Source organism: Variovorax sp. GW822-FHT04A09, from assembly GCF_058801005.1.
The window spans coordinates 230,687-288,357 of record NZ_JBXAMV010000001.1 but is presented as its reverse complement, the minus strand read 5'-3'; the positions used below and the strand labels follow the sequence as shown (position 1 = coordinate 288,357).

Sequence of the window (57,671 nt, the reverse complement as noted above, 5' to 3'; positions counted from 1 at the left end):
GCTCCTCGTGGCTGGGGGCATTGCCGCCTGCACCACGCCCGGCCCCACGCCGCCGCAGCAGCCTGTTCCAGGCGCCACGCCGCCGCCACCGCGCCAGGCGCTCTTCATCCGCCCCGCCGCCGGCACCACCGTGGGCCGCTTCGACGGCGTGCGCAACAAGGGCCTGGACATCGCGGGCAACCTGGGCGACCCCATCGTGGCCTCGGCCGACGGCCGCGTGGTGTACGTGGGCGGCGAGCTGCGCTCCTACGGCAACATGGTCATCGTGAAACACAACGAAACCTTCCTCACGGCCTACGCCCACGCGAAGACCATCCTCGTGAAGGAAGGCGCCGTGGTGCGCCAGGGCCAGAAGATCGCCGAAATGGGCAACAGCGAATCCGACCGCGTGAAGCTGCATTTCGAGATCCGCAAGAACGGCACCGCCGTCGATCCCGAGCCGTACCTCAACGGCCGTTTGCAGCAGTAAACGTAAAAGCCGTTACAGCAGGCTTTCGGGCACCAGGGGCGCCAGCAGCTCCAGCCGCCAGCGGGCCCAGAAATGGGTCTCGGGCTCGGTGTGCAGGATGGTGTCCGCCCCGTCGCCCGACGCCGGGTTCACCCACTCGATGCCGCCGCGCGGCCCCAGCTGCAGCTGGTAGGCGCCGTCCAGCCGCATGAAACCGATCAGGCTGGTCAGCTGCTGCGCGATCTGCGGGCTGAAGATGAAGAGGCCGATCTCGGTGTTGTGCAGCGCCGAGCGCGGATCGAAATTCATCGAGCCGACGAACACCACCTGCCCGTCGATCACGGCCGACTTGCCGTGCAGCCGCCCGCTGGCCGAGCCGTAGATGCCGAAGCGCTTCGTCTGCTCCACGCGCTTGGGGCTCAGTTCGTACAACTCCACGCCCAGGCGCAGCATCTGCGCGCGGTAGCGCCGGTAGCCGATGTGCACCAGCGATTCGTCGGTGGCCGCCAGCGAGTTGGTGACGATGGTGTAGCCCACGCCGTTGCCGCGCACGATCTGCATCGTCTCCATGCCGCCCCGCCCGGGGATCAGGTACGGCGTGGTCAGCAGCACCCCGTGCTGCGCGCCGCGCAGGTAGCGCTGCACGTTGTAGAGCACGCTGTCGGCGGCCTGGTCGGCCGGCAGCCCGCGCCCTTCGTCGGTGGGCGCCAGCGCCTTGGCGGGCGCGTCGGCGTACGCCTCGGCGCGGGCCCAGCTCAGCGCGAGCTTGCCGGCGTTGAGGTCCTTGGCCAGCGGGTTGTGGCCCAGCAGGTCCGTCGATTCGGGCTCTTCGGGGTGCAGCGTCTCGGGCCCCGTGGTGAGCCGGTCGAAGCGCTCGCGCAGCGCCTGCGCCGACTCGCTGCCGCGCGGCACCAGCGATTCGATGGGATAGACGTATTGGCTGTTCCAGTACATGTCGAACAGCGAGGACAGCCGGGGCACCACGGCGCCGGCCACCAGCGTGTCGATGTCGATGAAGTTGGAGCCGCCGTCGCGCAGGAAGTACTCGTTGGCGATGTTGCGCCCGCCCATGACCGCCATCGTGTTGTCGACCACGAACAGCTTGTTGTGCATGCGACGGTGCACGCGGTCGAAGTCCAGGATCGACCACGCCCAGCGCGTGCCGAAGCGCGAGCGCCCGGCCGGGAACGGGTTGAACAGGCGCACCTCGACGTTCGGGTGCGACGCAAAGCTGGTGAACAGCGGATCGGCGCCCGCCGTGTACAGGTCGTCCACCAGGAGGCGCACGCGCACGCCGCGGTCGGCCGCGTCGCGCAGCGTGCGCAGCAGGTAGCGGCCGGTCTCGTCGTTCTGCACGAGGTAGTACTGCACGTCGATGGAGCGCTGCGCGCGGCGCGCCAGTTCGATGCGCGCGTGCAGCGAGAACTGCGGCATCGGCAGCAGGCGAAAGCCGCTGAGCGGCTCGCCCGGCGGCGCGGCGGCACGCACGAGGCGGCCCAGCGCGGTGTCGGCGCCGTCGGTGATGGCACTCGAGGGCTTGCGCACCACCTCGGTCGGCAGGCCGGCGCAACCGGCGAGCACGAGCATCGCCAGGCTGCACAGCAGCCAGGCGAACCACCGGGCGCGCAGCACGTCAGCCCGGGGGGACAGGTTGCGCATGAACGACAGAAAAGAGGGAGGGCAAGGGCACGGGAGCGAAGGAGAAAAAACGCCGCTGCCGCGCGGCGCGGTGCACGACCGCGCCCACGGGTGGCGGTTTCTACCACGCGCGGCGCGAGCGCGCAGCCGATGCCTGCGTCAGTGCGCGCGCTCGGACCACTGCCGCACGAAGTGCTCCGCGCGCACGTTCGCGCGCGCCACGGCCGAGTCCCACGACAGCTGCTGGGTGATGACCAGCGCGCAGCGCGGAATGCCGTCCAGGCTCAACGCCGCGATGCCGGCGTAGGTGCCCTTCGGGGTGCGCGTGAGTTCGAACCATCCCGTCCAGCCACCTGGCACGTGAAGGTCGAGTCGGGCGGAGTCCATGATGAATTCATCATAGGCCTTTAGTTTTCATTTGCAAACATTGCATACAAAAGCAACGACTCAGGCATGCATGTCAGAGCGGCGACCGGTCGGCAGGCGCTGCAGCGCCTGGCGCAGCGTGGAATCCACCCGCCGCAGCGACAGCCCGTGCCGCACCGCCACCTCGTGCCGCGTCAGCTCGTGCACGCGCAAGGCCACGAAGATGTCCTGATGGCGGTGCGGCAGGCCCTGCATCGCGCGCTCGACCGCCTTCAGGTCGGAGCGCGCCTCGGCGATCAGCTCGGGCCCCGGCGCGTGGTCGGCCAGCTGGGCGAGCGTGTCGTCCGCCTCGCCGGCGTACTGCCAGGGACGCTCGGCGCGCAGGCGGTCCATCGCGGCATTGCAGGCCACGCGGAAGATGTAGGCCACGGGGTTGTGCAAGGTGCCCGTGAAGGCGGCCTCGGCCAGGCGCAGCCAGGCGTCGTGCAGGCTTTCGGTGGCGGCGTCGGTACACCCCAGGTGCAGCGACAGCCGCCGGTGCAGCTGCGCGTAGTGCGCCACCAGCAGTTGCTGGACGTCCGGTGGCGCAGGGGCGGTCCCCACGGCGTCGCCGCGGGGCAGCAGGCAGGCGTGCGACATGGTGCGTCGCCGCCTAGCGGCCGCGCGGCAGGCCGCGCCGTTCGGGCTCGTTCAGGCGCGTCAGCTGCGCGTCGGTGAGCGCACCGTGCCCCACCATCTGGACGAAGCCCGACGGGTCGTAGCTCGCCTGCTCCGCCGGCCTGCGCCGCACCTCGGGGGCCTCGGGCGCGCCGGACGCGGGCTCGTTGCCGAAGCCCAGCACGCGCACCGAGAACACCGACGGCAGGCTCTGGCGCGCCGCCGCGCGCTCGCGCTGCATCACGTCCTGCGCCGCCGCCGTGGCCTGCGAGGCCGCGGCGCTGGCGTTGGTCAGGGCACCGACATTCACCGACGCCACCACCGGCAGCCCCGTGCTCTTGCCCTGCACCGCCATGTTGTCGGCATTCACGATCTGCAGCGCCGCCAGGTTCACGTTGCCCGACACGCGGATGCCCGCCTCGCCCGCGTCGATGGTGCCCAGCGGCGCGATCAGGTCGATGTCGCCGGCCGGCACCTCCGGAATCGGGTTCAGCGTGGCAATGCCCGCGCCCGTGCTCGGCACGTCCGACGACAGCACCACGTTGCCCCAACGGTCGTACACGCGCTTGGGCGGCGTGTAGACCACCGTCGTCTTCGAGCCGCGACCGGCGTTGATGTCGCCCTCGGCCGACCAGCCCAGCACGCTGCCGCCGAAGGTGGTCATGATCCGGCTCTGGCCCAGCAGGATGCTGCCCAGCGCGTACAGGGAAATGTCGCCCGCACCCTGCGTGATGACACCCGGAATCAGCGTGCCCACGGCCTGGGGCGCCGCGCCCTCGATGCCGAACACCTGGCGTCCGCCCGGCGTGAGCAGCGCGATGTCGCCGCCGAACAGCGTGTTGATGCCGGCCGCGCCGAACATCGTGATGTCGCCCCTGTAGCTCGTGCCCGGGAACAGCGACGCGATCGCGTTGCGCCCGCGCAGGTAGCTGCCGTAGCGCACGCCAGCCTCGTCGTTGTATTCGCGGCCGCCCTCCTTCAGCTCGGCGAAATACACGGCGCGCAGGTAGCTGCGCTGCTGCTCCGGCGGCAGGGCGTTGAAGAAGGCCAGCGCCTCCTGTGCGCCGCCCTTGCCGCTGTAGCCCTGCGAGGCTTCGAGCCAGTTCACCAGGTACAGCTGGCTCGCCTGCCGGTAGTCGTTGGCGAGCACGCGGCGCGGCGTGCCGTTGTCCGCGTCGAGACTGGCTTGCCGCTGCGCCATCCAGGCCGCCGCGCCGTTGTCGTCGCCGCTGTAGCCATGCTCGGCGCGCAGCCAGTCGCCCAGCGTGAGCTGGCGGTTGTAGTTCTTCACCACCTTGCCGGCCTGGTCGGCCAGCGGCTGGCCGCTCTGCATCAGGTGGGCCGGATCGAGGTAGCGCTGCGCAAAGCCCGCGTAGTCGGGCCCGTGGGCGCCCACGCCGGCCAACATCGCGATGCCCGCACCGGGCCGGCTGTCGCCCGGCACCACCGCGCCGAGGCTGCTGACCGAGGCCCTGTTCTCCATGCGGATGTCGCGCCCGGCCGTGATCTCCAGCGTGCCGGGGCCGGCCACGTTGAAGGTGCTGAACAGGATGTCGCGGCCTGCCGAAACCACCGAGATGTCGCCCGGCCTTGCGTGCGCGAACAGGTTGCCGCTGCTCTCGAAGTAGGTCTGCGCCACGCCGCTCGAAGCCTCGGTCTGCCCGACGGGCGTGCCGCTCGCGACGATGTCGCGCCCGGCCCGCATCCACACCGGCTGCGCGCCCTCGTACCAGGTCTGGCCGGCACGCGTCGCGTCGTCCGGCGCGAAGCGCAGGATGCGCCCGCTGCTCACGCCGACCAGGTCGCCGTGCACGGCGTAGAACCGCGCCGGCTGCGTGCCCACCGCTTCACCCGACACCGTGTTGGGGCCGAAGGCGAACAGCGGACGCACGCCGTCGCCGGCCAGGTTGTTGCCACCCGACAGGTTGCCTAGCACCGTGCCGTCGCTGGTGGTGCCCTGGAACGCCGGACGCCGCGGCGTCGCCAGCGCCGAGGCGGCCGCGCCCGACGGGCTCACGGTGTTGCCTCCCGCATAGATCGAGTCACTGGCCAGGAACTCCAGCGTGCCGTGGGCCGAGGGTGCCAGTACCAGCGGCGTGCCCGTGCCGGTGTTGTCGAAGGTCGCCGCGTCGCCATAGAACAGGCTGCCGCTGGCGGCCACCGCACTCAGGATCGAGGGGTAGACGAACGCCGAGTCGGTCACGGGAATGCCCGCGCCGCCCGTCACCGGCACCAGGTCGCCGCCCGCCCCGAAGAGGCGAATGGCGGTGTGCGGCGTCCACAGGGTGAACCAGCTCTGGCCTTGTCCCGCCAAGCCGTTGGCGCTGAACGGCGTGGCATTGGCGAGGTCCACGCGCGTGGGGTCGATCACGCCCTTGACCACCAGGTCGCCACGCGTGGCGAGCGTGTAGTTCGCATCGCCCGGCGCCAGCACGATGCCGCCTTGCGCCATGCCGCGGGTCGCGGTGTAGGGGTCATAGGCGCGGGTCTCGCGCGGCGACTGCGTCCGTTCGGTGAGGCCGTAGACCAGGGGCAGGCTGCCGAGGGTGCCGGCCTGCAGCTGCACGTCGCCCCGGAGGTTGACGATCGCCCCGTTGAGCCCGGCGTCGGTGTCGCCACCGGCACCCTCGACGTAGGGCCTGTGGAGCGGATTGAAGGCACCGCCCACGCGCACGAGCACGTCGCCGCCGCCCGTCAGGCTCAGGCTGCCGTCGGCCAGCACACGGCCGGTGCCGCCCACCGCCAGCACCAGGCCCTGGCTGCGCCGGCTGTCGGCGTACGAATCTGTCTTGGCGCCGCGCCGTCCCTGCAGGCCCGCGTTGCCGCCCACGTCCACGCGCAGGTCGCCGCCGCCCAGCGTGCCGAAGCCGGTGAAGCCGAGCAACTTGTCGGCCGCCCCGGTCGTGCCGACATACGAGCCGAAGTTGATCCACCACGCCGTGGGCTGGTCCTGCGCGCCGCCGAAGCTGTCGCCCGTGCCCTGGCGCCACAGCCAGTTGCCGATGGCGCCGCTGCTGAAGCCCTTGTCGGCGGGGTTTGGCCGCCCCGCACCGCTGCCCCCGGCGACCAGCATCATGTCGCCGGTCAGGTCGCCGCCGGCCTTCAGCGTCAGGTTGCCGCCGGAGGCGGGGTACCAGGCGCGTGCCAGGTTCTGCGTGCCGCCATCGACGAACTTCTCGTAGCCACCGCTCGCGTCGTTGAGCACCGTGCCCTTGGCGCCCACCGCGCGCGGCAGGTTGTAGGGGTCGCCGGCCCGCGTGGCCTGCGACGAGGCGCCGGCGGTGTACACGCCGAACAGCGAATCCATGCGCAGGTTGCCGGCGGCCAGCAGGTCGAGATCGGCCGCGCCGGTGCGCACCACGCTGAAGCGCGTGCTGCCCGGCAGGTAGCTGTACTCCGGGGCGGCGATGACGCAATAGCTGGGAAGGTCCACGCAAAGCTCCGGGTACTGGATGTCCGCGAAATCGATGGGCTTGCCAGCCATGCTCTCGTCGCCCACGAAGTTGATGGACCCTTCCACGCTCCACAACTCGCCGCCGGGCTTCAGCTTGCCGAACATGCCGTAGTGGCTGTCCGCCAGCCGCAGGTCGCCCCGGCCCGCCGCCGGATGCACCTGCACGATGCGGTTGTCCGCCGCGCCCAGGTCCGCGCCGGCCACCAGCCGCACCGACCACGACTGCGAACCTTCGGGCAGCATCGCCGCCGCGGCCCACAGCCTGCCGGCACCGTCCGGACGCAGATTCACCGAGGTCACGCCGGCGGGCAGCTTGATGTTGGTCGCGGCCGGGAGCAGCGCGCCCAGCGGCAGCGTGAGGGCGCCGTTGAGCACGAACTTCTTGCCGTTGCCGGGCAGCGGCACGCCCTTGGGCCACACCACGCCCGACAGCGTGGCCGCCGACGGCAGGCGCATGCCGGCCCCCAGGCGCGTGCCCACCGGCAGCGTCACGTTGGCGCCGCTCACGATGCTGCCCGCTGCGAACAGCAGCGCGCCCGAGGCGTTGCGCACGTCGACGCTCAGCACCGTGCCCACCTTCAGTTCGAGCGCCTTGGCCAGCACGCTGGCCACCGGCATCACCTGCCCGGCCCCGAAGGCCGTCGACTTGATCGGCAGGTCGTAGTTGAGCGTGCCGGCGCCCCCCTCGAAGGTCGTGCCGTCGGCCAGCACCACGCCACCCCGCGGCACCACGGTGTCGCCGCGCAGCAGGTTGACGCCAGGCAGCAGCAGCCAGCCGCCGTCGTCCTGCGTGGCGGGCGGCGGCGCAAAGCCGTCGTTGAGGCTGCCGAAGATGTCGAGGTTGCCGCCCGCGCGAAGGGCCAACGTGCCCACCTCGCCCGAGCCGTACACGCCGGTCTTTGGTGTGTGCGGGTTGGCGCTCGCATAGCGGTAGCCCGACAGGTCGATGTCGCCCTGCACCACCAGGTCGCCGCCGGGGGTCTTGCTCACGATCTCCACGCCGGGGCGCAGGTGGAAGGCGTCGGCGTAGCGCGCGTTGTTCAGGCCTGCGAGCTTGCCGTTCATCAGCGCGCCGTTGGCCAGCGCGTTGTCGATGAAGACGGTGCTCTGCAGGTGCTTGGCGTCGAGGTACGCCTGGTCGATGACCTGGTAAGGCCGGCCGGTGGCCGCCGCGTCGGTGCCGAAGCGCGCATCGTCGTAGCGCCACATGCCGTTCACGGCGATGGAGCGCGCGCCCTCGATGGCGATGCTGCCGCTGGCGTCGATGCGGATGTCGCCTGCCGTCTCGCCGGTGCGGCCCGCGTTGAGCTCCAGCGTGCCGCGCGCCCTGCCATCGTTCTGGCCCGGTTCACCGCCCACCTTGGCGTCGGTGCCGTGGCGCAGGTCGATGCGCGCACCCGAGGCCAGCGTGAGCTGCCCGTCGTTCGACGTGAGTTCGACCATCGCGCGGTTCGGCGAATCGATGATCTGGCCGTGGCTGTCCACGCGCAGCGTGCGGCCGTGCGCATCGAGCACCGCGCTGCCGGCCAGCGTGAGGTTGTGCTTCGCGGCCAGGCTGATGCGGCCCACGCGCTCGCCGCTGGCATCGATGGTGCCGGTCACGGTGAGGCTGCCGTTGTCGAGCGACACGTTCACCTCGCCGGCCTTCAGGCCGTTGCCGATGGCGAGGTCGCCCTGGCGCAGCTGGAAGCTGCGCGCGCCGAACACGCCGCCGTCGTTGAGCCGCTGGTTGAGCGCCGCGAACTCGGCATCGCCGAGCTGCCGCGCGCGCACGTCCACGCTGCCCGCCGCGAACGGCACCCGCGTGCCGCCCGCGTCGTAGTGGCCGCTGCTCGCGCCGAGGATGCGGCCCTGCAGGTCGACCGTGCCGGCGGCATCGTCGAGCGCCATCGCCTTCAGCGTGCCGGCGCGGTTGTTCTGCGCCGAGATGTCGATCACCGAGCCGGCCGCCTGCCGCAGGTTGCCGTGCAGGCTTTCGAGCACCACGTCGCCGCCGGCGCTGTATTTGCTCACGTCGTTGAACACCACCTCGCGGCCCGACAGGTCGAGCACCGCGCGGTCGGTCAGCACGAGGTCGCGTTCGGCGCTCAGCGTGAGCTTGCCGCTGGGCAGCGCCACGGCGGTGTCCAGCGTCAACTCGCGCCCGCGCAGGCTCAGCTCGGCGCCCAGCGCGGCATCGCCGGTGGCCGCCGCCGGCGCGCCCGCGGGTGCGGCCACGCGCAGCGTGCCGCCCGCCGTGATGCGGTTCACCGAGCCCGCCTCGCCCGTCAGCAGCGGCGCCACGATGCGCAGGTTGCCGCCGCTGTACGCGTAGCCCTTGCCCGCTTCGTACGCGCCCTGCGACTGGTAGACCGAGAGGCTGCCCTTGTGGTTGGCGCTCACGCGCTCGGACGCCTTGAGGTTCACGTCGGCAAAGCCCAGCACCAGGCGACCCGCGTCTTCCAGACCGCTCGGCTGGCTGTGGGGGCCGTAGCCGAACTCGATGTGCTCGGCCTCGATGTTCAGCGTGCCGCTGCCGGTGCCCGCGCCGTCGCGCACCACGGCGGAAGGCGCCGTGGTCGCGCCCTGCCACACCAGGCGGCCGGTGCGGATGGTGGCCACGTCGCCCGCGCTGCCCTGGCCGTAGATGGCAGGCGTGGCCAGCACCAGCTGCGCCATCGTCGCCTTGCCGGTGGCGGGGTCGATGGTGTCCAGCGCCGCGGTGCCGAAGAAGTTGACGCCGCCGCTGGCGCTCAACTCCAGCGTTTCGAGCGCGGGCGCGCCGTACTGCCGGTCGCCGCGCAGCAGGCGGTCGAGCAGGGCCTGGCTCATGGCCAGTCCCGGCGGCAGCGTGTGGTTCTGCGCGGCGGCGGCCAGCGCGGCGCTGTCGCCCACGTTGATGCCGCGCACCGCCAGCGTGAGGTGGCGTGTGCCGTAGCGCACCGCCTCGTTCATCTCGAAGCGGTCGGGTGTCACCATGGCGATGGTGCCCTCGGAATACAGCTCGGTCTGCCCGCTGCACGACGCGCTGGCACACACGCCGATCTGCAGGCTGCGGTTGTCCGAGGTGGCCTGGGTCTGCGGCACCGGCAGCGTGCTCACCCGGCCGTTGGAGACCATCAGCATCTGGCCGGTCGCGGCGTAGACGAAGCCGTCGCCGGCATCGTAGGCGGCCTTGCCACGGCCGAGGGTGTGGATGCGCGCGCCCTGCTCGACCACCACGCTGAGCGGCGTGCCCTCGGTCGCGCCCACCGCGGCCAGGAACACCTCGGGTGCGGACAGCACCGCCCCCTGGCGAAGCACCACGCTCTGCCCGCCGTCGCCGGTCTGGATGACGTTGCCGCTCTGCCCATAGTCGGCGCCCTGCAACCCGCCGATGACCAGGCGCGACGCGCCCATGCCACTGAGCGCGCCCGCATCGAGCGTGACGCCCTGGAAGCCCGCCGTCGCCGGCGCGCCGGCCGCGACGATCTCGAGACCGAGCTGCTCCTCGCTGCTCGTGGCCACCACGGAACCGCCCCGCCCGCCCTCGCCCACCCGGAAGCGCGCCGTGCCGTCGAAGCGCAAGGCCTCGGCGCCCGCACCGGGCGCGAGCTTCAGGTGCAGGTTGCGCGCGTCCGCCGGCAGCATGGCGCGCGGCACCCCCACGCGCAGCGCGTCGGCGCGCACGAAGTCGCCGTAGCCCATCTCGTTGTATTGCGAGTAGCTGCGCAGCACCTCGCCCGAAGTCACGATGGCCTGACGGAACAGCGTGTCGCCGATGCCGGTGCGGCCCACGCCCAGCTGCGCGGCCGTGAGCCACGAGCCGTTGCGCATCGCCAGCGTGCCGGTGGGCGCGCCCAGGCCGGCCGCGCCGTTCAGCTCCACGCGGAAGGCGCCTTGCTGCAGCGCATAGGTCGAGGGCATCAGCGTGTAGGTGCCCGCGGGCAGGCCCGGCACGCCGGCGCCGATGGTGATGTGCTGACCGACCAGCGGATCGACCGCGCCCTTCTCCGCGCCGGTGGGTGCCACCGTCGGCTGCACGCCGGGCACGATGGCATACACGGGGTTCGTCGCGAGCCCCGGCAGCGTGAAGCCGCCGCGGGCGCCGACCTGCATCAGCGGGCTGAAGCGCGCGTCGGTCGAGCCGCCGCGTCCGCTCACGAAGCCCGCGCCCCGGAGGTTGCCGCCGCCCGACAGGTCGAGCGTGGCGCCTTCCTGGCCCTGCACGCTGGCCCCCATGAACGTGAGGCCGATCGTCTGGTTGCGCTTGTAGGTGTCGCCCGCGCCCACGCCGGTGAGCTTGACCTGCTTGCCGTCGTACAGGTAGTTGATGCCGTCGACCGTGCCGCCATAGGGCATGTCCAGCCCCTCGCCGCTCACCGACGTGAGGCTGCCGGGCAGCAGCCTGACCTGCGTGGTGAGCGCATCACCGAGCGTCAGCTGCCCGAGCGGCACCCGCACCACGCCGCCCTGCTCGATGACGCCGGCGCGCAGCGACAGGTCGCCGAAGGCCGAGTACGGCACCTGCGGGCTCGCACCCGTGCCCTCGATGCGCAGCGCCGTGTCGGGCCGGTAGGTGCCGTCCGGCGCCAGGCCCGCGGACACCAGCGCCACCACGCCCGTGGCCGGGTAGATCTGCGCGGCGCGCAGGGTCAGGCTGCCGGGCACGACGAGGCTCGTGGAAACGCCGACGTCTTGCCGGCCTTGCAGAAAGCGCAGGTCACCGGTGCTGGCCAGCGTGACATGGCCGAAGGCGGCCAGGTCGACCGTGGGCGCTTCGCTCGCGCCGTCGAGCACGGGGACCTTGCCGTTGACGCCGAAACCCATGCCGTCGCGGATGTCGATCAGGTCGCCGGCCACATCGAGGCGGGTGCCGGACGGCACGCGCACCACACCTCCCTCGGCGATGGGCGCCCTCAGAACTTCACGCGTGAACGAAGGCATCGTGCCGGCCAGCCGCACGTGCGCGGCCGACAGTGCCACGTGCGCGTCGTCGGACGCATCCTTGGCGAGCGCAAGGCCGCCGGCATAGATCTGCAGGCCCTGCCGCAGGCGCAGGTCGACGCCGTCTTCGAAGGCGAGCGTGGAGCCGGCAAACAGCGAGAGGGTATCGAAGCCGCCGCGCCGGACCGTGTCGGTGCCCAGCCGGCCCTGACCGTATGCGAGGGCGCCGTCGTCGACGCCGGCCTGCAGGGTGTCGGGCGCGAGCGGTGCGCCTTGTTCCACACCCAGCACCAGCACGCGGTGCCGGCGCACGCGGTCTTCCGCCTGCTGCAGCGGGTCCAGGTGCAGGCGCAGACCGGGCGTGCCGAGCACCGCGGCCAGCGTGCCGCCGGCCGCGCGCTCGCCGCCCGCGACGGCGCGCAGGCTGCCGTCCAGCTGCAGCCCGTTGTACGACGCGAGCGAAATGCTGCCGCCGTTGCTGGCGACTTCGGTGGCGCCGAGGCCGTTCACATCGAGCACCGCGTGCGTGCCCGAGGCATCGAGCAGCGCGCCCGGACGCACGACGACGAAGTTCTGCGACGCGGTGGCCTTGCCAGCGACCGGATCGATCTCGCCGCCGACCACGATGCTGCCGCCGTCGCGCACCAGGCCGTAGCGCTTGCCGGTGGTGTCGGTGGCGGTGGCCGCGTGCGCCGACGCATCGAGCACCGCCTGCCCGCCGATCCAGATCGAGCGGGCATGGGCCGTTGCATTGGCAATGTCGGCCTCAAGGTCGGTGATGTCCACCGTCTTCAGCACGATGCGCCCGCCGTTCGCGCGCAGCGTGCCGTCCACCGTGAGCTGGCCGGCGCTGCGCACCTCGATGGCCTGGCCCGGGTCGACATGGATCGCCGCGCCCTTGCCCACCACGGCCTGCACCGTCGGCAGCTCCTTGGCGAGCGTGGTCGTCGTGCCGGCCTGCAGCGACAGGCTCGCGCCCTTGCGCTGCGTGAGCACGGCTTGGGTGGCGTCTTCCTGGTAGAGCGGCGGGGTCCACACCTCGAGCGCGTCGGCCGGACGGCTGCCGGTGGCGACGTCCTGCGCGTGGGCGCCGAAGCGGTACACCGGCATCGTCACGTCGATCCGCGCACCGTCGGCCACCGTGAGGCCGTGGTTGCCGATGAGCGCATAGCGGCTGAAGCCCTTGTCGAAGAAACCGGCGTCGAGCATCAGCGTGTCGGCCTGCGCCGTGCCCGAGATGTCGCCGATGGCGACGCGCATCGTCTGCACGGTCAGCGTGCCGCCGCCGTCCACGCCGTGGCCGCGCAGCACCGCGCCGTCGAGCGCGACATGGCCGCTGCCCGTGTTGAAGCCATCCGCCTCGAGCGTGACGCTGCCGCCCTTGCCGCCTTGCTGCTTGGCCTTCGACAACAGCGCCGCGCCCGACGACACGTCGATGGCGCTGCCGGTGCCCAGCACCACGTCGCCGGTGCTGCGCACGGACACGCTGCCGCCGTTGCGGTAGGCCACGCCGCCCGCGTCGGCCGGGTTCGTCACCAGATGGGTCCACAGGCCGCGGGTGTCGAGCGTCGCACCGCCCGCGAGCACCACCGAGGTCGTGCCGCCGTCGGGCGCGGTGAGCGTGCTCGTGTCCTTCAGGTAGTTGAGGCTGACCTGTTCGAGCACGTTGCCCAACTGGATGCCGCCGCCGCGCGCGACGAGGTCGGCGTTGACCTTCACGTTCGGGCTGTACAGCACGAGGTGGCCGCCGTCGCCGACCTGCAGCGCCTTGTCGACCGCGATGCTGTCGGTGGCCGCGATGCGCACCGCGCCCAGGCCAAAGCCGCTGAGCTGCGCCGCATCGAGCACCAGCGTGTCGCGGCGCTCCGCGGGCAACACCGTCGAGAGGTCGAGCCCCGCCGCAATGCCTTCGGCCGTGTCGCCGAGCACCACGTTCTTGATGCCCGCAGCATCGAGCCGCCGGTGGATCGCACCGCCCGTCTTGTCGTAGTACGCGTCGTAGCGGCCCACGACGAGCTGCCCGCGCTGCGCCACCGCGCCGGTCGACTGCTGGTAGCCATCGAGCCCCGCCTGCCGCGCCTGCGTCTGCCGGTCGCCCTGGAAGGTCTCGCCGACGATCGCGCCTTCGAGCACCGCGGCCTGGGTGCCGACGATGAGCAGGCCGGCATCGCGGCCCACGGTGTAGCCGCTTTCCAGCCGCGTCTGCGGGCCGATCAGCGGGTTGTAGAAGAAGCCCGTCGTCTTCTTGCCCCAGCGCGTGTGTTCGTCTTCGAAACCCTTGTAGACGCCCGTGTAGCGCAGGTCGCCCGGCGCCTTCGAGACTTCGTAGAGCCGCCCGTCGGCGCCCTTGAGCCAGCTCTGGTTGAGCCTGCCCGTGAGCACGTCGAGCGTGCCGCCCGAAATGTTGATGCTCGCGCCGCGCTGCGTGACCAGCTCGCCGCCGCTGAAGCCCACCACGCCGCCCTGCGCCATCCACTCGCCCACGCCGTGCGCCTGCGTGCCGAGGTAGCCGCCCACCTCGAGCAGGCCGCCGCCGGTGTACCAGCGTTCGCCCTGGTAGCCGCCGGTGCCGCCGGGCACGAAGACCAGCGAGCGCCGGTCGATCCACAGGTCGTTGTTGTTGAGGTTCTTGCTGTCGCGGTTGAGCGGCGCATCGCGCTGCTCGTTGCCCTGCACGTTGATCTTGATGTTGTTGGATTCCATCGCGAGCTTCACGCCCACCGCGCCCGACACGTCGATGCGCGCACCCTCGCGCACGAGGCTGCGCTGCTTCGCGTCGACCACCACCTGGCCACCGGTGGCCAGCGTGAGCGAGCCGGCCTGGAACTCGACCGTGCCGCCGCTGGCGACTTCGACGCGCGACAGGTCGCGGCGGTCGTTGCCCGCCAGCACGATGCTGCCGGTGCCCAGCTGGACCGCCGGCGCCATGAGCCCGGCGCGCTGACTGTCGAGCGCGGTCGCGCCGCCGGTGTCGAGCACGATGGCCGTGGTGCTGCCTTCGCCGAACCGGACCTGGCCCGTGGCGCCGGTCGCGTTCAGGTGCACCGTGCCGCGTGCGTTGACCGACGTGCTGGACAGGACGACGCCGCCTTGCAGCACCTCGCGGCCCGCCAGCGTGACGTCGCCGGTGGGCGCCTGGATCAGCCCGGTGTTGCGCACCGTGCCCGCCGGGCTGTTCGTGTCCAGCGTCACCGCGACTTCGTTGCCGCGCGTGGTCGAGCCCAGGTTGCCGTCGGTGCCCACGCCCTTGCGGATGGTGAAGCTGTCGCCCGCCGCGAGCAGCGTCTGCCCGCCGGGCGTGGCGATCTCGCCGGCGTTGTGCACCTCGGCGCCCAGCAGCAGCACATAGCCGCCGCCCTGTGTGGCCGAAGCGGGTGCGGGCGTGGAAAGTCTGGCACCGGCCTGCACCTCGACGCGGCCTTGCGCGTTTTTGAAGTTGGGCGCGCTGCCGTTGGCGTACACGCCGTGGGCCTGGAACTGCGCGTCGTCGATCTGCGCCGCCGCGGCCACGAGGTTGCGCGTGTCGACCTGGCTGCTGCCGCTGAACACGATGCCGTTGCGGTTGGCGACCATCACCGTGCCGTCGGCCTTGATCTGCCCCTGGATCTGCGAAGGCCGCGCCTGCGGGTCGTTCACCTTGTTGAGCACCGCCCAGTCCTTGCGCTGCGCGAAGGCCACGGTGGTGTTGCGCCCGACGTTGAAGGTCTCCCAGTTGAGGATGGCCTTGTCAGCCGTCTGCTCGACGGTGACGACCGTGCGGCCGTCGACCTGCCGCTGCGAATCGCCGGTCAGTGCGCGCGCATTCGACCAACCCGCGGTCAGCGAATTCGTGTCGACTTTCAGGCCGCCATCGGCCAGGCCGTCGGGCACCGAGGGGTCGTTCTGCGCGGCGCGCCGCGCGGCCGCCTGTGCCGCCTGCTGCGCCGCGATGCCGCGTGCCGCCAGGTTCAGGTTGCCGATCGACTGCTGCAGCTGCTCGCTGGCGCGCTGCTGCTGCGCGAGCGGACTCGTGAGCTGCGCCGCCGGCGACCCGTTGGGCATCAGGCCGGTGGCCGTGGCGGTGGCCTGCGCCGCGCCCTTGGCGTTGAACCAGGTCGGGCTGAAGGCGCGCTGCGCATGGGCCGGCGCGGCGGCCGCGCCGGCGGCCAGTGCCAGCGCCATGGCCTGTGCCAGCGGCGAAATCCGGAAGCTCCTCGCCTGCACGGCAGCGCCCTGGCGGCGGCTGCGGTGTCCCTCGTGTGTGTTCATCTGACGCCCAGTAAAGAATGAAATGCACCGGCACGGAATCCGTGCCCCTTACTGGACAGACCGACAGACGCAAACAAAACCGCTAAGTTTCTGGACCAATCCTGAGCGCACGCGAGGGCCAATCAGGCTGTCACATTCATCAGCTAAGCAGCAGCACGCCGCCCGGCAGCGCGCGCGCCTCGAGGTCGTACGAGCGCTGGATCTGCACCAGCACCGTGTCGAGCGAAGCGATGGCGAAACGCCCGCTGACTTCGCGCCCGGCCAGGCGCTGCGCCAACAACACCACGCGGCCCGGCCGGTAGCGGTTGATCTCCTCGATCACGTGCGCCAGCGGCGTCTGCCGGAACACCAGCACGCCGCTGCGCCAGGCCGAGGCCTCGCGGGTGGCCACAGCCGCCACCGGCCCGAGCGAACCCGCGTCGTACAGCACCTGCTCGCCGGCCTGCAGTTCGCGCGTGCCCCTCGCGTGCGTGACGCGCACGCGCCCTTCGAGGCAGGTCACGCAGCCCCGGCCCGCGAGATAGCGCACCTCGAAGCGGCCGGCCTGCGCCTCGCTGCGGGCCGCGCCCGCCACCACACCGAAGGGCTGCGGCCCGGCCACCAGGTCGAGGGCCGCCTCGCCTGCGATCAGGTCGATGCCGACGACGCGGCCCTCGACGCTGCGACGCTGCACGCTGGTCTGCGTGTTGAGCACCAGGTCCACGCCCTCGGCCACCTGCACCGCGCGCTGCTCGCCGGTGGCCGTGCGGTAGTCGGCGTTCCACTCGCCGAGCGACGGCCACAGGCCCAGCGGCGGAGAGACCACCGCCACGCCCGCGGCGCCGGCCGCGCCCACCGCCGCGCCGAGGAACGCGCGGCGCGCAGCCACCGGCCGCGCCGACAGGATGGGAGCTCGCTGGACCTCGGCCGGCATGCCGCCGATGGCCGGGTCGAGCGCTTGCCACAGGCGCCGGGCCTGCGCCAGCGCGGGCTGGTGCAGGGGATTGCCATCGCGCCAGCGGCGAAAGCCCTCGACGTCGTGCTGCGTGGCCGCGCCGGACGACAGCCGGCGCAGCCAGGCCTGCGCTTCGCGCAAGGCCTGGGCGTGTGCATCGGGCGGGGTCATCGGGGCTTCAACCCGTGCGCGTTGAAAGATGTCGCATACCCATGAGACGGCTCTCGACGCGGTGAACCGCACTTTATTTTTCATGCGGCTCCCTCCCTTGCGGCATGCGGTCCGCGCGGCCCATGCGGGCGGCGATGTGGTCATGCGCCTCCTTGAGTTCTTTCTCCACCGTGCGCAGCGAGATGCCCAGCCGCGCCGCCACCTCGCGCTGCGGCAGGTGCTGCCAGCGCACCATCACCAGCACCTGCCGGCGCCGTGGCGGCAGGCGCTCAATGAGCGCGCGCAGCGTGGCCAGCTCCGCGCGGTCCTGCGCGATCTGCGCGGGCCCCGGCGCGGGGTCGGGCGTTTCGTCGAGCAGCGCCTCGATCTCGTCGGACGTGGCCAGGCGCCCCTGCTTCGCGACTTGGTCATAGGCCAGGTTGACGGCCACGCGCAGCAGGTAGGCGGCGGGGTCGTGCACGCCGTCGATGTCGTCGCGGCTTTCCAGGCGCAGCCAGGTGTCCTGCAGCGCATCGCCGGCGCGCTCGGCATTGCCCAGCCGCCGCGCGAGCCGCTGCTTGAGCTCGTCGTAGCGCGCGACCAGGAAGTCGCGCAACGCGGGCAGCGCGTTCTCGGGCATGGCGGTGGCGTCAGTGGCGCACCGGGCACTCGAGCCCGGGCGTCTGAGAGCGCGGCAGGATCAGCATCGTGAGCGGCTGCGCCATGTCCGGCGGCGGCGCGCGGTCGATGCGCAGCTGCCGCAGGGTGTCGAGGATGGCGTCGTCGCGCGCGCGCTCGCCGCTGGTGTGCAGCAGGAAGGCATGGGCGATGCGGCCGGTGCCGTCGATCACGAAACGCATCGCCGCGCGGTAGCCGCCCGGCGCTGCGCGCGGGTGGGCGCACAGGGCTTCCCAGATGCGGGTCTGCACCAGCCCGTCGTAGCCGCGGTGCGCGGTGGCGGGCACGGCCTGCACCGCATCAGCCGGGCGTGTCGGCGCCGGCACGGCCGGCGCGAGCCGGAGCACGAAGGCGGTCGTGGCCCCCACGCCGGCGTCGTCGGCGACCAGGCCCGTGCCCGCGAGCAGCGCATCGAGGGCGGCCTGCGCATCGAACAGGCCGTGCACGGGCGCGGCTTGGCGTCCGGCCACGCGTTCGGCATCGAAGAACACGGGCAGCCCGGTCGCGCGGCCGTACTGCTCCAGCGCGGCGGCCAGCGGCTGGGCCGCGATGTCGAAGGCGATGCGCGCGGCCTGCGGCCGAAGCGGCGCCGCGTCGGACTGCGCGCGGGCGCTCATCCACGGCCCGGTCATGCAGGCGACCAGCGCGATGCCGACCAGGGAGACGAGAGGAAAGGAAGGAGGTGCATGCCGCATGAGTTCGATACGCCCGGCGAAAGCCACGGCCCGGGGGGCATGTCGAAGCGGATGCTAGGTTCGCTGCATGACGTTCGGATGACTTGGCCGGTCAGCGCGAGGCCTTCTCAGCACTTCGGCGACCCGGCCTGCGCGCAGATCGGCACAAAGATCCGCGCCCCCGCGCGCTGCACCAGCAACGCCGCCGTGCCGTCGGCCCCCTCCAGCGCCTGGGCCAGGGCTTCGGCGCTGTCGATCGGCTGGCCGTTGAGCGCCAGGATGACATCGCCCGGCTGCACGCCCGCGCGCGACGCCGCCACGTTCACGCGCTGCACCAGCAGCCCGCCCTCGACACGCAGGAACTGCCGCTCGGCCGGCGCCAGCGGGCGCACCGCGAAGCCCAGGCGCGAAGGCACCGAGGCCGCTGCCGCCGCGTCACCCTGCAGGCGCGGCGTGTCGTAGCCCTCCACCTTCACCTCGACCACGTGCTCGGCGCGGTCGCGCCACACCATGAGGCGCGCGCGCTGCCCCGGCACCTGCTCGGCGATGAAGCCCAGCGCGTCGGCCGCCTGCACCACCTCGCGGCCCTGCACCGACAGGATCACGTCGCCGGTCTTCAGCCCGCCCCGCGCCGCCGCGCCGCGCGGCTCCACGTCGGTCACCAGCGCGCCGGCCGGGCGCGGCAGGCGGAAGGTGTCGGCCAGCGCCTGCCCCACCTCCTGCACGGACACGCCGATGCGCCCGCGCGTGACGGTGCCGGTGGCCAGCAGCTGGTCCTTGATGCGCATGGCGGCGTCGATGGGAATGGCGAACGACAGCCCCTGGTAGCCGCCGCTGCGGCTGTAGATGCGCGAGTTGATGCCGATCACCTCGCCGCGCAGGTTGAACAGCGGCCCGCCCGAGTTGCCGGGGTTGATCGGCACGTCGGTCTGCAGGAACTGCATCGACTCCGCGCCCGGCAGCAGCCGCCCCTTGGCGCTGACGATGCCGGCCGTCACCGAGTTGCCGAAGCCGTAGGGCGAGCCGATGGCCGCCACGCCGTCGCCGGGCTCCACGTCCGCCGGATCGCCGATGCGCACCGTGGGCAAGCCGGTCGCGTCGATCTTCAGCAAGGCCACGTCGGCCAGTGCGTCGAGGCCGATGAGCCGCGCCCGGAACTCGCGCCGGTCGGGCAGCTTCACGCGGATCTGCGTGCCGTGCGCGACCACGTGCGCGTTGGTCAATATGAGCCCGTCGGCGCTCACGAGGAAGCCGCTGCCCAGGCTGCTCTCGTCGGCCTCGGCCGGCGGCGCGCGCAGCAGCCAGCGGTCGCTGAAGCGGCGCGCCGGCACCGACGGCCGCTCCACGCCGATGTGGACCACGGCCGGCCCGAAGGCCTTCACCAGTGCCGCGAGCCCCGGCACGGGCCACGGCATGGCGGCGTGCAGCGGCACCGCAGCAAGGCCCAGCAGCGCCACGCAGATCAGGGGGCGGCGCCGCGATCGGTCAGGTGCGCGCGACAAAGCTGAGCGTGAGTTGCAGCACCATCGGCTGGCGCATGTCGCGCGGCGGCGGCTCGGCCAGCGGCTGCGCGGTGAGCAGCGCGCGCAGGTCGGTGTCGGCCTGCGCATCGCCCAGCGACTCGAAGGCCACGCGCTCGACCTTGCCGCTGCCCGCGACCCACACGCGCACCACCACCGGCGCGGGCGGCACGGGCTGGCCCTCTTTCAGCATGCGGTCCTGCATCCACGTGTGCAGCCGCACCACGGTGTCGCTGGCCGGGTCGCTGAGCGACGACTGCAGCTGGTTGCTGGCGAGGTTGGCGTAGCTGATCCAGTGCTGCGGCACCTGCGGCTGGGCCTGCGCCGATGCGGCCAGGGGCGCGGCGGCGGCGGACAGCCCGAGGCCGAGCCCGCCGAGCGCCAGGCGCAGGCGGCGCCAGCCGAGGGTTTTGCCGAAAGAAAAGGTCATGGGAGTTCCAATGAAAAGTCGAAGAAGGACGCTCAGCCGCACAGCACGCCGACCGACAGGGTCGAGGCCCGCGCGGCGGGCGACTGCTGGGGGCCGAGCTGCGGTTCGCGGCTGTGCGTGTACGCGATGCCGTGGGCGTCCAGGAAGTCGCGCAGGCGTGCCGCCGGCACCGCACGCACCCGCGTCACGCCGCCCGCCACGCCCGCGGCCGAGGCCGCGCGGCTGAGCACCATGCCCGAGGCATGCGGCGCGGCGGCGACACGCTCGACCACCACGCCGAGCAACAGGCCGTCGGCGCCCAGCACCGCGCTGCCGCTGGCGCCCGGCTGCACGCCCGACAGCAGCTGCAGGCCCTCCACGCCGGGCACGATCATGGCATTGCTGAGCAAGGCCGCGCGATCGGGCATGCGCTGCAGCACCGCGTAGGCCTCGGTGAACACGCCCACGCTGCCCGGGGCCGGCGCGTGCCCGCTTGCCGCGAGCGTGGCGTGCAGGTACGGCGTGAGGGTGGTGCGCAGCACCGCGACGTCGAGCTCGGCGCTCTCGGTGATCACCCGGGCCTGCGCCACCTGCGCGTCCTTGAGGGCGAACAGCGAACGGCAGTCCGCCACCGCATGGCGCGCGGTCAGCACGTCGCCGGCGGCGTTGAGGAACACGCCGCTGGCGTTGGCCTCGGGCGGCGCGGCATGCACCGCGCCGGCCAGGACGGCGAACGCCGTGGCCAGCAGGAACGACGCCCACGGGCGGGGGCCGGCAGAAGACAACAGCAGAGGGGGCATCGGACAGTCACGAAAGCTCTGAGACAAAGACGGAACTGCGCGCCCCGGAATGTCGTTTGTCACAAAAATTTCATCTGCCGCCCTTCCCTCTCACTGCCCCAGCAGACGCCGCTCCTGCGCCGTGAGCTTCGTCTTCTGCGCATCGCCCAGCGGCCCGCGCCCCAGCACCTGCACCGGGCTGTGCGCGTCGTAGCCCACCGGGCGCGCCGCAGCGCGGCTCGCATCGGACGGCGCGGCGGCGCCGTCGGCGGCCTCGTTGCCGAAGCCCAGCACGCGCACCGAGAACACCGACGGCAGCGCCTGGCGCGCCGCCGCGCGTTCGCGCTGCATCGCCTCCTGCGCCGCGCCCACGGCCTGCGAGGCCGCCGCGCTGGCGTTGGTGAGCGCGCCCACGTTCACCGAAGCCACCACCGGCAGGCCGGCCGACTCGCCCTTGACCTGGATGTTGGCCGCGTTCACCACCTGCAGGGCCGCGAGGTTCACGTTGCCCGACACGCGGATGCCCGCCTCGCCCGCATCGATGGTGCCCAGCGGCGCGATCAGGTCCATGTCGCCCGCCGGCACTTCGGCGATGGGCGCCAAGGTGGCAAGGCCGGCGCCCGAGCTAGGCACCTGCGACGACAGCTTCACGTTGCCGATGTTGTCGTACACGCGCTTGGGCGGCGTGTAGACCAGCGTGGTCTTGGAGCCCCGGCCGGCGTTGATGTCGCCCTGCTCCGACCAGGCCAGCACGTCGCCGCCGAAGGTGGTCATCACGCGCGACAGGCCCAGCAGCAGGCTGCCTTCGCTGAACAGCTGGATGTGGCCCATGCCCTGCGTGATGACGCCCGCGCTGCCCGGCGGCACCGCGCCCTGCACGCCCACCACGATCTGCCCGCCCGGCGCGAGCATCTGGATGTCGCCGCCGAAGTCGGTGTGCACGCCCGAGGGGCCGTACAGGATGATGTCGCCGGTGCGCACGATCTCCTGGCCCGCCGCGTCGAGGTCGGGGAACAGCGTGGCGATCATGCCGCGCCCGCGCAGGTAGCTGCCGTAGCGCGGGCCGTCCACGTCGTTGTACTCACGCCCGCCCGCACGCAGCTCGGCGAAGTACACGCCGCGCAGGAACACGCGCTGCTGCTCGGGCGCCAGCGCCTTGAAGTACGCGAGCGCGCTGCCCGGGTCCTTCGCGTCGGCGCTGGTGGCGACGAAGCCGTAGCGTTCCTTGAGCCATGCGGCCAGCTCGGCGTCGTAGGTCTTCACCACGCGGCCCGGCTGGCTCGCCAGCGACTGGCCGGGGCCCGACTCGGCGCGCTTCGCGGGGTCGAGGTAGCGGTCGGCGATGGCCGAGAAGTCCGGCCCGCCCACGCCCATCGGGCCCATGCCGGCCATCATCGCGATGCTTGCGCCGGGGCGCGTGTCGCCCTCGGCCAGCGCACCACGGCTCACCACGCTGGCGCGGTCGTCCTGCGTGATGTGGCGGCCGGCCGACACCTCCAGCGTGCCGGGGCCCGCCACCTGCAGGTTCGCGTACAGGATGTCGCGCCCGGCCTGCACCAGCGACACGTCGCGCGGGTCGTTGTTCACGATCAGCGCCTCGGTGCCGACGATGTCGCGCCCGGCGCGGATGCGCGCCGGCGCGGCCGAGCGGTACCAGGTCTCGGGCGCGGGTTCGCCGCTGGCCTGCACCTTGCGCGCCGTGCCGCTGGCCAGGCCCAGGATGTCGCCGCGCACGGCGTAGAACAGCGAGGGCGGCGCATCGGCTGCGTGCAGCGCGCGGGGGCCCAGCGTGTCCGGCCCGAAAGCGAACAGCGGGTGGTTGTCGACCACCCCGTAGTTCGGCACGCCGGGCGATCCGACCATCGAGCCCTCCGGGCTGGTGTTGTAGACCACCGGCTGCTGGCGCGAGTTGTAGCCCACGAAGGCGGGTGCCCAGGGCGTGGGCAGCGGCGTGACCGCGCCCGACATCCCCACCGGATAGCCGCCGCCGAACAACGAATTGCCCGCCAGGAACTCGAGCGCGCCCGAGGGCGACGGCGCGAGCACCAGCGCACGGCCGGGCGCCTCCTTGGCCGGCGTGGCCGAGAAGCCGTAGTACAGGCTGCCCGAGGCCGCCGTCGCGCGCAGGATCGACGGATAGACCGTGACGTTGTCGCTCATGTTGATGCTGCCCAGGTACCGGCCGGCGGCCTCCCGGTTCGCCAGGTCGGTGCCGGGCGTGAGGTTGCCGCCCGCGCTGAACAGGTTGATCGCGGTGCGGTCGGTCCACAGCGTGAACCAGCCCTGGCCGATGCCGTACTCGGTGCCGTCGAACTTGAATGCCGAGCTGTTCGGCACCCGCGCGCGGCCCGCGTCGGCCACGCTGGTGAGCACCAGGTCGCCCGGCGTGTCCAGGTACATCGCCGAATCGCCCGGCACGAGCACGATGCCGGCATTGCCGACGCCGATGGTCGGGGTGAAGGGGTCGATGGGGCGCGTGTCCTTCACATCGCCCTCCTGGCCCGGCAGCGAGAACGCGTACTTGCGGTAGCGCACCTCGACGCCGCCGATGGCGGAGGCCGACACGGTGGCCGCGCCGCGCAGGTTGACCAGGGCGCCGTTGAGGTCCTGGTACTGCGTATTGGTGCCAGAGCTGCCGTACTGCGCCGCGGCCAGGTTCGGATTGACCACGCCGCCGATGCGCAGCTGCAGGTCGCCGCCGCCGGTGAGCGTCAGTTGCCCGTTCGCGTCGACGCGGCCCGTGCTGCCGACCGCCGCCACGATGGCCTCGCTGCGCTGCCAGACCTGGCCGTTGCCCAGCCGCGTGGTGAGGCCCGCGTCGCCGCCCGCGCGCAGCGTGAGGTTGCCGCCGCCCAGCGTGCCCATGCCGGTGAAGCCCACCAGGAAGGGCTCGGGGCTGCTGTCGGTGCTGACCTGCGCACCGGCCGGCAGTGCGTAGGTGCCGAAGTTGATCCACCACGACGTCGCGATACGGTCGCTGCCGGCCAGGGCCGTGCCCGAGCCCTGGCGCCACAGCCAGCTGCCCACCGCGGCGCTCGGCGCCTGTCCGCGCTCGCCCCCGAAATGACCCCAGACGTCGCCGACGACGTTGCCGCCCACCGTGATGTCGAGGTTGCCGCCCTGCTCGGGGTACCAGGCCTGGTAGGCCGCGAGCGCGGCGCTGTAGTCCGCCGTCTGCGGGCCGATCACCGAGCCGCCGACGGCCTTGCCGCGTGCGAGGTTGAAGGGGTCGAGGCCGTTGGCGTCGAGCAGCGGCGCCGAGCGCGTGCCGGCCGTGTAGACGCCGAACGGCGACTCCATGACGAAGTTGCCCGCCGCCGCCAGGCCCAGGTCGCCGGTGCCGGTGCGCAGCACGCTGAACATCGGCGACAGCGGCGTGTATTTGGTGACGTCCTTGACGGGGTTGATGACCGTCGTGCAGATGCCCGGCCCCCACTCGCAGATGGTGACGTATTCGGGCAGCACCGGCGTGCCCTCGACGAAGCTCGGGTCCCAGTCGTCGCCGTTGGGGCCCCAGAAGTAGGAAAGGCGCGCCGGGTCGACCACACAGGTGCCCTCACCGCCCCAGTCGCAGTAGCCCGCCTCGAAATCCAGCGGGTCCATCGGCGTTCCCTCGTCGTGGCCCCACATGGGCCCGTTCGGCCCCCACAGGAAGCCGCTGCCACCCGGCGTGAGCTTGACGTTGTACATCGCGTGGCTGTCGGCCAGGATGAGCGCGCCGTGCTTGGCCGGGTCGACCGCGCGGCGGTCGGCCGAGTCCAGGTCGGCGCCGGCCGTGAGCTGCAGGCTCCAGCTCGTCGCGCCCTGCCCCAGCATCGGCGCCACGGCCCAGTTGCGGCCCTGCACGCCGTCGACTTCGGGCCGCAGGTTGACGGCCGCGTCGTTCGGCAGCTGCACATCGGTCAGCGACGGAATCACCGCGCCGCGCGCCAGCGCGATGGTGCCGTCGGCCTTCATCGCGACCGGCAGGCGCACGCCCTTGGGCCACACCATCGCCTGCACGCTGGCCTCGGCGCGCAGCGCGGTGCCCGCGCCCAGCTTCATGCCGCTGTCCAGCACCACGGCCTCGCCCAGCACCGTGCCGGCCTTCAGCCGGACGCTGCCGTCGGCGTTGTAGACGTTGGCGCGCAGCACCGTGCCGGCGGGCAGCGTGTAGGCCGCGCCCAGCGTCACGGTCACGGGCAGCACCGTGCCGGCCGGCAGCACCATGGCTTCGGCGGGCACGTCGTAGTTGAGCAGCGCGTCCTTCGGGAACACGGTGCCCTTGTCGAGCACCACGCCGTCGATTGGCACGACGATGTCGCCGCCGTCGGGCGTGAACGGCGTGCCGAACTTCGTGCGCTGCTCGGTCAGGTACCAGCCCTTGTCGTCGGGCGTGGCCGGCGGCGGCGCGAAGCCGTCGTTGATGCTGCCGTACACGTTGAGGTTGCCGCCCGCGCGGATCACCAGCACGCCGGGCTCGCCGAAGCCGCGGCGCGCCGGGTCGGTGCGGTTCGCGCCCGGACCATAGCGGTAGCCCGAGAGGTCGATGTCGCCGACCACGCTGAGATCGCCCTCGCCGGTGCTGCTGACGATTTCCACGCCGGGACGCAGGTGGTAGCTGCCCAGGCCCGCCAGGCGCGCCGACAGCGAGGTGTTGGCCAGCGCCTTGTCGATGAAGGCGACGCTGTGGCCGTCGATCTCGTCGAGGTACTTCTGCGTGATGAGCTGCGGCACGTGGCCCGTGACGTCGGGCGCGCTCGCCAGCGGTGCGTCGCTGTAGGTGCGGAAGGCGTTGACCGCGATGGTCTTCGCGCCCTGGATCGCGGGCGTGCCGGCGACGTTCACCGCCACGTCGTTGTCGCCGCGCCGCGGCGCGTTCAGCGCGAGCGTACCGCGCGCGATGCCGTCGTTGCCTTGCGCCGCGCTCACGGCCGTGCCCGCGCGCAGGTCGATGGCCGCGCCGCCGCCCAGTGTCAGCGTGCCGTGCGTGCTCGTGAGGTCGACGATGGCGCGGTTCGGGCTGTCGATGATCTTGCCGTAGCTGTCCACGCGCAGGCCGGTGGCATGCGCGTCGAGCGTGCCGTTCACGGTGAGGTCGCCCTTGGCCGCGAGGCGGATCGCGCCCACCTGGAAGCCGCTGGCGTCGATGCGGCCGTTCACCGTGAGGCTGCCGCCGTCGAGCGTGACCTCGACCACGCGCGCCTTCACTTCGTCGCCGATGGCGAGGTCGCCCTGCTTGATCTGGAAGCGGCGCGCGCCCGTCACGCCGCCTTCGTTCAGGCGCGTGTTCAGGCCCGCGAAGTCGGCCACGGTCTGGCCGCGCACGCTGATCTCGGCCGCGTCGTAGGGCACGATGGTGCCGCCCGCGTCGTACGTGCCGCTCGCGGTGCCGAGGATGCGTCCGCCCAGGTCGATGCGCCCGGCGTTGGCGCCCAGCGCCGTCGCCTGCAGCGTGCCGCCGCGGTTGTGCGTGGCCGACAGGTCGATCACCGAACCCGCCGCCTGCGCGATGTTGCCGGCCGTGCTCGTCACCTCCAGGTCGCCGCCGCGGCTGTAGCGCGTCTGCTCGAAGAACTTCACGGCGCGGCCCGCGAGGTCGATGCGCGAATTGGCGCCCAGCGTCACATCGCCGCTGGCCGTGAGCTGCAGCTTGCCCGAGGGCAGGCCGACCGTGCCGTCGATGGTGATGTTGCGGCCGGTGAGCGCCAGCTGCGCGCCCAGCGCCGCGTCACCGGCGGGCTGCGCGCCTGCCGGTGCGCTCACGACGATGTCGCCGCCCGCCGTGATGCGGTTGTTCGAGCCGGCCTCGCCGGTGAGCAGCGGGGTGCGCAGGTTCAGCTGGCCGCCGGTGTGGTCGTAGCCCTTGCCCGTCACGAACTCGCCCTGCTGGTGGTACACGGCCAGCGTGCCCTTGCCGTTGGCGGTGATGCGCTCGCTCGCGTTCAGGTTGACCGTGCCGAAGCCCAGTGCGAGTCGGTCCGCCGAGTAGCCCGCGTCGGGTTGCGTGTTGGGCGCGTGGCCCAGCACGATGCGCGCGGCCGACACGTCGAGCGTGCCGTGGCCCAGCAGGCTGCCGATGGCGCCGCCCGGTGCGTTCCCACCGGGAAAGATCTCGTCGTTGCCGGGCGGGCGCGGCGTGAGGCCGGTCCAGATGAATTCGCCGGTCGTGATCTTCGCGCTGTCGCCCGCGCCGCCGTAGCCGTAGATGGCGGGCGTGCCCAGCACCAGCCGTTCGATGGACGACACGCCGGTGGCGGGGTCGAGCGTGTCCAGCGACACCGCGCCGTAGATGTTCACCGACTCGCGCGCGTTCAGCACCAGCGTCTCGACCGCGGGCACGCCTTCGCCCTTGTTGCCGGCCAGCAGGTTCGCCAGGATGACCTGGTTCATCGACAGGCCCGACGGCAGCTGGCCGTTGGCGGCCGCCTGCTGCAGCGCCGCGTCGCTGCCCAGGTTGACCGAGGACACGGCCAGCAGCAGGTTCTTCGCGCCGTAGCGCACGTTGTCGGCCATCGTGAACGAGCGGTTCGTGGCCACGGCCAGCGTGCCCTCGCCGTACAGCGTGGTGTGGCCGGTGCAGGCGCCGCTCGCGCACGCGCCGATCTGGACCATGGCGGGTATCCCCCCCGCGACGGGCGGCAGCAGGTTGATCCAGCCGTTCGACAGGCCCAGCACCCCGCCCAAGCCCGCCGAGAACACCACGCCGTCGGTGGAATCGTAGGCCGGCGCACCGGCGCCCAGCGTGTTCAGCGACGCGCCCTGCTCCACCTGGATGCCGTCGCCGTAGCCGCCGGCCACGAGGAAGATTTCCGCGCCGCGCAAGGTCGCGCCGCTGCGCACGACGACATGGCCGGTGTTCGACTTGAAGGTCGCGTAGTTGTCGGCATACGGCAGATCGATCTGGCCGCCCAGGATCATCCGTGGCGCGCCGAAGGCGTTGAGCTGGTCGGCCTGCAGCGACGCGCCTGTGAACCCGGCCGTGCGCTGCGCGCCCGGCGCCGTCACCTCGATGGCGATGCCCTTCGCCGACAGCGTGCCGCCGAAGCCCGCGCTGCCGGCCGCCGGGTTGAACAGCGCCTGGCCGTCGAACTGCAGCATCGACACGCCGTCCTTCGGCTTGGAATAGAAGTAGTCCAGCAGCAGGTTGCGGGCGTCGGCCGCGATCTCGCCGCGCACGCCGCCGCGGCGTGCCGCATCGGCCACCACGAAGGCGCCGTAGCCCATCTCGTTGTAGCTGGCGTGCTGCTTCACCAGCGCCGCCGGCGTGACGACCAGCTGGCTGGCCAGCGACGACTTCACCGCCGTGTTCGCCACGCCGAGGTAGCCGCTCGCCACGTACGAGCCGTAGCCGGCCGGCAGCGGCGTCGCGGGCAGCGCGCTTTGCGCCCCCACTTCCACGCGGAAGGCACCGGGCAGCAGCGCGTAGGTCGAAGGCAGCAGCGTGTAGGTGCCGGCCTTGAGCCCGCCCACATCGTGATCGAGCGTGACCTGCCGGCCGATGGCCGGCTCACCGGCGCCCGCGTCGGGCGACACCGGCGCGTAGCCGCCCTGGAAGCCCGGCACGATGGCGTACACGCCGTTGCCCGCCTTGCTGAAGGTGTTGGCCGGATTGGCATTGGCCAGCGGCGTGCGCAGCACGTCCACCGAACCGCCACGCCCGCTCACGAAGCCCGCGCCCGTGAGCTCGCCGCCGCCCGACAGGTCGAGCAGCGCGCCCTGGTGCCCGACCACGCTGTCGCCCGTGAGCAGGATGCCGCTGCTGCCGATGGCGCGCTTGTCGATGGGCGTGCCGGCCACGCTGTAGCCGATGCCGTCGGTCGTGCCGCCGTAGGGCATGAGCAGCCCTGCGCCGCTGACCGAGGTGATGCTGCCCGGCAGCAGGTCGACCACGCTGGCGCGCGCCTCGAAGGTGCTGCGCCCGTCCTGTCCCACGATCAGGTTGCCCAGCGGCGCGCGCACGATGCCGCCCTGGCGCACCGTGCCGCCGCCGAGCGCGAGCGTGCCGAATGCCGACTGCGGCATCGCCACGTCGCCCTCGACCTGGCGGCGGATGTCGAGCACGCGGCCCTCGTCGTAGCCCGCGCGGATCTGCGCGTTGGCGCCGGTGGCGGGGTAGATCTGCGCGGCGGTGAGCGTGAGGTCGCCCAGTGTCGCCAGCTCGGTCGTGGTCGCGCCGAGCAGGCCGAGCGTGGGCGTGCCACCCAGCAGGCGCAGGTCGCCGCGGCTGGTCATGTGCACGGCGTCGAAGCCGCGGCGGTCCACCACCTGTGCGGGGCCGGTCTTCATGGCGATCTCGCCGTGCGCGCCGAAGCCCACGCGGTCGCGGATGTCGATCAGGTCGGCCTCGGCCGTGAAGGTGGCCTCGCTCGCACGGGTCGATGCGCCGTGGCGCCAGGTGGTGGTGTAGATCACCTCGTTGTCCTGCTTGGGCGCACCGGTCACGCCGGCCAGCCGCAGGTAGGACGAGGCAAGCCGCACGTTCGAATCGGTCGCCGCGCTGTCGGCCAGCGCGAAGCTGCCGGCGTACAGGCGCAGGCTCTGCGCGGTCGTGAGGTCGACATGGCCGTCGAAGCTCAGCAGGCCGTTGACCAGCAGCGAGAGGTTGCCGAAGCCGCCGTCCCGCACCTGGTCCGCGCTCAGGCGCCCCTTGCCGTAGGCCAGTGCCGCATCGGCATGGCCCGGCTTGAGGGTGGCCGGCAATCCGCTGGGCTGCTGCGCCTGCGAGATCACCAGCTCGCGCGCCTGCCGCACGGCGTCGTCGACGGTGTAGATCTTCGAGAACACCGGCGCTTCGAGCGCCACCGCGAGCGTGCCGCCCGCCGCATTCGCGCCGCCCGCGTGGGCACGCAGCGTGCCGTCCAGGTACAGGCTGTGCGCCGACTTGAGCACGATGCTGCCGCCGTCGCTGGCCACGTCGAGTTCGCGCCACAGGCCGCCCACGGCCGGCACGTCGATGCGCGCGTGGCTGCCCGAGGCATCGAGCAGCGCGCCGGGGCGGATCACGACCGCCACGTCGGGTGCGTTGGCCGCGCCCTTGGCTTCCCAGTCGAGCGCGCCGCCGATGGAGATGGTGCCGCCGTTGCGCACCGTGCCGTAGCGGCGGCCGTCGTCGTCGACACCGGTCTGCGCGCGCGCCGCCACGTCGAGCACCGCGCCCTCGCCGATCCACACCGAGCGGTTGTGCGGCTGCAGCGAGGTGCTCAGCGGCGAGTTGAAAGCCGGCGCCTCGATGTCGATGGCGATGCGCCCGCCCCAGGCGTTGAGCCGGCCGTCCACCACGAAGCTGCTCAGGCCGCCGCCGAGCAGCTGGATCGAACGTCCCGGATCGACCGTCACCACCGCGCCCGCGCCGATGGCGAGGTTGCCGCCTTCGGTGATGCGGCGCTGCGAACGCAGCACGAGGTCGGCGCCCTGGCGCTGCACGGCCTGGCGGTTCACCGTGTCCTGCTGCAGCAGCGGCGGCGTCCACAGTTGCAATGCGATGCCGGCTTCGTGATCGGCACCGGCCCCGGGCGCGATGCGATAGACCGGCATGAGCACGTCGAGCTGCGCGCCCGGCGCGACCGTGAGGCCCGCATGGCCGTTGAAGTCGTAGGTGGAAAAGCCCGACTGCAGGCGCGACGCGTCGAGCACGAGCTGCGTCGCGTCCGACAGCGTCGGGTCGGGGCCGATGAGCAGCGCGTGGCCCGTTTCGATCTTCAGCGTGCCGCCGCCGTTCACGCCGTGGCCGCGGATCTCGCCGCCGAGCGACAGGCGTCCCTTCGCGTCGGTGGGCGACGCGGCCGAGTCGGCCACCAGCGTCACGTTGCCGCCCTTGCCGCCCTTCTGCTTGCCCTTGGCCAGCAGCGCCGCACCCGACGACACGTCGATCAGGCTGCCCTGCCCGATCGTCACGCCGTGCGTCGATTCGAGGCGCACCGTGCCGCCGTCGATGACCGCGAGCGTGGCCGAGTCTTCAGGCGCCGTGCCGATGTCGACGCGACGCCCGCGCAGGTCGAGCGTGACGCCGTCGCGCACGGTGAGCGACGAATCGGCGTCCTTCGCCAGCACGCGCGGCTGGGCGCCCGCCACCGGCGACATGAAGACATTGCCGGCTTCCAGCGCGCCGCCGCGCACCGTGACGTCGGCGCCGATGTCGATGAACGCGCCGAGCAGGGCCATGCGCCCGCCGTCGGCCAGCGTGAGCGCCTTCTCGACGTTGATGCTGCCGCGCGTGCCGATGTCGAGCACCGACAGGCGCTGCGCATTCAGGTGCGCCGCGTCGAGCCACAGCGTGCCGATGCGCTCGTCGGCCAGCGCGTCGGCCGCGGCCATCTGCTGCGTGACCGGTGCCACGTCGCCGAAGCGCACGTCGGTGTCGAACAGGTCGATGCGGCCCAGCGCGCCGTAGCGCCCCACCGCCAGCACGCCGCCGCGCGCCACCGCGCTCTGCGACTGGCGGTAGCCGTCGTCCAGCGCGGCGTCGCGTGCGCGTGTCTGCTGCGCGCCGTTGAACACCTCGGCCACGATGTCGCCTTCGAGCACCGCCGTGGGCGCGCTCACCACCAGCCGGCCGGCGTCGCGCCCGACGGTGTAGCCGTTCTCCAGCTTGCGCTGCGGCCCGATCAGCGGGTTGTAGAAATAGTCGGTGTTCGCCTTGCCCCAGCGCACGTGCTCGGCCTCGAAGCCCTTGTAGACGCCGTCGTACAGCAGGTCCGACGGCGCGCTGTTCAGGTTGTACAGCCGACCGTCGCTGCCCTTGAGCCAGGTCTGGTAGATCTTGCCGGTCTGCACGTTGAGCGAACCGCCCGACAGGTTGACCGTCGAGCCCGCCTGCGTGACCACCTCGCTGCCGCCCAGCACCACCGTGCCGCCCTGCGCGGCCCATTCGCCGATGCCGTGGCCCTGGTTGCCCAGGTAGCCGCCGACCTCCAGCAGGCCGCCCGCCGCGTACCAACGCTCGCCCTCGTAGCCGCCCACGCCGGGCGCCACGCGCACGAGCTTGCGCCGGTCGATCCACACGTCGTTGTTGAACAGCTTGCCGCTCTCGCGGTTGCGCGGGGCGTCGCGCATCTCGTTGCCCTGCACGTTGACCTTGACGTTGTTGGATTCCATCGTCACGTTCACGCCCACCGCGCCCGACACATCGAGGCGCGCCTTGTCGGCCACGAAGCTGCGGCGCGTGGCGCTGGCCGCGATCTGCCCGCCGGTGGCGAGCGTGAGCGACTCGCCCTCGAAGCGGATGTCGCCGCCCGAGACGATCTCGATGCGCGACTGGTCGCGCCGGTCCGACAGCCGCGAGAGGTTGTCGAAGAGCGCGGGCGGCACGAGCGCGCGCGCGGCGTCCTGCGCGGCCGATTCCTTGAGGAGCGCATCGCGCTGGCTGTCGAGCGCACTGGCCTTGCCGTCGTCCTCGATCAGCACGGCCGTGACCGCGCCCTTGCCGACGGCGACGTTGCCGCGCGTGTCGGCGGCCGAGTTCAGCAGGTGCACCGTGCCGCGCGCGGCGACGGTGGAGGTGGCCAGCGCCACGCCGTCCTGACGCACGTCGCGGCCGGCCAGCGTGATGTCGCCTTCGCGCGCCACGATGAGGCCGCTGTTGCGCACGGTGCCCGCCGTGCTGTCGGCCGCGAACTGCGGCGCGATCTCGTTGCCGCGCGTGGTCGAGAAGGCGTTGGCCTCGGTGCCCATGCCTTTGCGGATCACGAAGCTGTCGCCCGCGGCGAGTTGTGCCTGGCCCTTGCGCGCGGCGATCTCGCCGGCATTGGCCACCTCCTTGCCCAGCAGCAACACGTAGCCGCCGCCCTGCGTGACGGAGCCGGGCTCGTTGGTGGTCAGCCGTGCGCCGGCCTGCACCTCGACCTTGCCCTGGTCTTCCTTGCGCGTGGTGAAGCTCGGCGCGGTGTCGTTCGAGTAGATGCCGCGCGCCTTGAACTGGTCGTCGCCGATGTGGGCGGCCGCGGCCACGAGGTTGCGCGTGTCGGTCTGGCTGGTGCCGCTGAACACGATGCCGTTGCGGTTGGCGATGAGCACCGTGCCGTCGGCCTTGATCTGCCCCTGGATCTGCGAAGGCCGCGCCTTCGGGTCGTTCACGCGGTTGAGCACGGCCCAGTCGGCCTGCTGCTTGAAATCGACCGTGGTGTTGCGCCCGACGTTGAAGGTCTCCCAGTTCAGGATGGCCTTGTCGCCGGTCTGCTCCACGGTGACGACGGTGCGGCCGTCGACCTGCTTCTGCGAATCGCGGTTCAGCGCGCGGGCGTTGAGCCAGCCGGCGCTGAGCGAATTGGTGTCGACCTTCAGGCCGCCGTCGGCCAGGCCGTCGGGCACCGAGGGCTCGTTCAGCGCGGCGGTGCGCGCGGCGGCCTGTGCGGCCTGCTGCGCGGCAATCGCCTGCGCCGCGAGGCCCAGGTTGCCGAGCGACTGGCGCAGCTGCTCGTTGGCCTTCTGCTGCTGCGCCAGCGGGTTCGTCAGCATCGAGGCCGGCGTGCCGTTGGGCAGGTAGCCCGTCGCGGCGGCCGTGCCCTGCGTCACGTTCTTCTGCGCCATCCACGCGGCGCTGAAGGCGCGCTGCGCCTGTGCATTGCCCGCCAGGCCCGCCATGGCCAGCGCGAGGGCGGCGGCGTGCGCGACCGGCGCGCGGCGGAATGTCTTGTTGCTCATGTCATACCCCAGAGAAAAACCGTTCTGGAGAAGAGACCGGGCTCACCGGATGCGACCGACACGCGCGCTGCAAAAGTTCGGGAGAATTTGCGAACGAAGACGACGCGCCGCTTTTTTCACAGCCGCGTCACACAGCGCAGCTAGCCCAGCAGCACGATGCCGACGGGCAGCGACGTGAGCTTCGCGCCGTAGCTCACGGCGATCAGCGTCTCGACATGCGGCAGCTCGTCCAGCCGCAGCCGTGCCTGCACCTTGCGGCGGCCGAGTTCGGCGCGCGTGACGATGAGGCGGCCCGGCCGGTAGCGGTTGATCTCGTCGACCACGGCCGCCAGCGGCGTGTCGTCGAACACCAGCACGCGCTCGCGCCAGGCGGCCACCGCCGCGAGGTCGGGCGCGCGCGCCACCTCGGCCTCGCGCCGGCCACCGTAGCGGATCTGCTGCGCCTCGCCCACCACCAGCACGCGCTCGCCGTCGCGCAGCTCGACCGAGCCCGCGAAGCAGGTCACGCACACCTCGCCGCCGGTGGCGCGCACATTGAAGCGGCTGGCCGACGCGGCCACGAGGCGCGCACCGCCCACCGTCATGGTGAAGGGCGCGCGGCGCGCCGCGTCGAGCTGCACCTGCGCCTCGCCGCCGAGCATGTCGAGCACGGGCGGCTCGCCCTCGGCGCCGCGCGCGAAGTTGAGGCTGGTCTGCGTGTTCATCTCGACCACCGCCGCCGCATCGGCGAGCACCACGCGGCGCTGCTCGCCGGTGCCGGTGCGGTAGTCGGCCGTCATGTCGGACAGCGCGGGCCACAGGTCGGCCGGCGGGCGCACCACCACGAAGGCGGCGGCACCGGCCGCGAGCGCGGCGCCGAGGAACTGGCGGCGGCCGAACATCGGCGGGCGCGACATGACGATGGCCGCGCGCGGCGGTGTGTCCATCACGGGCATGCGCTGCGCCACCGCTTCGGCGGCGGGCCGGGTCAGGTCCCACAGGCGCGTCGCGTCGGCCATGGCCTGCGCATGTTGCGGGCTGCGGGCGCACCAGCGACGGAAATCCTGCGCGTCGCCGGTGGTGGCGCGGCCGGAGGTCAGGCGCACGAGCCAGTCGTGCGCCTGCGTTTCCAGCGCGGCGCGTTCGCGGTCGGTCGGGGTGGGGGCGGCCATCATGTCTTCTCAGACTGTTTTCCGGCGCCGGGACCGAACCGCTGGATCACATCGCGGCCCAAACGGCCCGCGCAATGCACCAGCGCGGCCTTCACTTCGCGCTCGACGATGCGCACCGACACACCGTAGCGCCGCGCCAGGTCGGCATGCGGCGTCTCGTCCACGCGCGAGGCGATGAAGATGTCTCGGCGGCGGCGCGGCAACTCTTCGAGGGCGCGCTCCAGCGCCTGCACCTCGCTGCGCGCCTCCGAGACGCGCGCCGGGTCGTGGCTGTCGTCGGAAAAGTGCAGCAGCTCCTCGACCTCCACGAAGTCGAGCAGGCGCCCGTGGGAGATGCGCCGGTCTTCCGCCACGTTCGACGCGATGCGCAGCAGGTAGGCCATGGGGCTTTGCACCGGGCCGGGGTCGCTCATGCGCTGCACGCGCAGCCAGGTCTCGTGCAGCACGTCGTCGGCCTGCTCTTCCGAGCCCAGGCGGCGGCGCAGGCGGTTGCGGAAGTCGATGTAGCGGCTGGTCAGCAGGCTGCGCAGGAAGCCGGGGGTGTCCTGTTCCACGGCGTGCTCAGGGAGAAACCGCTGCGTCGCAGACGTCGGGGCGGTCGCCGGTGCGCGGCAGCAGCAGCACCGTGAGCGGCTGGTCGGCCTCGCCTTCGGGCGGGCGCTCGAGCACCAGCGTGTTCATCGCGGCTTCGAGCGCGGCGTCGCGCTGCGCCAGGCCGGTGGAACTGAGCAGCCGCGTGCGCCGCACATGGCCGCCGGGCCCGACCCACAGCTGCACGAGCGCGCGGTAGGTGCCCGGGCGCGCATGCGGCCAGCGGCACAGCGTGCGCTCCAGCGCCTGCTGCACCACGCGCGCGTCGCGCGGGGACATGGCGGGAGTGGCTGGCGCGGCCGGTGCCGTCGCGGTCACGGGCGGCGGTGCCTCGGCCTCGACCAGCGTGAAGGTGCGCGCGTCGGTGTGGCGCGCGGCCAGCCGCGTGCCGGCCAGCAGGCGCTGCAGCGCCTCGCGCGGGGTGAACAGGCCGTGCAACGCGGCGGAGTCAAGGCCGGCGGTGAGCTGCCCGTCGAAGAACACGGACTGCCCCGTCGCCTGCGCGTAGACCTGCACGGCGGTGGCCAGCGGCTGGGCCGGCAGGTCGAAGGCGATGCGCCCCGCCGCATCGGGCGAAGGCGCGGGTTCGCCGGCATGCGACACAGCCGCGAGGGACAGAATTCCGAGGATCAGGGTCAAGACACACACCCACCGTGACCGAGCAACGCGAGACATGCCGGGTCCTGTGACGAAGGAGGAATCGCAGGCGCCGGGCCGGTGCCGCGTACTGCTTTGGTGCTCGGAATGCTAGTGACGCTTTGTGACAGCTTGAATGCATCGCAGCCACCGCCACGGTCCGAAGCGCCCCTGCCGCTGGCGACAATGCCCCCATGACGTTCGACCTCTTCGACGCCCCGCCGCGCGCCGCGCGCGAGCCGATCGGCCCGGCCGCCTTCGTGCTGCCGGGCTTTGCGCTGCCGCGCGCCGAGGCGCTGCTCGATGCCATCGACGGCGTGGCGGCGCACGCGCCGTTCCGCCACCTGGTCACGCCGGGCGGCTTCACCATGTCGGTCGCGCTCACCAACTGCGGCGCGCTCGGCTGGACCAGCGACCGGCGCGGCTACCGCTACAGCGCGGTCGACCCCGACAGCGGCGTGCCCTGGCCCGCGATGCCCGAGGCCTTTGCGCAGCTCGCGCGCGACGCGGCGGCGCTGGCCGGTTTCGACGGCTTTGCGCCCGACGCCTGCCTGGTCAACCGCTACCAGCCGGGCAGCCGGCTCTCGCTGCACCAGGACCGCGACGAGCGCGACCACGGCGCGCCGATCGTGTCGGTGTCGCTGGGCATGCCGGCGGTGTTCCAGTTCGGCGGGCTCGCGCGCGCCGACAAGACCACCCGCATTCCGCTGGTGCACGGCGACGTGGTGGTGTGGGGCGGCGTGGACCGGCTGCGCTTTCATGGCGTGCTGCCGCTCAAGGACGCACCGCATCCGTTGCAGGCACGGCTCGGCGCGCAGCGCATCAACCTCACCTTCCGCAAGGCGGGCTGATGCGCGCATGACGAGTTCGACGCCCTCCTCCACCGAATCCCCCGGCCGCGCCATCCGCGCGCTCTACGCCGCGCTGTGGCACTTCGCGGCCGGCGCACGTGCGCAGCTGCTGGCCGCCACCGCGCTGCTCGCGAGCTCGCAGCTCATCCGCCTCACGCTGCCCTACCTCGCCGGCCAGGCCATCAACGCGCTGCAACGCGGCGACCTGCCCGCGGCGGGCCGCTGGATCGCCACGCTCGCGGGGGTGTACGTCGGCGCGTGGGCGCTGCACGGGCCGGGCCGCATCCTGGAGCGCAACGTGGGCCTGAAGGTGCGCGAGACGCTGGCCGACCAGCTCTATGCGCGCATCGCCGCCGCGCCGCTCGCCTGGCACGACAGCCACCACTCGGGCGAGCTGCAGCACCGCGTGCACCAGGCCAGCCGCGCGCTCGCCGACTTCGCGCAGAACCAGTTCATCTGGCTCACCAACGCCGTGAACTTCGTCGGGCCGCTGGTGGCACTGGCGCTGCTGTCGCGCACCAGCGGCGTGACGGCGCTCGCGGGCTATGTGCTGATCGGCGTGGTGATCGTGCGCATCGACCGCGCGCTCATGAAGCTCGCACGCGCCGAGAACGACGCCGACCGGCGCTACGTGGCCGCGCTGCTCGACTTCCTGGGCAATGCCTCCACGGTGATCGGCCTGCGGCTGCAGGGCGCGTCGCGCCTGTTGCTGCGCCGTCGCATGGCGGCCGTGTCGCTGCCGCTGAAGCGCACCGTGGTGCTCAACGAGGGCAAGTGGTTCGCGGTCGACCTGATGGGGCTGGCGCTGACCTGGGGCCTGGTCGTCATCTATGTGTGGCAGGCGCGCGCGCCGGGCCAGACCGTGATGCTGGGCGCGGTGTTCATGATCTACCAGTACGCGCAGCAGGCGGCGGGCGTGGTCACCTCGGTGGCGGCCAACTTCAGTTTCTTTGCGCGCATGCACACCGACTACAGCAGCGCCGAACCGATCTGGCACGCGCCGACGAGTGCCACGCTCGAGGCCCCGCCCGAGGAGGTGCCGGCGCACGAACGCATCGACATGCAGGCGCCTTGGACGCAGCTGCAGGTCGCGCAGCTGCAATGGCGCTACGCCCCGCGTGGCGCCGTCGCCAACGACCCGGCCGCGCCCGCGCGCAGCGGCCTGCACGACGTGGCGCTCACGCTGCGCCGGGGCCAGCGCGTGGCGCTCGTGGGCCCCAGCGGCGGCGGCAAGAGCACGCTGCTGCGCGTGCTGGCCGGCCTGTATGCGCCGCACGGCGGCACGCTCTCGCTCGACGGCGAGCGGACCGACTGGGCCCGGCTGCGCCAGCTCGCCACGCTGATCCCGCAGGAGACCGAGCTGTTCGAAGCCAGCGTGCGCGAAAACCTGGCCTTCGGGCGTCCCTGCGACGACGAGCGCCTGCGCGCCGCGCTGCACACCAGCACCTTCGACGAGGTGCTGAAGGCCACGCACGGCGACCTCGACAGCGCGATCTCGGAACGCGGCTTCAACCTGTCGGGCGGCCAGCGCCAGCGGCTGTGCCTGGCGCGCGGCGTGCTCGCCGCCGAAGGCAGTTCGCTGCTGTTGCTCGACGAGCCGACCAGCGCGCTCGACGCCGCCACCGAGGCGCGGGTGCTGGGGCGTATCGCGGCGGCGTTTCCGCAGGCCTGCGTGATCGCCTCGGTGCACCGGCTGAGCCTGCTCGAGCGCTTCGACACCGTGATCCTCATGGAGGCCGGCCATGTGCGCGACCACGGCCCGCGCGACGAGGTGATGGCGCGCCAGCCCCTGCTTCGGGAGGCCGCGTCCGGTCACAAGCAGTAGGAACCCTCCTGCGCCAGAACGCGGCGTTCACACCCGCCGCGCTGGCATGCCTTCTGCAACAGTATCGGCATCCATTTGTTCACGCTTGGTCCTATGCGGTCCCTTTTTGCGCCCCGGCTGCGTTCCAATCACATGGTTCTTCATTCCGCGAGCGTTTCCCGCCCCATGCGTTCTTCCCGCGCCACCCTTCCGCTCGCCCTGCTCGGTGCCGTGCTGGGCCTGTCCGCCTGCACCACCGGCACCACCGCCGAACAGCGCCAGGCCGCCGCCAGCAAGCCGCCGCCCACCGACTGCACGGCCTGGGTCGGCGCCGACCGCAACGCAAGGGTTGGCGGCTACCTGCTGCCGCAGGCCGGCACCGCGGTGAACGCCGGCGGCCCGCGCGTGTGCGTGCCGGTGCTCATGAGCGCCTACCCCGTGCCCACCAATTACGCGGGCGGCGACTACCACGTGGGCGCGTTCACCGACGACCAGCTCAAGGCGCGCTGGCGCACCTGCAAGGCCGAGCCAGCCTGCTTCGAGCGCGTGAACGCGCAGATGCAGCGCTGGCTGCCGCCCAACAAGGCGCGCGCCACGCGCGTGACGGGTGCGGTCGATCCGGCCGGGCGCATCGATGCCGACAGCCCGAACGTCGACCTGAAACAGATCCGCCGCCCCGCCTTCTTCGCGAAGGCGCCCTACCGCGAAGGCATTGCCGAGGCCGACGCGCGCACCCACATCGTCGAGTTCACCGTGCCGCGCGACACCTTCGAGCGGCTCGACCTGAAGCTCGCCGACCCGATCAAGCTGCGCGGCTGGTACCTCGAAGGCGCGGGCGTGGACGACGGGCGCGGCCGCAAGGTGCGCGCCCTCGCCGTCATGGCGGCGGGCGGCGGCGGGCAGCTCACGGCCCTCCAGCATCCGGACGAGGTGGCCTACCGCATCGAGGGCGCCAGCGGCAAGGCCGTGCCGGTGTCGTTCCCCAACGGCACCACCGAGGCCATGGGCCAGCGCTGGTGGCGCGAGAACCTGCACGCGCTGAACCAGGCCGGCTTCGACGTGCTGGCCTACGACCGGCGCGGCGAAGGCCTGTCGGGCGGCGTGAGCGACACCAACACGCTGGAGCAAGGCGAGGACGTGTTCCGCGTGCTCGCCCAGCTCGAACACGGCCAGGGCCTGCGGCTGCTCACGCCTTCGGGCCAGTTGCTCGAAGGCAATGCCGCGCGCGGCCGGCTGCTGGCGGGCCAGAAGGCCAGCGAGATTCCGCTGGTGCTGGGCGGCTACTCGCGCGGCTCGATGTCGACCGCCTGGGCCCTGACGCGCAACTACGTGGCCGCCTGCAGCTTCGACATGCCCGTGCCCAACTGCACGCCGGCGCGCGGCTGGCGCAACATCCGCGGGGCCATCCTGCTGTCGTCGTTCGCCAGCGGCGCGGGCTACCTGCCCGACGCGCCCGACCTGGCCGACCGCAACCTGTTTCTGGGCGGCATGGCGGCGGACCACCACATCCTGTTCTATCCGAACTCCGCCACGCTCGCGGGCATGGACCGCTGGCCCGCGGCCTTCTTCGGCAAGGGCCTGTGGGACCGCGCCGAATCGCTCGAAGGCACCGTGGCCGCCTACAACCGCATCCGCGGCGTGAAGGAGATCGTGCTGTCGCGCGGCCCGCACGCCATCGAGACCTGGCCCGAGTCCGAGCGCCGCTACCTGCGCGAGCGCATGGTGGCCTACGCCAAGGTCGTGATCGTCGGCGGGCGCACGGTACCGGGCGCGCGGCCGTGGAAGGACTTCAAGTCGCTGGTCGCCACCACGCCCGATGTGTGGGAGCCTTCGTCGCGGCCGGGCACCGGGCCCGGACGACAGCCCTGACATCAACGGTCGGCCGCCACAATGGCGGCCATGGACCTGCTCAAGACCCTCGGCCTCTTCATCGCGACCGCGCTCGCGGAAATCGTCGGCTGCTACCTGCCCTACCTGTGGCTCAAGCAGGGCCAGTCGGCCTGGCTGCTGCTGCCTGCCGCACTGAGCCTGGCGCTCTTCGCGTGGCTGCTCTCGCTGCACCCGACCGCCGCGGGCCGCGTGTATGCGGCCTACGGCGGGGTCTACATCGGCGTGGCCATCCTGTGGCTGTGGGCCGTGGACAAGGTGACGCCATCGACCAGCGACTGGGTCGGCGTGGCCGTGTGCTTCGTCGGCATGGGCATCATCATGTTCGGGCCGCGCAGCGCGGCCTGAGGCGCGTGGCCACGATGACCCTGCGCGACTGGGCGCGCCGCATCAAGCGCGACGCCGTCACCCTCTGGTTCGCCTGCCGCGACCCCGCAACGCCATGGCTGCCGAAGGCGCTGTGCTGGTTCACGGTGGCCTATGCGCTGAGCCCCATCGACCTCATTCCCGACTTCATTCCCCTGCTCGGCTACCTCGACGACGTGCTGCTGCTGCCCGCACTGATCTGGCTCGCGGTGCGCCTGCTGCCGCCCGAGGTCATCGTGCGCAGCCGCGCGCGGGCCGAGGAATGGATGACGCGCACGGGCAGCAAGCCGAAGAGCAAGGCCGGCATGGCCCTGGTCATCGGCATCTGGGTACTGGTTGCTGCCGGGCTGGCCTGGTGGCTCTGGCCGCGCTGACGATTTCACGCCGGCCATTCCCCCGCTTCACAAGGAGCCGAAATGTTCTCTCATGTCTTCTTCAGCGTCTCCGATTTCGACCGCGCGCTGGCCTTCTACGACGCGGTGATGGACGGCCTCGGCCTGGAGCGCCGCTTCTGCGAGCCGGCCAAGCCCTGGGCGGGCTGGCACAGCGCGGGGCGCGCGCGGCCCTTCTTCGTGATCTGCCAGCCCCACGACGGCCGGCCACACGATGCGGGCAACGGCCAGATGGCGGCGTTCACCGCCGGCACGCGGGCGATGGTCGACGCGGTGCATCGCATCGCGCTCGCGCACGGCGGCAGCTGCGAAGGCCCGCCGGGGCTGCGCACGCACTACCACCCCGACTACTACGGCGCGTACTTCCGCGACCCGGACGGCAACAAGCTGTGCGTCGTGTGCCACGACGCGGCGGGCTGAGCTTCTAGCTCGCGCGGCTGCGCGAACTCTTGCGCGGGCTCTCGGTGCGCGCCACGCGCGCGGCCTCGGCGGCGGCGTTCACCTGCTCGATCCACAACAGCGCGTCGACGTGCGCCATGAAGCGCTGCAGGTACTGCGGCGACAGGTCGCGCATCAGCGTGAGCGCGCGCTGCACCAGGTGGTGCGTGTTGAGCGGGCCGGCGTTCTTGGGCACCTTGGCGAGCGACTGTGTCACGCGCTGGTCGGCGGCGAGCTTGGACCAGGTGCCGCGGAAGTAGCTCAGCGTCTTGAGCTCGGGTGCCGTGGACAGGCTGGGCACGGCGTCACCATCGGTCGACTCCGCGTCGGGCGGCGGCGGCAGCGGCGCGAGCTGGGCGATGTGGTTCATCAGCTCGGCGAGCGCGGTGTGCAGCGGCGCCTCAGCCGACGCTTCGGCCTCGGGTTCGACCTTCTCCAGATCGGCACGGTAGGTCGCCATGAGGCTGGCCAGCCGCGCATCCAGTAGGCGCCGCGCCTCCCCCTCGTGCACCGCCGCGCGCTGCGCCATCGCCTCGATGAAGCGGAAGCGCACCGGGTCGAAGCGGTCGTCGCCGCGCGCGCGCCAGGCGTCGAGCGCTGCGACGGGGTCGACCTGATCGTCCGGTGCGGTGTCGTTACTCACGGGGCTTCGCAGCGTCGGGGGCGTTCTTGGGCCGGGGCGTCGGCGCCATCTCCACGCGGCGGTTCTTCGCGCGGCCTTCGGCGTCGTTGTTCGAGGCCACGGCCTGCTCGGCGCCGAAGGCGGCGGCGAACACCGACGACGAGGGCACGCCCTCTTCGATCAGCGCGCGCGTCACGGTGAGCGCGCGCTGGGCCGACAGCTCCCAGTTGTCGGCGAACAGGCGCGCGCCCTCGCGCATCTGCCGGTCGTCGGTGAAGCCGCTCACCATCAGGATCTCGTCGCGCGCCTTCAGGTAGGCGCCCAGCGGGCCGGCCAGGCTTTTCAGCAGTTGCCGGCCGCCGGGTTGCAGGTCGGCGGAGTTGAAGGCAAAGAGCACGCTGCCGCTGATGCCGATGCGGCCGTTGTTGAGCGTCACGCGGCCCGCGGCGAGCGGGCCGGCCAGCGCCTGTTCGAGCGCTTCGCGGCGCTGCGATTCGGCGCGGCGCTGCTGCACCTCGGTTTCGAGGCGGCTCGCCAGGTCCAGCTGCATGCCGAGCACGCACACCAGGATCAGCACGAACGCGCCCAACATGCCCGCCATCAGGTCGCCGAACACCGCCCACACGGGGACGGTCGGCTCCAGGCCGGCGTCGAGGTCGATCTCGTCGCGCACCATTTCAGGCCTCGCTGCCCACGGCCGTCTGGCGGCTGGCGAACTGCTGCAGGTCTTCGACGATCTGCTTTTGCGACATGATGCTCAGGTCGATCACCTCGCGCGCCTGCGCCACGTAGTAGGCCAGCTGCTCGTCGCTGCGCGCCAGCGACTTGCCCAGCGCGCCTTCGATGCGCTGCAGGTGCGCCACCAGCTTGTCGTTCGATTCGCCGAAGCGTTGCACGGCGAAGCCGAAGGCCTCGCCCAGGCTCGCCACCTCGACCGCGCCGCCGGTGATCTGCGCGGCGATGCCGGCCATCTTCTCGGTCTCGCTCTCGACCTTCTCGGTGAAGCGGCTGCCCACGCGTTCCATCATGTCGGCCGAGGCCGTGACGAGTGCGTCGATGGCGCTGCGCTGCTCGGTCGAGGCGTGGTTCACCGCGCCCAGCAAAGTTTCGAGCGTGCCGAGGATGCGGCTGCGCTCTTCGAGCATGTCGTTGTCGCGCGCCATGCCGTCCGACAGCTTCTGGCGCAGCTCGGCGATCACGTCGGCCGCGGCCTTCGGTGCTTCGGCTGCCACCTGCAGCAGCTGCGCGACTTCGGCGACGGTCTGCTTGGCGTTGGCTTCGGCCTGCGCCGACATGTCACGCACGGTCTGCGCCAGCGTCTCGCTCATCTGCTGCTGCTGGCTCAGGCTGTGCGCGCCGGCCTGCTGCCATTCCTTCTGCAGCGAGGCGGCCATGGTCTCGAGCGAGCCGCTCCAGGCCGCGAGGCGCTGCGCGTCGCGCGTGGCGAGCTCGGTCTGCAGGTTGGCGTGCGCCTCGCGCACGGTGTCGAGCAGCGAGGCGGCGGCGCGGGGAGCGTCAGATGCGGCCTGCAGTAGCTGCGCAACTTCGGCGACGGTCTGCTTGGCATGCGCCTCGGCCTGCGCCGACACGTCGCGCGCGGCCTGCGCCAGCGTGTCGCTCAGCTGCTGTTGCTGGCTCAGCGTGTGCGCGCCGGCCTGCTGCCATTCCTTCTGCAGCGAGGCGGCCATGGTTTCGAGCGACTGGCTCCAGGCCGACAGGCGCTGCGCATCGCGCGCCGCCAGTTCGGTCTGCAGGCTGGTGTGGGCCTCGCCCACGGTGCGCAGCAGCGCCACCGAATGCTGTTCGAAGGTGGCGGCGGCGGCGGCGAGCGCCTGGTGCGAATCGCCCGACAGTTTTTCGCTCACGCGCTGGTGCTGCGCGAGCGCGCTGCCCCAGGTGTCGGACACGCTGCCCACGGTGCTTTCGAGGCGGGCCGACACGCCGTCGACCAGCGCGGCCGAGCGCTGCTCGAAGGTTTCGGCAAAGCGTTCGAGGGTGCCGCGCAGGTCGCTCGACAGCGCCCCGCTCGCGCGCTCGTGTTCGGCCAGCGCGGCCTTCCAGGTGTCGGCCACGCCGGCGGTCGAGGCCTCGAAGCGGCCCGTGAGGCCCTCGAGCTGCCGTTCGACGGCCTGCGCCATGCCGCCCTGCAGCGACGCCGCTTCGCGCGCGATGCCGAGCATGGCCGCCTCGACCACGGGCTGGATCGTCGCGCCGGCGATGCGGGCGGTATCGGTGAGGCTGTCCTTCAGCGAGCGATCGACGGATGCGGCCAGGCCGCTGTAGGCGGCTTCGGCCTTTTCGTGGAAGCTGTCCTGGCTGGCGACGAGGCGCTCGTTCTGCGCCTGGCCCTGGCGTTCCAGCGCGGCCATCATCGTCTGCAGCTGGCCGACCAGCTCGGGCATGACCTTCGCCACGGGCTGGATGGTCTCGCCGGCGATGCGGGCGTTGTCGGCCAGGCTGTCCTTCAGCGAACGGTCGACCGAGGCGGCCAGCCCCGTGTAGGCGGCTTCGGCTTTCTGGTGGAAGCTGTCCTGGCTGGCCACGAGGCGGTCGTTCTGCGCCTGGGTCTGGCGCTCCATCGCGGCCATCATGGTCTGCAGCTGGCCGACCAGCTCGGGCATCACCTTGGCCACCGGCTGGATGGTTTCGCCGGCGATGCGGGCGCTGTCGGCCAGGCTGTCTTTCAGCGAGCGGTCGACCGAGGCGGCGAGCCCCGTGTAGGCGGCTTCGGTCTTCTGGTGGAAGGTGTCCTGGCTGGCGACGAGGCGTTCGTTGATCGACTGGCTCTGGCGGTCCATCGCGGCCACCATGGCCTGCAGCTGGTCGACCAGCGCGGGCATCGCGTGGGCCTGTTGCTGCATCAGCTTGAACGACTCTTCGCGGCGGTGCGCCAGCGAATGGCCGCGCAGCGACGTGGCGATGAGCGTGTCGAGCGACTGCCCGGCCAGCAGGCGTTCGCGCCGGCACAGCGCCGAGGCCAGGCCCAGCATGGCCGATGCGGCCACGCCCGCCACCGAGGTGCCGAAGGCCAGGCCCAGGCCGCGCACGGGCGCCGACAGCGAGTTGCGGATGGCCTGCACGTCGGTCGCGCTTTCGAGCGCCAGCCCGGTGCCGTTGAGCGTGACCACCATGCCCAGGAAGGTGCCCAGCATGCCCAGCAGCACCAGCAGGCCCGCGAGGTACGGCGTGAGCGCCGGGCCCGGCAGGCCGACGCGCTCGCCTTCGATGCGCAGGCGCACCGCGTTGCGCAGCGAGGGATGCAGGCCGGCGAGCCAGTCGCCGAGGCTCGCCGGCGGCGCCGACAGGTCGTTCACCGCATGCGACAGCGTGCCGGTGGCCTGGTGGAAGCGGTGCAGCTCCAGCGCGCCCATCAGGTAGAACGCGCCGATCAGCGCCGTGATCACCAGGGCCAGCGGGTTGTGGCCGACATAGCTGGCGCCGACCCAGCACACGACGGCCAGGCCCACGAGGAAGACGGCGTAATGGAAAAATCTGTTCATGGAGGCTTGTTGTCTCTTGTAGGGCGGCAGGCTAGCGGTCGCGAAGGGCCTCGAGCAGGCCTTCGACCGGTTGCATGCGAATGTCCAGCTCGGCCCGCAGCACGCTTTGCATGTCGCGGCCGAACACGTCCAGCCAGCCGGCGGCGGCGGTCGCTGGCGGCTGGGGGTTGTCGGGGGTGGCGTCTTGCGCGGCCTGATGGGCCTCGCGCAGGCGCTTGAAGTGTTTCTCCAGCAGCGTGGGCACGCTCGCCAGCAGGCTGCGTTCGCGCGCGCCCACCACCTGTTCCAGGATGGCGTCCACCGCGGCCAGCCGGGCCAGCTCGGGCGAGCGGGTGGCGAGCCGGGCCCGCAGGCGCGCGCGCAGCGGTTCGATGGCCGTTTCCATGGCCTGCTGCCGTGCGAAGTAGCGACGGCGGTACGGCGGAAAGTCGTCGTTCGCGCCCGGCAGCACCGAGGCCACGCCGCCGTCAGCATTGCCCTTGGCCAGCGCGGCCTTCAGGCGCGCGCACTCCTGCGCCTCCTCGGCGCCCTCGGACGCCCGGGCGCCGGACACGGCGACGCCCAGATCGGAATCCAAAGCTGCAGACAAGGAGATGGCGTCGGTCCAACTGAACCACTGACTCAAACGATCCGCGAGGGCTTGCCTGGATTCGGGAACGTCGATGTCGCTCAATTGAGCGAGCAAGCGAGTGAGCGCCGAGCCGGTGAAGCCTGTGCGCCGTGACACTTGCACCATACCGCGAGAGAGGGAGAAAACCGGGCAGTTTACACCGGTCAACTGGCGGCTTTCCCTCTGTGAACTGGTGCACAGGAAGCGCGGGAGAAGTGAAACGGGGTGTGACCGAAACCGAGGAAAACGGGGCGCGAATACCCAAATCAGGTGAGTGTGCTTGTTTACATTTGTCGTAAGAATGAATACTTTCAATTCCCAGTAGCCGAAGAGCCGCAGAGCTTGGTCAGGGTGGGATCTGGACAGCATGGTCACTCTGACAAATGTCGTCGACTCATTCGGTTTCCGCCTGCCCCTGCCATCTTCAGGACATGGACCGCCAGCCGCGCAGAGGGTGGATGCGCCTGCTGCCCTGGCTGCGCCTGTACCGCTGCTCGAGCTGCAGCAGGATGCGGCTCCTGTCCAAGCAGAAGGTGGACAGCGCCCGCCTCCTGCACGCGGCCCAGGTGCGCGCACGCGGGGGCTGAGGGCGTCGGCTCCGATTTCCCTGCTATCATTTTTTCGTTCGTGCGCCCTGCGCGAACCGGGCCGAGGACGACCTCGGCCTTGCACCTTCACCTTGCAAGGGACGGCCCTTTCCTGACTTCTCGCGAAGTTTCGACATGGCCGCACTGCTCCCTTCCTGGCGCCTCGCCGCGCAACGCTTCTTCTCCCGTTTCCGCCTTCCTCGCGCTCGCGCCACCGTGCCGGATGCCTTCCGGTTGATGCTCGGCGCCGTGCGCCTGCACGTGCGCACGGGCGCGACCCGGCTGTCCTACCGCGCCGAATGCCCGCGCGCACGCGCCGCATCGGGGGCCGCGCGATGAACGGTCTTGATCTGCACTGGCCCGCGCTGACCATGGCGGTGGCCCTGGCCTACGCTGCATGGCATGCGCGCCGCGAAGGCTGCGAACCGCGCGACGTGAAGGCCCTGTGGACCGCGAGCGGGCTGAGCCTCGCCGGCAGCGGCCTCTTGGCCCTGGCTTCCCTCTTGATGTCGGAGTGACAACGCCCATGACAACAACACCCTCCCCCGCCCGCCTCGTGCCGCCCGCCACCTGGGCCCTGATCGCCGCCGCCTGGCTCGTGGTCGGGCTCTTCGTCGCCTTCGGCAACCGCTGGCTGGCCGCGCCGATCAGCCCCGTGGTGGCCGGCTGCGTCTTCCTGGCGCTGTTCGTCACCATCCTGGCCGCCTCGTTCGGCGTGGTGCGCGAGGCGGACCACCTGGCGCACCAGCTGGGCGAGCCCTACGGCACGCTGATCCTGACGCTCTCGATCGTGTCGATCGAGGTGATCCTCATCGCCTCGGTGCTGCTGGGCCCGGGCGAGTTTCCGACCATCGGGCGCGACTCGATCTTCGCCGTGATGATGATCATCCTGAACCTCGTCATCGGCATCTGCCTGATCGCGGGCGCGGCACGCCACGGCGACCAGGAATACAACGCGCAGGGCGCCGGCGCCTACCTGTCGATGATCGTGCTGCTGACCGGCACGGCGCTGGTGCTGCCCAACCACACCTCGGGCGCGGGCGAGTTCACGCCGGTGCAGGCGATCGGCATGTCGGTGCTCACGGCCGTGCTGTACGGCGCCTTTCTCTGGATGCAGATGCGCAGCCACCAGCGCTTCTTCATCCAGCCGGCGCCGGGGCAGATGTCGGTGCGGGCGGTCGCGCCCTCGCCTGCCGCGCAGGCCGATCACGCCCGCCTGGACAAACGCGCCGTGGTCGTTCGCTCACTGCTGTTGCTCGCGATGATCCTGCCCATCGTGCTGCTCGCGCACTACCTCGCGGTGGTCACCGACTACGGCATTGCCGCGGCCGGCGTGCCCGCGGCCGTGGGCGGCGTGCTCATCGCCATCATCGTGTTCACGCCTGAGTCGATCACCGCCGTGCGCGCCGCGATGAACAACGAGATGCAGCGCGCCATCAACCTGTGCCTGGGCGCCTTCGTCTCCACCGTCGGGCTCACGGTGCCGGCCGTGCTGGTCATCGGGCTGGTCACGGGCAAGCAGGTGCTCATGGGCATCTCGGGCGCGGAAACCCTGCTGTTCGCGGTGACGGCGGTGCTGAGCCTGCTGAGCTTCAACGGGCAGCGCACGTCGCCGATCCAGGGACTCATGCACCTGATGCTGTTTGCGGTGTACGGGATGCTGCTGTTCCTGCCCTGAGGCCGCGCAACGGGGTTACCCCGCGGCATGCGCCTTCGCCAAGGCAGGCGAACGCCCCGTTGAGGTACCTCGCCCTCTCCGGGGCCTCCCCAACCGGCACCACGCCCTCTCGCCGCCCTCTGCAGCGGCCTCATTTATCCGCATGCAATCCAATGCAAATATAGTTACCAAACGTTAATGGAACGAGATTTCAATTGCATCTGAACACCAAAGTAGTAATGTGAACTCGTCACACGTTGTGGTCTCAGGCAAGAAAAATGTATTCCAAACTGTCACTGCCGAGCGCTCCCGTCCGTACCGCGATCTCCCGCGGTGCCTGACATGGTCCATGCACCGGATGCATCCCCATGCGAGCGCACGGCTCCGCCCCCAGCATCGACGCCAGCCTGGCGGCGGATGCGCTCATGGTGGGACGCATGCGGCTCGTGCTGTCGATCTCGGCCCTGCTGGCGATCACGGTCGACGCCGCCGATAGCCGGCAGCAGGTCCCCGCAGCGGTCTGGCTGGCCTTCTTCGGTTACATCCTTCACAGCCTGCTGATCCACGTCTGCACGGCGATGGGGCGGCCCTACTTCCAGGGCCGAACCATCCACTGGTCCGACGTGCTGTGGTTCACGCTGATCATGGCGGTGACCGACGGCACCCACAGCCTGTTCTTCCTTTTCTACTTCTTCGCCATCCTCACATCGTCGTTCCGCTGGGGCTTCGAGGAAGGCGCCCGCGTGACGATCGCCTCGGTCGCCTCCTTCGCCGCCTGCGGACTGGCCACGGGCACGGACGACACGCCGCAGCTGCTGATGCGCACCGCCTTCCTCCTGGCGCTGGGGCACATGATCGTGTACTGGGGCGGCTCCAAGCTGGCGCTGCAACGACGCCTTGCGCTGCTGGGCGAGGTGAGCCAGCTGTCGAACCCGCGCTTCGGCGCCGGACGCACCATCGCCCGCACGATGGAGCGCACGCTGGCCTTCTTCCGGGCCAGCCACTGCATCCTGCTGACGCGCGACCGCGCCACCGGCACCTGGCTGTTGCGCACGCTGCGCGAGGACGACACCTGCGAGCAGGTGAGCATCGAGACCATCGGCCGCCTCGCGGAATCGCCGCTCATGGCCCTGGCGCCCGACAGCGTCGTGCTGAGCAACCGCCTGCCCTGGCCGCTGAACCACCTGCGCGCGCAGCACCGTGTCTTCGAAGCGGGCACTACCGCGTGGTGCAGCGCCGACGAAGCAGGCGCTGCGCACTGCACCACCATCGCCGCCCTGCTGGAGGCGCGGGCCTTCATCAGCGCGCCGCTGCCGATGCGCCTGGGCGAAGGCCGGGTGTTCATCTCGTCGCGCGACGGGCGGCTGGGCAAGTCCGACGCGCTGTTCCTCGCCCACCTCATGGAACAGATCTTCCCGGTCATCGAGACCATCGAGGTGCTCGATCGCATGGCCTCCGAAGCCGCGTCGACGGAGCGCCTGAAGATCGCGCTCGACCTGCACGACACCGCCATCCAGCCCTACATCGGCCTGCGCATGGGCCTGTGCGCGCTGCGCAAGCGGGCCGCCGCCGACAACCCGCTGCGCGAAGACCTGGACAAGCTCGCGGACGTGGCCGACGGCGTGATCGCCGACCTGCGCCGCTACGCCGGCGAAGTCAGGCACGGTGCGAACGACGACCCCGGCGGGCTGGTGCGGCCCCACCTGGAACGCCAGGCCGCGCGGATCAAGGGCCTGTACGGCATCGACATCGACATCGTGATGGCCGTCGACGGCCCGCTGCACCTGGACGACCGCGTGACCGCGGAGCTGCTGCAGATGGTGAGCGAAGGGCTGAACAACATCTGCAAGCACACCCATGCGCGCCACGGCAGCGTGCGCATCGACTGCAAGAACGGCCAGCTGGCGTTGTGCATCGAGAACGACCCCTGCCAGGAAAGCTTCACCGCCTTCCACCCCCGCTCCCTCACCGAGCGCGCCGCGGCCCTGGGTGGCCAGGCGCATGTCGACCGATGCGCGAATGGCGGCACGGCGGTGCGGATCGAAATCCCGATCTGACCGTACGCCGCAGACACAGGAAGGAGTCCGTCATGCAAACCCTCGACCATCCCGACCATCCCATTGCCGTGCTGCTCGTGGACGACCACAAGACCATGCTGTGGGGCCTGTCGAAGCTGATCGACGGCGAACAGCCGCGCATGAAGGTGGTCGGCACGGCCAGCTGTTGCGACGAAGCAGTGGCCACGGCGCAAAGCCTCGCGCCCGATGTCATCGTGCTCGACCTCGACCTGGACGGCCACAGCGCGCTGGACATCCTGCCCCGGCTGCTGACCAACGAGGTGTCGCGCGTGATGGTGCTGACGGCCGAGAAAGAGCAGCGCACGCTCGACCTGGCCATACTGCGCGGCGCGCGCGGCGTGGTGGGCAAGGACGCCTCGGCGCAGCAGCTGCTCGACGCCATCGAGCGCGTGTTCCGTGGCGAGCTGTGCGTCGACGCGCAGACCATGGGCCGCGTCTTCTCCGAACTCACCTCGGCCAGGAAGCCGCCGAAGGCCGACCCCGACACGGCGCGCCAAGCCACGCTGACGCACAAGGAGCGCGAGATCATCCGCATCGTCGCGACGGGCTGCGGCGCCTCCAACAAGGCGCTCGCCGAGCGCGCCTTCGTCACCGAGCACACGCTGCGCAACCACCTGTGCGCGATCTACCAGAAGCTGGGCGTCACGAACCGGCTCGAGCTGTACATCTACGCGATCAAGCACCAGCTCGACACGCTGGCGGCCTGATCCGTCCGCTGCAGCGGCGCACGCGCCGCGCCGCGTGCGCCGCCCCTGTCAATGCCCGCTCAGCATCGGCATGATCATCCGGATCACCCGGATCACCGCCGGCGTGAGGATCACGAGCGAGATGCACGGGAAGATGCACAGCACCAGCGGCAGCAGCATCTTGGTCGGCACCTTCGCCGCCAGCTCCTCGGCGCGCACCTGGCGCTTGTGGCGCAGGTCGTCCGAGAACACGCGCAGCGACTCCCCGATGCTGGTGCCGAAGCGGTCCGCCTGGGTCAGCATGGTGGCGAAGGTGCCAATTTCTTCCACGCCCGTGCGCAGCGCCAGGTTGCGCAGCGACTTCTCGCGCGTGCCGCCGGCGCGCATTTCCAGGTTGGTCCAGTGCAGTTCCTGAGCGAGCGCCTGGCTCTTGATCTGGATTTCCTCGGTGACCTTGGCCAACCCGGCGTCCAGCCCGAGCCCAGCCTCCACGCACACCAACATGAGGTCGGCAGCATCGGGAAAGTTCTCGAAGATCTCGCGGCGCCGCGCGCGGATGCGCAGGTACAGCAGCGCGTTGGGCAGGTAGCAGCCGGCCAGCGCAGCCAACGCGAGCCACAGCAGCATCGTCGTACCGCCCTCCGACCCCACAGCGCGCAGCACGAGGAACGCAACGGCCGCGAAACCCAGCGGCAGCAGCGTCTTCAGGCCAAAGTAGATGAGGTACGCATCCGGGTGGCGGATGCCGGCGTTCAGAAAACGCACACGCATCGGCGACAGATCGGCATCGCCGGTCGGCGACGACAGCTGCGCGAACGGCCCGACGAGCTTGACGGCCGTCTCGGTCCAGGCCGACTTGCCTGCAGGCAGCGCCACCGCCTGCAGCCGCTGCGCGGTGCGCGTCGGAGACAACCACACCGCCAGGCCGATGACCGTCAGCGACACGGACAGAAAAACCAGGATGGGAAACAGCATGGCCATGACGCTTCTCCTTCAGACGTGAATCTTCACGATCTTGCGCAGGAGCACGATGCCCACGAGCATCAGCACCAGCATGTAGCGCAGCACCGTCTGGCCGATCGGGTCGGTCCACAGCGGCGACATGAACTCGGGATTGAAGACGTTCATGAGCGCCGCCAGGGCGAACGGCATGACGCCCAGGATCCAGGCCGACAGCCGCCCTTCGGACGACAGCACGCGCACCCGCGCGAGCAGCTTGAAGCGCGCGCGGATGAGCCGGCTCAGGTTGCCCAGCACCTCGGTCAGGTTGCCGCCCGAGTCGCGCTGAATCAGCACCGACACCACGAAGTAGCGCAGGTCGGTGAGCGGCACGCGCTCGCTGAGGTTGGTCAGCGCCTGCTGCAGCGAGACGCCGAAATTCACCTCGTCGGCCACCAGGCGGAACTCGCTGGCGATCGGCTCGGGCATTTCCTCGCCGATCATCTGCACGCCGCTGGCAAAGGAGTGGCCCGCGCGCAGCGCGCGCGTCACGAGGTCCAGTGCGTCCGGCAGCTGATTTTCGAGGCGCTCCAGCCGGCGGCTGCGCTGATGCTGCAGGTACAGGACGGGAAGCGCCGCCGCCACAGCGCCGGCCAACAGTGCCAGCACCACGGGCTGGTGCGCCAGCCACACGGCGAAGAACGCGAACGCGCCGAGCACACCGCAGGCCAGCAGGAAGCTGGACACCGTCCAGTCCAGCCCCGCCTGCAGGATGAAACGGTCCAGCCGGTGCGCGCGCGGCAGCGCCAGCAACTGGCGCTGCATCCAGGGCACGTTGCTGAGCATGCGTTCTTTGGCGAGATGGGCCTGCGGCGTGCGGTCGACCGCGGCGGACATCGCCTGCAATCGCTTCTCGATCTTGCGCGCGTCGGGCCCCTTGTAGGACCGCCACAGCAGGTAGAGCCCCTCGATCATGAGCAGCGCGGTCACGAAGACCAGCACCGTGACCGTGATCAGCGTGTCACCACCCAGGTTGTCGAACATGGCGCGCTCCTATTCGTAGTGCTTTTCGGGATCGAAGATGGTGTCGGGCAGCAGCACGCCGTACGCCTGCAGCCGCTCCATGAACTTCGGCCGGACGCCGGTCGCGTGGAAATGGCCGCGCACCTGGCCGTCGGGGCCCATGCCCGTCTGGTGGAAGGTGAAGATCTCCTGCATGGTGACGACCTCGCCCTCCATGCCGGTGATCTCCTGGATGCTCGTGACCTTGCGCCGCCCGTCGATCAGCCGCAGCACCTGGACGACCACCGTGATCGCCGAGGCGATCTGCTGGCGCACGGTGCGGTGCGGCAGATTCAGGTTGGCCATGCCGATCATGTTTTCCAGCCGCGCCAGCGCATCGCGCGGCGAGTTGGCGTGGATGGTGGTCAGCGAGCCTTCGTGGCCGGTGTTCATGGCCTGCAGCATGTCGACCGCCTCGGCGCCGCGCACCTCGCCGATCACGATGCGGTCGGGCCGCATGCGCAGCGCGTTGCGTACCAGCGCGCGCTGCGTGATCTCGCCCTTGCCTTCGATGTTCGTCGGCCGCGTCTCCATGCGCGCAACGTGCGGCTGCTGCAGCTGGAGCTCGGCCGCGTCCTCGATGGTGATGATGCGCTCGGACTCCGGAATGAAGCCCGAGAGAATGTTCAGCAGCGTGGTCTTCCCTGCCCCGGTGCCGCCCGAGATCAGCATGTTGACCTTGGCCTGGGCCAGGCCCTCGAGCATCTGCGCCATCGGCGGCGTGAGCGACTTGAGATCGTTCACGAGGTTGTTCATGCGCAGCGGGATCTTCGCGAAGCGGCGGATCGACATCATCGGCCCGTCCAGCGCCACCGGCGCAATGACGGCATTGACCCGCGAACCGTCGGGCAGCCGCGCATCGACCATCGGGCTGGACTCGTCGATGCGGCGCCCCACCAGCGAGACGATCTTGTCGATGATGCGCAGCAGGTGCTTCTCGTCGGTGAAGCTCACATTGGTCAGCTCCAGCCGGCCCCGGCGTTCCACGTAGATCTGGTCCGGCGAGTTGACCAGGATGTCCGACACGGTCGGGTCGGCCATCAGCAGCTCGATGGGGCCGAAGCCCAGCATCTCGTGCTGGATGTCGCGGATCAGCGTGCGCCGCTCGATGTCGTTGAGCGCCTCGGGCTCTTCCTGCAGCAGCCGCCCGACCATGGTCGAGATTTCCTGGCGCAGGGCGTCGGGCTGGAGGGTTTCGAGCGCCGCCAGGTCGAAGCGGTCCAGCAGCTTCAGGTGCATGCGCTCCTTCAGCAGCTTGTAGGTGTCCGAGGCGAACGGCGACGTGGTCAGCTCGAGGACCGGCCCCGCTGGCCCCGCCGGCCCCGCCGGCCGCGCGCCAGCATCGCTGTCGATCGCATTGAGTTGGTCCCTGAATGACATGTTGGCACCTCCGCCTGGGTATTGATGGGAATCCGCCCTGTCTCAGGCACGGCGGAACAGCCGCCCCATGAAGCCGGGCGTCGCCTCCGGCCGCGGGCTGAGCGTGTGGGCGATCTCGTCGAGGCGCTTGGCGAGCGCGCTGCCGCGCGACATCTCCGCCAGCGGCACGCCGCGGTTGATGGAGGCGTCGACGTCCTTGCCGCCGTCCGGCACCGTCGTGAATGTCGCGCCGGGCAACGACCGGCGCATGTCCGACAACCCGATCTCGCCGCCGCCGGTGCTGCGGTTCACCAGCAGCTCGACCTTGCCGGGGGCGTAGCCGAGCGACTTGAACACCTGCATCAGGCGCGTCACGTTGCGGATGTGCGGCAGGCTGGTCTGCATCACGGGAAAGATGCGCTCCGCACGGTCGAGCACGCGCAGCGTGAGCGTGTCGATGCGCGTGCCGAGGTCGAAGATCACGAAGTCGTACTGCGCGAGCGCCACCTGCAGGATGGCATCGATGTGCTCGGCCTTCACGTCCATCGCGCGCGCCAGGTCCTCGGGCGCGGGCAGGATGCTGTAGCTCGGCGACACGCGCACCACGCTCGCCGCCAGCAGCGAGGCGTCGAGGCGCCCGATGTCGCGCGCCACGTCGGCCATCGTCGCGGTCGGGCGCAGGTCGCTCACATACGACAGCGCATCGCCGAACTGCAGGTTCAGGTCGATCAGCAGCACCGAGCGCTCGCGCGACAGCTGGTGTGCGATGTTGGTCGCGAGAAAGGTCGCGCCGCTGCCGCCCTTGCAGGGCATGAACGCCACCACCCGCCCAGGGCTGCGCGCCTGCGAACCGGCCATCTTGAGCGCGATGCGATCGACGGTGGCCTCGAGCGCGGCGGTGTCGGCGGGCGACGGCAGCACCTCGCGCACGCCTGCGCGCATCGCGTGAATCAGGAACTCGGGCGTCTGCATCGCGCACAGAAGCACCACCGCCACCGCCGGATGCCGAAGCGTCAGTGCCTCCACCAGCGAGAGTTCCTGCGGGTCGCAGCACATGCCGTCGACCAGCAGCAGGTCGGGTGCGACCTTGTCGACGACCGCCTGCATGCGGCTCTTGCCGCCTTCGAAGAGCGAGACGGCATGGCCGCGCGGCTCCAGCACCTTGCGCATGTCCTGCAGGTGGTTCGGATTGGGGGAAACGATGGCGATCTTCATGGTCGTGTCCGGTGTGCTGTCAGGAACAGATGGCCGCGCTGTGCAGGTCTTGCCGCATGGCCTCGCGCGGAAGGAAGGTGGAGAACCCAGGCATCGGGATGAGCGGCGCGACGGCCCCCACGATCGGGGAGATCCATTGGTAGTTGAGGCCGGTGATGCTCACGGTGACGCCCTGGCAGGTGCTCGCCGTGCAGCCCGAGGGAACCCAGGCCACGCTCACCGTCTGCACCTGCGGCAGCAAGGCCTGCATCCTGGCGAGCACCAGGGCCTGCTGCGTGGTGTCGTCGCACACCACGGCATAGCGCGCGCCGGCACGCGTCGCCTCGTTGGCCGCGTTCCAGGTGAACAGCATGCGGGCGAAGTCCACGATGCCCAGCACCAGCATCAGGAAGATCAGCAGACCCAGCGCGAACTCGAGGGTGGTCGCGCCCTTGATGTGGTGTTTCATGTTGGCGCCCTCATGGTGGCGGCGATGTCGCTGAAGACGACGTTGCCATTGGCGTCGGCGAACTGCACGCCGAACACCGACGGAAACAGCGAGTGGAAGGTGTAGCCGGTGATGCGCACCGTCACCGTGTTGATGATCGGGTCCGCCCCCGCCGATTGCCAGGTGCAGCAGGTGGCGGCCGGCACATTCGCCAGACTCAGGCCGCGCGCCAACGGCGCGCCGGTGCCGGCGGTGTTGCCATACACGACCAGGTTGCGCGCCTGGGTGATGTTCGTGCCGGGCGTCTGGACCGAGAGATAGCGCACCGCGTCACGGGCCGACTTGGTGACCGTGTTGTATTCGTACATGGCGCGGCCGAACTCGCTGGTGATGAAGGTGAGCAGCAGCAGCAGCGGCGTGATCAGCGCCAGCTCGATCAGCGCGGCGCCGCGTTGCCGGCGGGAAGAGCGTGTCGTCGTCATGGTGCTCACCTCACTAGGACGGGAACGAGCGGGCCTGCCGAGCCGCCGGGGAGCCCGCTGGTGGTGCAGGGACTCGACGTCGGCGAAACCACGCCGGCGTTGCCGAGGTATTCGAGCTGCGTGTCACCCATGGGAATCTGCAGCGGCTGGAGCATCAGGAAGCAGAGGTAGTCGATCACACGAGACGAGCCATCGACCACCGGCGCCGTAACGATGCGGCGGTCCATGCCGTACTGCCTGTGTCCCCCCGCCACGTTGCCGGGCGCAGCGAGCTTGTGGAAGCTGTTGAGCGACAGGCCCGTGCGTGTTTCGCAGCCGTTCAGGCTGGTGCCCGTGTCGTCGCACGAAGCGAAGGCCGCGCGCTTGGTCACGAAGTTCTGTGCGCTGGCCGGTGCACCGGCGGGCGGGTTGCCGTTGTAGGCATTGGGCTGCTCGCCGCCAGCACGCGGGGGCCAGTTGGTCGTGGTGTAGGCGTAGCCCGTGTAGTCCGGCCGCCCCGCGCTCGGACTGCCGCTGTTCTTGTAGATGCCGAAGCGCTCGTTCCAGACCTCGGCGATCGAGGCCTGAACGCCAGGGGTGCCGATCAGGTCGCCAACCCGGGTCTCACATTCGCTGCCGCTCAGTTCATCCCTGGTTTCGCTGGCGCTGTTGGTGCCGTTGAGGTTGGCCCAGCCAATCTGACCGCCGATCGCGGCGTTCTGGGCCCTGATCAATGTCACCCACTCGCCCCGGACATAGCCGTAGTCGGGTGCGGTTCCGCCGGGCTTGGGCTTGACCAGGACCGGGATCGGGCAGGTGGTCTGGGCGCTGCCACGGGTGGCCACGGCGCTGGCCGCAACGCTGCGCGTGG

At 71.3% G+C, this 57,671-nt stretch carries 37 protein-coding genes (2 of these 37 running past the window's edge); 12 read left to right on the top strand and 25 right to left on the bottom strand.

What is annotated here, in order from left to right:
* Positions 1-469 carry the 3' portion of a murein hydrolase activator EnvC family protein gene (locus AC1RLW_RS01125; RefSeq protein ID WP_062480281.1) on the top strand. 38 nt of this gene lie to the left of the window's left edge, so 469 of the gene's 507 nt are visible here — the last part of the coding sequence; its start codon lies beyond the left edge, outside the window; the stop codon is at positions 467-469.
* A gap of 12 nt (positions 470-481) precedes the next feature.
* Here the strand turns inward: AC1RLW_RS01125 and AC1RLW_RS01120 are convergent, their stop codons facing one another.
* The 14 genes from AC1RLW_RS01120 to AC1RLW_RS01055 all read right to left on the bottom strand — a co-directional run bounded on the left by AC1RLW_RS01120 (position 482) and on the right by AC1RLW_RS01055 (position 35,862).
* Positions 482-2,107, bottom strand: coding sequence for a phospholipase D family protein (locus AC1RLW_RS01120; protein ID WP_493191984.1), 1,626 nt, complete (start codon positions 2,105-2,107; stop codon positions 482-484).
* A 138-nt stretch (positions 2,108-2,245) separates the two neighbouring features.
* Positions 2,246-2,473, bottom strand: a complete 228-nt coding sequence (locus AC1RLW_RS01115) for a hypothetical protein (protein WP_070061133.1) — start codon at positions 2,471-2,473, stop codon at positions 2,246-2,248.
* Between the two features lie 60 nt (positions 2,474-2,533).
* Positions 2,534-3,091 (bottom strand): RNA polymerase sigma factor, encoded by a 558-nt coding sequence (locus AC1RLW_RS01110; RefSeq protein WP_493191983.1) that lies wholly within the window; start codon positions 3,089-3,091, stop codon positions 2,534-2,536.
* Between the two features lie 13 nt (positions 3,092-3,104).
* Positions 3,105-15,716 (bottom strand): filamentous hemagglutinin family protein, encoded by a 12,612-nt coding sequence (locus tag AC1RLW_RS01105; RefSeq protein WP_493191982.1) that lies wholly within the window; start codon positions 15,714-15,716, stop codon positions 3,105-3,107.
* Between the two features lie 139 nt (positions 15,717-15,855).
* Complete coding sequence (locus tag AC1RLW_RS01100; protein WP_493191981.1) at positions 15,856-16,821, bottom strand: FecR family protein; 966 nt, start codon at positions 16,819-16,821, stop codon at positions 15,856-15,858.
* Between the two features lie 73 nt (positions 16,822-16,894).
* Complete coding sequence (locus AC1RLW_RS01095) at positions 16,895-17,440, bottom strand: RNA polymerase sigma factor (RefSeq protein ID WP_390343183.1); 546 nt, start codon at positions 17,438-17,440, stop codon at positions 16,895-16,897.
* Between the two features lie 10 nt (positions 17,441-17,450).
* A complete protein-coding gene (locus AC1RLW_RS01090) occupies positions 17,451-18,200 on the bottom strand; it encodes a TonB C-terminal domain-containing protein (RefSeq protein WP_493191980.1) in 750 nt (249 codons plus the stop codon).
* 80 nt (positions 18,201-18,280) lie between these two features.
* Positions 18,281-19,609: a trypsin-like peptidase domain-containing protein gene (locus AC1RLW_RS01085; RefSeq protein ID WP_307635549.1), complete on the bottom strand. Its 1,329-nt coding sequence runs from the start codon at positions 19,607-19,609 to the stop codon at positions 18,281-18,283.
* A 28-nt stretch (positions 19,610-19,637) separates the two neighbouring features.
* Positions 19,638-20,102, bottom strand: a complete 465-nt coding sequence (locus AC1RLW_RS01080) for a YbaB/EbfC family DNA-binding protein (protein WP_493191979.1) — start codon at positions 20,100-20,102, stop codon at positions 19,638-19,640.
* A 32-nt stretch (positions 20,103-20,134) separates the two neighbouring features.
* Complete coding sequence (locus tag AC1RLW_RS01075) at positions 20,135-20,881, bottom strand: S1 family peptidase (protein WP_493191978.1); 747 nt, start codon at positions 20,879-20,881, stop codon at positions 20,135-20,137.
* Between the two features lie 90 nt (positions 20,882-20,971).
* A complete protein-coding gene (locus AC1RLW_RS01070) occupies positions 20,972-33,481 on the bottom strand; it encodes a filamentous hemagglutinin family protein (protein ID WP_493191977.1) in 12,510 nt (4,169 codons plus the stop codon).
* Between the two features lie 140 nt (positions 33,482-33,621).
* A complete protein-coding gene (locus tag AC1RLW_RS01065) occupies positions 33,622-34,632 on the bottom strand; it encodes a FecR family protein (RefSeq protein ID WP_493191976.1) in 1,011 nt (336 codons plus the stop codon).
* The gene (locus tag AC1RLW_RS01060; RefSeq protein ID WP_070061142.1) at positions 34,632-35,186 is read right to left on the bottom strand and encodes an RNA polymerase sigma factor; all 555 of its coding nucleotides are present in this window, start codon (positions 35,184-35,186) and stop codon (positions 34,632-34,634) included. The genes AC1RLW_RS01065 and AC1RLW_RS01060 overlap by 1 nt, the downstream gene beginning before the upstream one ends.
* 7 nt (positions 35,187-35,193) lie before the next feature.
* Positions 35,194-35,862: an STN domain-containing protein gene (locus AC1RLW_RS01055; RefSeq protein WP_493191975.1), complete on the bottom strand. Its 669-nt coding sequence runs from the start codon at positions 35,860-35,862 to the stop codon at positions 35,194-35,196.
* A 191-nt stretch (positions 35,863-36,053) separates the two neighbouring features.
* Between AC1RLW_RS01055 and alkB the strand changes: the two genes are divergently transcribed.
* From alkB to AC1RLW_RS01025, 6 genes are all read left to right on the top strand, one after another.
* Positions 36,054-36,710, top strand: a complete 657-nt coding sequence (gene alkB / locus AC1RLW_RS01050; protein ID WP_492735016.1) for a DNA oxidative demethylase AlkB — start codon at positions 36,054-36,056, stop codon at positions 36,708-36,710.
* Between the two features lie 7 nt (positions 36,711-36,717).
* The gene (locus AC1RLW_RS01045) at positions 36,718-38,535 is read left to right on the top strand and encodes an ABC transporter ATP-binding protein (protein ID WP_493191974.1); all 1,818 of its coding nucleotides are present in this window, start codon (positions 36,718-36,720) and stop codon (positions 38,533-38,535) included.
* Between the two features lie 165 nt (positions 38,536-38,700).
* Complete coding sequence (locus AC1RLW_RS01040; RefSeq protein WP_493191973.1) at positions 38,701-40,383, top strand: alpha/beta hydrolase; 1,683 nt, start codon at positions 38,701-38,703, stop codon at positions 40,381-40,383.
* 30 nt (positions 40,384-40,413) lie between these two features.
* Entirely contained in the window at positions 40,414-40,749 is a 336-nt protein-coding gene (locus AC1RLW_RS01035; protein ID WP_139706707.1) for a YnfA family protein, read from the top strand.
* A 14-nt stretch (positions 40,750-40,763) separates the two neighbouring features.
* On the top strand, positions 40,764-41,141 hold the full coding sequence (locus AC1RLW_RS01030) for a YkvA family protein (RefSeq protein WP_493193045.1): 378 nt from the start codon (positions 40,764-40,766) through the stop codon (positions 41,139-41,141).
* A gap of 42 nt (positions 41,142-41,183) precedes the next feature.
* On the top strand, positions 41,184-41,579 hold the full coding sequence (locus AC1RLW_RS01025) for a VOC family protein (RefSeq protein WP_492696789.1): 396 nt from the start codon (positions 41,184-41,186) through the stop codon (positions 41,577-41,579).
* Between the two features lie 4 nt (positions 41,580-41,583).
* On the opposite strand, the gene AC1RLW_RS01020 is transcribed toward AC1RLW_RS01025, so the two are convergent.
* From AC1RLW_RS01020 to AC1RLW_RS01005, 4 genes are read right to left on the bottom strand one after another with little or no spacing between them, the layout of a single operon-like run.
* Positions 41,584-42,240, bottom strand: coding sequence for a DUF2894 domain-containing protein (locus AC1RLW_RS01020; protein ID WP_493191972.1), 657 nt, complete (start codon positions 42,238-42,240; stop codon positions 41,584-41,586).
* Positions 42,233-42,895 (bottom strand): OmpA family protein, encoded by a 663-nt coding sequence (locus AC1RLW_RS01015; RefSeq protein ID WP_493191971.1) that lies wholly within the window; start codon positions 42,893-42,895, stop codon positions 42,233-42,235. The genes AC1RLW_RS01020 and AC1RLW_RS01015 overlap by 8 nt, the downstream gene beginning before the upstream one ends.
* A 1-nt stretch (position 42,896) precedes the next feature.
* Positions 42,897-45,719, bottom strand: a complete 2,823-nt coding sequence (locus AC1RLW_RS01010; protein WP_493191970.1) for a DUF802 domain-containing protein — start codon at positions 45,717-45,719, stop codon at positions 42,897-42,899.
* A gap of 31 nt (positions 45,720-45,750) precedes the next feature.
* Complete coding sequence (locus AC1RLW_RS01005) at positions 45,751-46,455, bottom strand: DUF3348 domain-containing protein (protein ID WP_139702577.1); 705 nt, start codon at positions 46,453-46,455, stop codon at positions 45,751-45,753.
* Positions 46,456-47,051: 596 nt separating this feature from the next.
* Here AC1RLW_RS01005 and AC1RLW_RS01000 point away from each other — a divergent pair.
* From AC1RLW_RS01000 to AC1RLW_RS00980, 5 genes are all read left to right on the top strand, one after another.
* Entirely contained in the window at positions 47,052-47,255 is a 204-nt protein-coding gene (locus AC1RLW_RS01000) for a hypothetical protein (protein ID WP_493191969.1), read from the top strand.
* Positions 47,252-47,434, top strand: a complete 183-nt coding sequence (locus tag AC1RLW_RS00995) for a hypothetical protein (RefSeq protein ID WP_159276280.1) — start codon at positions 47,252-47,254, stop codon at positions 47,432-47,434. The genes AC1RLW_RS01000 and AC1RLW_RS00995 overlap by 4 nt, the downstream gene beginning before the upstream one ends.
* A gap of 8 nt (positions 47,435-47,442) precedes the next feature.
* Entirely contained in the window at positions 47,443-48,594 is a 1,152-nt protein-coding gene (locus tag AC1RLW_RS00990) for a calcium:cation antiporter (RefSeq protein WP_493191968.1), read from the top strand.
* A gap of 347 nt (positions 48,595-48,941) precedes the next feature.
* Positions 48,942-50,630 (top strand): sensor histidine kinase, encoded by a 1,689-nt coding sequence (locus AC1RLW_RS00985; RefSeq protein WP_493191967.1) that lies wholly within the window; start codon positions 48,942-48,944, stop codon positions 50,628-50,630.
* Between the two features lie 32 nt (positions 50,631-50,662).
* Complete coding sequence (locus AC1RLW_RS00980; protein WP_095745836.1) at positions 50,663-51,358, top strand: response regulator; 696 nt, start codon at positions 50,663-50,665, stop codon at positions 51,356-51,358.
* A gap of 48 nt (positions 51,359-51,406) precedes the next feature.
* Here AC1RLW_RS00980 and AC1RLW_RS00975 read toward each other — a convergent pair whose 3' ends face one another.
* The 7 genes in view from AC1RLW_RS00975 to AC1RLW_RS00945 are tightly spaced (at most 42 nt apart) and all read right to left on the bottom strand, a layout consistent with a single transcriptional unit that may run on beyond the window.
* Positions 51,407-52,318 carry a type II secretion system F family protein gene (locus tag AC1RLW_RS00975; RefSeq protein ID WP_493191966.1) on the bottom strand — a complete coding sequence of 304 codons (912 nt, stop codon included), beginning with the start codon at positions 52,316-52,318 and terminating at the stop codon, positions 51,407-51,409.
* Positions 52,319-52,330: 12 nt separating this feature from the next.
* Positions 52,331-53,320, bottom strand: a complete 990-nt coding sequence (locus tag AC1RLW_RS00970) for a type II secretion system F family protein (RefSeq protein ID WP_493191965.1) — start codon at positions 53,318-53,320, stop codon at positions 52,331-52,333.
* 9 nt (positions 53,321-53,329) lie between these two features.
* Positions 53,330-54,718 carry a TadA family conjugal transfer-associated ATPase gene (locus AC1RLW_RS00965; protein WP_493191964.1) on the bottom strand — a complete coding sequence of 463 codons (1,389 nt, stop codon included), beginning with the start codon at positions 54,716-54,718 and terminating at the stop codon, positions 53,330-53,332.
* Between the two features lie 42 nt (positions 54,719-54,760).
* On the bottom strand, positions 54,761-55,912 hold the full coding sequence (locus AC1RLW_RS00960; RefSeq protein ID WP_493191963.1) for a CpaE/TadZ family protein: 1,152 nt from the start codon (positions 55,910-55,912) through the stop codon (positions 54,761-54,763).
* A gap of 19 nt (positions 55,913-55,931) precedes the next feature.
* A complete protein-coding gene (locus AC1RLW_RS00955; protein WP_493191962.1) occupies positions 55,932-56,360 on the bottom strand; it encodes a TadE/TadG family type IV pilus assembly protein in 429 nt (142 codons plus the stop codon).
* Positions 56,357-56,821 (bottom strand): TadE/TadG family type IV pilus assembly protein, encoded by a 465-nt coding sequence (locus AC1RLW_RS00950; RefSeq protein ID WP_493191961.1) that lies wholly within the window; start codon positions 56,819-56,821, stop codon positions 56,357-56,359. The genes AC1RLW_RS00955 and AC1RLW_RS00950 overlap by 4 nt, the downstream gene beginning before the upstream one ends.
* A gap of 5 nt (positions 56,822-56,826) precedes the next feature.
* Positions 56,827-57,671, bottom strand: partial view of a pilus assembly protein TadG-related protein gene (locus AC1RLW_RS00945; RefSeq protein ID WP_493191960.1) — the 3' portion only. 445 nt of this gene lie beyond the right edge of the window; only the last 845 of its 1,290 coding nucleotides appear in the window; its start codon lies beyond the right edge, outside the window — the gene reads right to left on this strand; its stop codon occupies positions 56,827-56,829.

Coding starts and splice junctions, on each gene's coding strand:
- AC1RLW_RS01120 (WP_493191984.1), bottom strand. CDS start 2,107: ATGCGCAACCTGTCCCCCCGGGCTGACGTGCTGCGCGCCCGGTGGTTC.
- AC1RLW_RS01115 (WP_070061133.1), bottom strand. CDS start 2,473: ATGGACTCCGCCCGACTCGACCTTCACGTGCCAGGTGGCTGGACGGGA.
- AC1RLW_RS01110 (WP_493191983.1), bottom strand. CDS start 3,091: ATGTCGCACGCCTGCCTGCTGCCCCGCGGCGACGCCGTGGGGACCGCC.
- AC1RLW_RS01105 (WP_493191982.1), bottom strand. CDS start 15,716: ATGAACACACACGAGGGACACCGCAGCCGCCGCCAGGGCGCTGCCGTG.
- AC1RLW_RS01100 (WP_493191981.1), bottom strand. CDS start 16,821: ATGACCCCGCCCGATGCACACGCCCAGGCCTTGCGCGAAGCGCAGGCC.
- AC1RLW_RS01095 (WP_390343183.1), bottom strand. CDS start 17,440: ATGCCCGAGAACGCGCTGCCCGCGTTGCGCGACTTCCTGGTCGCGCGC.
- AC1RLW_RS01080 (WP_493191979.1), bottom strand. CDS start 20,102: ATGACCTTTTCTTTCGGCAAAACCCTCGGCTGGCGCCGCCTGCGCCTG.
- AC1RLW_RS01075 (WP_493191978.1), bottom strand. CDS start 20,881: ATGCCCCCTCTGCTGTTGTCTTCTGCCGGCCCCCGCCCGTGGGCGTCG.
- AC1RLW_RS01070 (WP_493191977.1), bottom strand. CDS start 33,481: ATGAGCAACAAGACATTCCGCCGCGCGCCGGTCGCGCACGCCGCCGCC.
- AC1RLW_RS01065 (WP_493191976.1), bottom strand. CDS start 34,632: ATGGCCGCCCCCACCCCGACCGACCGCGAACGCGCCGCGCTGGAAACG.
- alkB (WP_492735016.1), top strand. CDS start 36,054: ATGACGTTCGACCTCTTCGACGCCCCGCCGCGCGCCGCGCGCGAGCCG.
- AC1RLW_RS01045 (WP_493191974.1), top strand. CDS start 36,718: ATGACGAGTTCGACGCCCTCCTCCACCGAATCCCCCGGCCGCGCCATC.
- AC1RLW_RS01040 (WP_493191973.1), top strand. CDS start 38,701: ATGCGTTCTTCCCGCGCCACCCTTCCGCTCGCCCTGCTCGGTGCCGTG.
- AC1RLW_RS01035 (WP_139706707.1), top strand. CDS start 40,414: ATGGACCTGCTCAAGACCCTCGGCCTCTTCATCGCGACCGCGCTCGCG.
- AC1RLW_RS01030 (WP_493193045.1), top strand. CDS start 40,764: ATGACCCTGCGCGACTGGGCGCGCCGCATCAAGCGCGACGCCGTCACC.
- AC1RLW_RS01025 (WP_492696789.1), top strand. CDS start 41,184: ATGTTCTCTCATGTCTTCTTCAGCGTCTCCGATTTCGACCGCGCGCTG.
- AC1RLW_RS01015 (WP_493191971.1), bottom strand. CDS start 42,895: ATGGTGCGCGACGAGATCGACCTCGACGCCGGCCTGGAGCCGACCGTC.
- AC1RLW_RS01010 (WP_493191970.1), bottom strand. CDS start 45,719: ATGAACAGATTTTTCCATTACGCCGTCTTCCTCGTGGGCCTGGCCGTC.
- AC1RLW_RS01005 (WP_139702577.1), bottom strand. CDS start 46,455: ATGGTGCAAGTGTCACGGCGCACAGGCTTCACCGGCTCGGCGCTCACT.
- AC1RLW_RS01000 (WP_493191969.1), top strand. CDS start 47,052: ATGGCCGCACTGCTCCCTTCCTGGCGCCTCGCCGCGCAACGCTTCTTC.
- AC1RLW_RS00995 (WP_159276280.1), top strand. CDS start 47,252: ATGAACGGTCTTGATCTGCACTGGCCCGCGCTGACCATGGCGGTGGCC.
- AC1RLW_RS00990 (WP_493191968.1), top strand. CDS start 47,443: ATGACAACAACACCCTCCCCCGCCCGCCTCGTGCCGCCCGCCACCTGG.
- AC1RLW_RS00985 (WP_493191967.1), top strand. CDS start 48,942: ATGCGAGCGCACGGCTCCGCCCCCAGCATCGACGCCAGCCTGGCGGCG.
- AC1RLW_RS00980 (WP_095745836.1), top strand. CDS start 50,663: ATGCAAACCCTCGACCATCCCGACCATCCCATTGCCGTGCTGCTCGTG.
- AC1RLW_RS00975 (WP_493191966.1), bottom strand. CDS start 52,318: ATGGCCATGCTGTTTCCCATCCTGGTTTTTCTGTCCGTGTCGCTGACG.
- AC1RLW_RS00970 (WP_493191965.1), bottom strand. CDS start 53,320: ATGTTCGACAACCTGGGTGGTGACACGCTGATCACGGTCACGGTGCTG.
- AC1RLW_RS00965 (WP_493191964.1), bottom strand. CDS start 54,718: ATGTCATTCAGGGACCAACTCAATGCGATCGACAGCGATGCTGGCGCG.
- AC1RLW_RS00960 (WP_493191963.1), bottom strand. CDS start 55,912: ATGAAGATCGCCATCGTTTCCCCCAATCCGAACCACCTGCAGGACATG.
- AC1RLW_RS00955 (WP_493191962.1), bottom strand. CDS start 56,360: ATGAAACACCACATCAAGGGCGCGACCACCCTCGAGTTCGCGCTGGGT.
- AC1RLW_RS00950 (WP_493191961.1), bottom strand. CDS start 56,821: ATGACGACGACACGCTCTTCCCGCCGGCAACGCGGCGCCGCGCTGATC.